The organism is Streptomyces sp. NPDC002884, from assembly GCF_040295245.1.
Taxonomy (GTDB): Bacteria; Actinomycetota; Actinomycetes; order Streptomycetales; family Streptomycetaceae; genus Streptomyces.
In genome coordinates, this window is the sequence record NZ_JBEOVB010000012.1 from 1 (window position 1) to 57,671 (window position 57,671).

Sequence of the window (57,671 nt, forward strand, 5' to 3'; positions counted from 1 at the left end):
GCCCGCACTGCCTCAACACCCTGGGCAACGAATACCCGCAGCTCGGCGGCGACTACGAGGTCATCCACCACACCCAGCTGCTCCAGCACCTCATCGACGCCGGCAAGCTGATCCCCGTCACCCCGGTCGAGGGCCTCATCACCTACCACGACCCCTGCTACCTGGGCCGCCACAACAAGATCTACACGCCCCCGCGCGAGATCATCGCAGGCGTCCCGGGCCTGCGGAACGAGGAGATGCACCGCCACAAGGAACGCGGCTTCTGCTGCGGCGCCGGCGGCGCCCGGATGTGGATGGAGGAACGGATCGGCAAACGCATCAACAACGAGCGCGTCGACGAGGCCCTCTCCCTCAACCCCGACATCATCTCCACCGCCTGCCCCTTCTGCCTCGTCATGCTCACCGACTCCGTCAACGGCAAGAAGAACGACGGCAAGGCCAAGGAATCCATCCAGGTCGTCGACGTCTCCCAACTCCTCCTGGAATCGGTCAAGACCCCGGCCGACGACGAACCCCCGACAGGCGGAACGCAGACCGAGAACGAACCGGAACCCCAACCCGCCGCATGACCGGCTCACCCGCCTCGCAGAATTGCGTGATCACGGTGGGTGGGCCAGTGCTAGCGTCGCCGCATGCCCGAACTGATCGCACCCGCAGGCCGACTTCAGTCTTCGTGGCTCGCCGCCTATGAGGAGTGGCCACCGGGTGCCCATCAGGACGGGACGGGCTTGCGTCTCGCTCCCGATGCCGAGCTGGGCAACCCCGCGGTCTTCTCCGCTTGGGTTGAGCGACTGCAACAACAGTCGGACAGGTCGGTCGCCGTGGGGGAAGGCCGCGTTCACGCGACCCACTGGTGGATCGTGGAGGGCGACAGCTATCTGGGAGCCATCGATCTGCGGCACTACCTGAACGCCGTTCTGCTCGATGTCGGCGGGCACATCGGCTACAGCATCCGGCCCTCCTCCCGCAGGCGCGGTGTGGCCACGTGGGCCCTCGGGGCGGTACTGCCCGAGGCCCGTGCGCTCGGCCTGGACCGGGTCCTCGTCACCTGCGACGACGACAACATCGGATCGGCACGCAGCATCGAGCGCAACGGTGGTGTCCTGGAGGACGTCCGCACCACCGGCGCCGGCATCAAGCGACGCTACTGGATCCATTTGTAGGACATCGGCGCGACCGTGCCGTCAGCAGCCATTGCCGTCCTCGCCCAAGGACAGGCACGGCCTCTCGGGCCGGACGGGCCCCGCGTTCCTACAGATCCCACCACCAGGTTTCCAGGTCGCCGCCATCGGCGAACTCCACGGGGACCGCGTAGGGCGATCGTCGGGCAACAGCCAGGGCGTCCGTGCGGCGGACGACGGCGCGGAGGTCTTGCACGGCAGGCATGTCGGCGAGTTCGGCGACGTCGAAGGGGCAGCCGGCGGGGCCGCCGAGGAGGGCGCCGCAGCCGAATCCGTACCACGTTCCGATGAGTTCGCGGTCCTGCGCCTGCTCGGCGGCGACGGCGACCTCACGCACGACTTCGATCAACCGGGCGGGGCGGGGCAGGACGGCGTCGGGGCCGTGGAGTCGTCCGGCGGCGACCAGGCGCCGCCAGAGTGCTGTCCCGGCGTCGCAGTAGAGGAACGGCGGCTCGACGTAGCCGTCTTCGAGCCAGGACGCGTAGCCGTCGAAGCCGGGGGCGTCCTCGTCGAAACCTCGAAGAGCGGTGAACTCCGTCAGCGCGTCGAGGTACGCGGCCCGCTCGGTGTAGTCGGGATGCCGGGAGACCGGCACGCGGTAGGTGTGCCCACGGCGCAGCAGGATGTCCATCACGCGGAAGTGCGTGAACGAGCAGTCGTACCCGTCCTGGAAGTCGTACAGCGCCGCGAACCAGTCCCGTACACGTGGGTCGCCCGCCTCGGCGTGCCCGTCCAGAACGCGAACCGAGTCCGCGACCAGATCCTCGATCAAATGCTCGGACATCGACTCTCCCTCCTGAGCCGACGACAACCTACCCCGCGCTCAAGCTGTCCCTGGTGCCACGTCCCGGCCGACAGCCCGGGACGCGACGGCGCAGTCGGGTGAGTGCCGGCGGCACCGCACGCTCGGGGTGCCGCCACATCGACGGATTCGTCCGCGTCCCAGTTGGGCAGTGGACTCTACGAATGTCATGAGCACGACTGCCCTTCCCCCACAAGGAGGTCGATCATGCACGTCCGTACACTGACCGGCGGCCTGGCCGCTGCCTGTCTGATGTCTCTGGCTCTGACAGGCGGTCAGGCCGCGGCCGCCCCCCAAGCACCGAACGCCCCGGCAGCCGCCCGTGTCCTGATCTATGACGCCGGCGGCTCCGCGGAGTTCCGCAGTGCCGTCGACCGGGGCGCGGCGATCTGGAACGAGAGCGTCGACGCCGTCGAGCTCCGACCCGCCACCGCCGGGCAACGGGCGAACATACGGGTCCTCGCGGACAACGGCTGGCCGCGCGCCCTGCCCACCACACTGGGCAGCGGCACCGTCTACATCGGGCGCCAGGCCGTCGACCAGGGCTATGACACGGTCCGTATCTCCGCCCACGAACTCGGGCACATCCTGGGTCTGCCGGATCGCAAGCCCGGTCCCTGCTCGAGTCTGATGTCCGGTTCCAGCGCGGGCACCGCGTGCACGAACCCGTACCCGAACTCCGCGGAGAAGGCGGAGGTCGAGGGGAACTTCGACGGAGCCCTCGTCGGCCGGACCCCGGCCCCGCGCGCCGAGGTGATCGTGGACTGACGCGTGCCGCGCCGCGGACGCCGGACGGCGGTTCGAGGCAGGACGTCCGCCACCGTCGGGGCGTCTGCGGCGCAGGCTCAAACCAATCTCCGGCCGCACAGCCCATCTGAGAGTGCACCACACGCTGGGCCCATGAAGCCCATGAAGCCCGCGACCCGTGCGGGAGGCCGCGGGTCGGCTCATCTTCGAGCGGTCGCAGAACAGGGGGCAGTGGCGCGGCGCGGCCCCGGGCTGCCGCCCGGGGCCGGTCGGTCCGTTCCATCGCCTTCGACCAGCTCGGCAGGCCCGGCCCGGGCACCGTGCCGCAGCCCCCGGACTGCGGCAACGGCTCGCCGGGGCGGCGTTTCGCCCGTCTTCGCTCCTGCCCGGGCTCTAGGCTCGGCCCGTGGGGCAACCTGAGCAGCGCGCCGAGGGCGCGGGACCGTTCACCACCCGGCTCACCTGGCATCTTCCCGACGGCGGCACCGCCGTGTGGGAGTCCCGGCTCGCGCGGCGGCGTGGAGTGCTGGCCGTTCGTCCTCGCAGTGCGGCGGCCACTCGTCACATCCGTGCGGACGCTGTGTCGATCACCCGGCTGCGTCGCCTCAACGCCATCGCCGCGATCGCCTTCGTCTTCGGCGGGGCCCTCTTCGCGGCCGGCGCGGCTGTCGCCCAGTTCGGCTCCGGCGACGCCACCGAGAGCGCCTCGATCTACTTCGCGGGCGGCCTGTTCTTCAGCACCGGCGGCTACGTCTCGCTCCTCCAGGTGGTCAACGCGCCCCGCCATGTCGTCGGCGGCGAAGGACGGTTGGTCACCCGCCACTGGCGATGGTGGAGCTATGAGCCGACGCGGGTGGACTGGCTGAGCACGTTCGTCCTCTTCGCCGGCACACTCGTCTTCGCCGTCGACCTGCTGGACTCGTTTCTTCAGGGCCTGTCCGTGCAGCAGGTCAACCGGCTGATCTGGGCGCCCGACGTCATCGGCTGCATCCTCTTCCTGCTCTCCGGCCACCTGGCCTTCGTCGAGATCTGTCACGGACGGCTCTGCGTCCGGCCGCACGACCTCGGCTGGTGGATCGTCGCCGTCAACCAGCTCGGGTCCGTCCTGTTCATGGTCTCGGCGCTCGCCGCCTACACCCGGCCCGCCACCGGCAGCCTGGTCAACGCCGACATCGCCAACTGGGGCACTCTCACCGGCGCCCTGTGCTTCTCCCTCGCGGGCGTCCTCCAACTCGGCGAACACTCGTAAGGCTCGTGGGCGAGGCGACGCCGAGCACTGCACCCGCCTCATCGGCACGGGCGCAGGGCGCTTCTCGAATCCGGCCGGCCGGCCGCCGCAGCTCCTCGCCGAGGTGCGGCAGCCGGTGAGCGACCCGGACCACTCGGCGACTGCGGGATCGCCCCGTGCGGAGACCATGCGGCCGCTGTCGGCCGCCCGCGACGAGAGTCAGCCGGTGGCATACCGGCTGCGGGCCTACGCCCTACCACTGATGGTCTGCACGGCAAGGCCGCGGATCGACTCCGTGCTCGCCGCCGGCGTCGGGGAAGTCGCCCCGCGCCGAGCAGGCGGGGACGTCGGAAACCTCACCCGGTGCGTCGCCTGCCGGCAGCACGGCCTCATCGGGCGAGCGCCTCTCAGCGGCCACCCGGGACCGACGCCAGCAAGTGGGCGGTGTACTCCTCCTTCGGATCGTCGAAGACGCCCGCCGTCGGTCCCGTTTCGACGACTCGGCCGGTCCGCATCACCGCCACCCGGTCCGCGATGTCCCGGACCACGGCCAGATCGTGTGAGATGAACAGGTAGCTCAGGCCCAGTTCCGTCTGGAGTTCGGCCAGCAGGTCCAGGACCTGGGCCTGGGTCGTGACGTCCAGGGCGGACACCGGTTCGTCGCAGACCACGAGGTCGGGTTCGAGTGCCAGGGCGCGAGCGATGGCGACGCGCTGGCGCTGTCCGCCGGACAGTTCCGCGGGACGGCGCGCGGCCAGCGAGCGAGCGAGGCCCACGCGTTCCAGCAGGGCGGGGATCCTGCCGGGGTCGCGGGGGACGCCGAAGGCGCGCAGGGGTTCGGCGACGATGCTTTCGACGCTCAGCCGCGGACTCAGGGAGTTGTACGGGTTCTGCTGGACGAGCTGGAAGCGCCTCCGCAACCGGCGCAGGTCCCGGGCGCGCACGGAGTGCAGCGGGACGCCGTCGAAGTCGACGGACCCGCTGGTGGGGCGCTCCAGCGCCATCACCGTGCGTGCGGTGGTCGACTTCCCCGAACCGGACTCGCCGACCAGGGCGAGGGTCTCGCCGCGCGCCACGGTGAAGCTCACGCCGTCCACCGCGCGGAAACGGAACGGGCTGCCGTCGGGGCGACGGGCGTCGAACTCCTTGACCAGGTTCGTCACCTGCACCAGCGGCGCGGGGCGCTGCCGCGTTGGTGCGGTGCCCTGGATTCCGGCATCGGGTCCGTCGTCGCGTCCGGCGTCGCGTCCGTCCTCGGCCCCGGGGCCGGGGTCGCTCCCCCTCCCCAGCCCCGGCCCTGGCCCGCGTCGCTCTGCGCGCCCGCGGCCGCGCCCGCGTCCGGGGATGCTGCGGACGAGCAGGCGGGTGTAGTCGTCGTCCGGATCGTGCAGCACCTTGTCCGGCGGCCCTTGCTCGACCACGCGGCCTCCGGAGAGGACGACGATGTGCTGGGCCCGGTCCGCTGCCACGGCCAGGTCGTGCGTCACCAGCAGCAGTGCGGTGCCCGACCTGGTGCGCAGCCGGTCCAGGTGGTCGAGGATCTGCCGCTGCACGGTGACGTCGAGCGCGCTGGTCGGTTCGTCGGCGATGATCAGCCGGGGCTCACAGGCCCAGGCGATACCGACGAGCACGCGCTGACGCATGCCTCCGGACAGTTCGTGGGGGTACTGGCGTGCGCGCCGGGCCGGGTCGTCGAGCCCGGCGAGCTCGAGGATCTCGACAGCCCGGCGGGCCGCCTGTGCCCGGTCGCAGCGCCCGTGCACCAGGAGCGTCTCGGCCACCTGGGGGCCGATCCGCTGCGTGGGGTCCAACGAGACACCAGGGTCCTGGGGGACGAACCCGATGTCCGCGCCGCGCAGGGACCGCAGGCGGGATGCGGGCAGGCCGAGCAGGTCACCGACATCGTCGAAGACGACCGTGCCCGCCACGACGTGCGCCGTCGGGGGCAGGAGCCCGAGTGCGGCCAGCGCGGTGGTGCTCTTGCCGGAACCCGACTCACCGACCAGGGCGACGACCTGACCGGCCGGCACGTCGAACGTCACGTCCTGGACGACCGGGGGCCGTCCCGCGTAGGCGACGGACAGACCGCGCACCGAGAGCGCGGTTCCTGTCGCGGCCGGAGCCGCGGGCGCCTCCGGCTCCGGCGCCGTCACGGACGGCGGGTCGGCGACGGGACGGTGTCGTGCTCCCGGTGCCGTCCGCGGTTCGAGGGGAGAGGTCATGCGGTTCTCCGGAAGTGGGAGATGCGGTTGACGGAAAGGACGATCGCCACGACGACGAGGCCCGGAACCGTGGTGAGCCACCACGCGTTCTGGAGGTAGTCACGGCCTCCGGAGATCAGCGATCCCCATTCGGGCTGGGGCGGCGGTTCGCCGTAGCCGAGGAAGCTCAGTCCGGCGATGGCGAGCAGGGAGGTGCCGAACTCCACGGTGGCCAGTACCAGCGCGGGCCGGTAGGAGTTGGGCACGACGTGCCGGGCCACCACCTTCCAGCGGTGCACGCCGGCGGCTCGCGCCGCCTCGACGTAACCGGACTCGCGCACCTTGAGCACTTCACTGCGCACGGTGCGGGCGAAACCGGCCACTCCGGCGACGCCGACGGCGACCGCCACCTTCACCGATCCATGGCCGAGCACCGTGATGATGGCCATCGACAGCAGCAGGCTCGGTATGGCGAGCAGGACGTCGCACACGCGCATCACGCACTCGTCGACCAGTCCGCCGAAGTAGCCGGCGAGGAGCCCCAGCAGCGACCCGACGACCACGGCCAGCGCGACCGCGAGGAACACGCCGCCCAGCGACAGCCACGCGCCGTGGACGACCCGCGCGTACAGGTCCCGGCCGAGCTGGTCCGTGCCGAAGGGGTGCTGCCAGGACGGGCCGAGCAGTTTCTCCGCAGGGTCTCCAAGCAGTGGGTCCTGCGAGGTGAACAGGCCGGGGAACAGCGCCCACAGCACGACGACGGCCAGGACGAGCCACGACAGGACCAGGCCGGGCCCCGGAAGCCGGCGGCGGGCGCTTCGCGCGGGCGCGGATCCGTCCGGCCCGGTGGTTCCGGCAGTCCCGGCGGATGCGCCCGCGGTCGGGGCCGTCGCGGCGGTGGGGGCGCTCACGCGGTCACCGCCGTCAGCCGGATCCGCGGGTCGATGATCCCGTACAGCAGGTCGACGCTCAGGCTGATCAGGACGAACACGGCCGCCGCGAAGAGCACCACGCCCTGGACGACCGGTACGTCCCGGGCGGAGACCGCGCTCTCGGCGGTCTGGCCCAGTCCGGGCCTGGAGAACACGGTCTCGGTGAGGACCGCGCCGCCCAACAGCTGCGCGGTCCATACGCCGACGGTGGTGAGGGTCGGCAGCGAGGCGTTGCGCAGCACGTGCCGGGTGAACAGCCGTGCGGTGCCGACGCCCTTGGCGCGCAGGACCTGCACGAAGGGCTCCGCCAGGGTGGTGGAGATGCCGTCGGAGAGAACCTTGGCGGTCACCGCGGCCAGCGGCAGTGCCAGGGTGACGGCCGGCAGGACGAGCGTGGGAACGCCCTGGTCGCCGAAGGCGGGGAACAGGCCCCAGCGGAACGAGAACAGCTGCAGCAGCATCAGGCCGACCCAGAAGGTGGGCATGGCGACTCCCACGGCGGGCAGGGCCCGCAGCAGGCCGCGCAGCCGGGTGCTGCGGGTGGTCTCGGTCCACACCGCGAGAGCGGCGCCCAGCAGCACCCCGAGGACCAGAGCGGTCGCCGCCAGCGTCAGGGTCGGTGGGAACGCCGCCGCCAGCAGGTCTCCGACGGGGGTCTTCTGCTGGAAGGACCGGCCGAGGTCGAGGCGGAGCAGGTGCCACAGCTGGTCGCCGTACTGCACGATCAGCGGGCGGTCGGTGCCGAATTCCGCGCGCAGGGCGCGGATCTGCTGCGGCGGGGTGCTCTGCAGGGCTTCCGGGCCGAGCATCATCTCGACCGGGTCGCCGGGCAGCAGGTACATGAGCAGGAAGGTGCCGGTGAACGCCGCCCACAGGACGAGCAGCGCGGTGGCGCCACGGCGTATCAGGTAGCGGGTCATCAGGAGGTCCGGCCCGCGTCGTAGAGGAGGATGCGGGACGCGGCGTCGTAGCGGATGCCGGTGATCTTGGAGGAGATGCCGACGACCTGGGTGAGCTGGCTGAAGGGGAAGGCGTAGCCCTCCTTGATCAGGATCTCCTGGGCCTGGGCGGCGAGCTTGTTGCGCTCGGCGGTGTCGGTGGTGGCGAGCTGGGCGGCGAGGAGCTTCTCCAGCTGGGCCTGCTGGGCCTCGGTGCCGGTGAACCAGTCCAGGTTTCCGGCCGACTTGGAGAACATGGCGCGCAGGATGTCGGGGTCGGGGCGGCTGACGGAGGTGGAGCGCAGGTCGTAGTCGCCCTTGGCGGAGGCGGCGGCGTACTCGGCGGCGGTGACCTGCTTCAGCTTCAGGTCGATGCCGACGGCGCGCAGTTGCTGCTGGACGGCCTCGATCACGTTGGGCTGGTAGAAGTACAGGAGGCTGATCGACAGCTTCTTGCCGTTCTTGGCGCGGATGCCGTCGGAGCCCTTCTTCCAGCCGTCGGCGTCGAGCAGTGCGGCGGCCTCGGCCGGATCGGCCTCGAGGTCGGCGGCCAGGTCGGTGAAGCCGGGAGTGGTGGAGCCGAGGATGCTCTTGGCGACGCCGTAGGACGGGGACAGGACGGTGTCGGTGATCTGCTGCCGGTCGATGGCGAGCTGGATCGCCTCGCGCACGTCGGCGTCCTGGAGGATCTTCGAGCTCTTGAGGTTGGGCGCGGCTCCGATGACGACGCCGGGGTTGACGCGGGCGAGGAGGGTGTAGCCGGCGCTCTTGAGGGTGCTCTCGTCGGTCGGGAGCAGGGTGGTGGCGACGTCGACCTGGCCCGACTTGAGGCTGCCGGAGCGGACGCTGGGCTCGCCGACCACGTTGTACGTCGCCTTGTCGAGGTAGGCGTCGCCGGTGTGCTTGTCGAGCGCGGAGGGCCACTTGTAGCCGGTGCGCTTGACGATGGTGGTGCTGGAGTTCCGTGTGTACGAAGAGAACGTGAAGGGGCCGGAGCCGATGAGGCCCTTGCCGGTGCAGCGGTCGGCGAGCGAGGTCTTGAGGCTGCCGGTGGACAGCAGGCCGAGGGTGGGGGTCGAGGCGGCCATCAGGAACTGGGCGTTGGGGCGGTCGAAGGTGACGGTGAGGTTCTGCGCGTCCTTGACCTGGGTGCCGGTATAGCCCAGCAGGTACTGGCTGCCGTAGGGCGACTTGGCGCCGGCGGCGACGATCGCGTCGAAGTTGGCCTTGACGGCTGCCGCGTCGACAGGGGTGCCGTCGGAGAAGGTGATGCCGGGGCGCAGGTGGAAGGTGAAGGACTTGGCGTCGGTGGACGCCTTCCAGGTGTCGGCGAGCCAGCTGACGAACTTGCCGGTGCCGGGGTCCTGCGCGATGAGGGAGTCGACGATCTGGCGGTTGATGACGGCGCTGGCGATCAGGGTCGACTGCTGCGGGTCCAGGCAGACCGGGTCGGAGTCGATGGCGATCTTCAGGCTGCCGCCGGCTTTCGGCGAGGCGGAGGCACCGGCGTTCGAGGTGCCGGTGCCGGTACCGCAGCCCGCGAGGACGGCGGCGAGCGAGAGCGCCAGAGCCGGTACGGCTGCGCTGCGCAGGGCGTGGGGCGGGAGTGTCCGCATGACAGGGCCTTTCGGAGGGTGTGTGCGGCGGGGGCGGGGCGTCGCCGGCTGTTCGGTGAGCCGGTCGCCGATGCGGGGCGGGGCATGGCGAGGTGTCGCCATCAGCGGCCCGGACACGGCGGTGGTCGGAACAGGGGCGGCTTCGTCCGGGGTGGGTGGGCCGGTTCGCCGATCGTGTGGCGAGGTGTCGCCGTCGGCGGTTCAGGTACGGCGCCGGCCGGAGCAGGATCCTGATCCGGCCGGTGCGGCTGAGCCGGTTCGCCGGTGCACGGCGTGGTGTCGCCGTCGGCGGTCCGGGGACGACCGGGCTGATACGGCCGGGGCCGGGCAGGCCTGGAGGCGCTTACGCGGTGGCGGCTTCCTTGCGGAGGTCGTCGAGGTTGGCGCGGGAGAAGGAGCGGGTGCCCGCCTCGATCTCGGCGAGCAGTCGGCCGAGCGCGCGGCCCACCGGGGTGGCGACACCGTGGCGTTCGGCGAGGGCCGGGTAGCCGTCGTCGCGGCTGGGGCGTTCGATGGGCCGGCGGCGCACCGCGATGTCACGGAAGACTCCGCTGCGGTCCTTGGGCTGGGTGGCCAGCCAGGCGACGAGCCGGTCGAGGGCGGCGGTGCGGGCCCGGTCGGAGGCGGCGGCCGAGAAGGCGTACGGCTCGTACGCGTCGAACGCCTCCAGGGTGACGCCCTCGGCGACGGCGACGGCGGTGCTCTCCGCGGCGGCGGCGGACGCCAGGTCGCGGTGGGCGTCGACGATCTCGGCGATCGGCGCGTCGACGAGGGTGGTGACGCCGAGGATCGCGCCGAAGCCTCGCTTGGCCCAGCGGAAGCCGGGGAGGTTGGCGGTGGCGGTGACCGGCCCGTAGGCGCGCAGGTCGGCGGCGAGGTCCAGGACCCGCCGGTCGGGAACGCCCCCGTCGGGCAGGCCGACGGCGAGGGCGCCCGGCCCGCCGTCGCGGATGACCCCGGGCTCCAGGTAGTCCGCGAAGATGTTGACGAAGATCCCGAGCGTGCGGTCGGCGCCGACGTGGTCGGCGATGACGGGTTCGTTGCGGCCGTTCTGGGCGGACACCACGTAGCCGTCGCCGGAGAGCCGGGCCGCGATCCACTGGGCGGCGTCGGCGGTGTGCTGCGACTTCACGGCCAGCAGCACGGGGCCGGACAGCGGTGGCAGGTCCGGGTCGTCGGTGGTGTGCGCGGCGGCGACCCGTACGGTGTCGTCGGTGCCGTCGGGGCGGCGGATGGCGAGCCCGTTCGCGCGGATCGCGGCGATGTGGTCGGCGTCGGTGTCGACGAGGGTGACGTGGTGCCCGTCGCGGGCGAGGGCGTGGCCGAGGGTCGCGCCGATCGCTCCGGCGCCGACGAGGGTGTAGGTGCTCATGCTGTGGCCTCCGTGCTGCCGAGCTGCCAGGGAGTGGGTTCGGGCCAGTGGTGGGGAAGGGCGGTGGTGCCGGCGGAACCGCCGCCGTCGACCGGCAGGTTGGCGCCGGTGATCCAGGCGGCCTCGGCGCCGAGGAGGAAGCGGACCGCGGGTGCGATGTGGGCGGCCTCGGCCCGGCCCGGCAGCAGGGAGCGGCCGACGGCGTCGGCGTAGCCGGGGGTGACGGGGTTGACGGGGCTGTCCACATCGACGAAGCCGGGCGAGACGGCGTTGACGCGGATGCCGTGGGGGCCGAGCTCCACGGCGGTCGCCTTCGTCGCCATGACGAGGGCGGCCTTGGAGGTGGCGTAGTGGGCGGCGCCCGGGCGGCCGCGCAGCGCGGCGCCCGAGGCGATGTTGACGACGGCCGGAGTGCGGCCGGCCGGGCGGGCGTGGTGGGCGAGGCGCTGTGCGGTGAGCACCGCCGCGCGGACGTTGACGTGCTGCACCCGGTCCCACAGGTGGGGGGTCAGCTCCTCGAAGGGGATCGCCGGGTAGATGCCGGCGGCGTTGACCAGTCCGTCGACCGGTGCCTCGGACCAGGCCTCGTCGACCAGCGCGGCGGCGAAGTCGGCGTCGGCCAGGTCTCCGGTGACGGCCCGGACGGGCACGGCGTGCCTGTCGTGGATCGCGTCGAGCGCGACGCGCAGGGCGTCGGCTCTGAGGTCGACGCCGGTGATGCGCCAGCCGTGGGCGGCGAGGTCGTCGGCGATGGCGGCGCCGATGCCGGACGCGGCGCCGGTGACGAGGGCGTGCGGGCTCATGCGAGGCCTCCTGCGGTGCGTACGTGGTGGGCGATCTGCTCGTGGGTGGCGAACCAGACCGGGCCCGAGGAGGTGATGTGGCGCAGGAGTTCGTCCAGCAGCCAGATCCGGGAGCGGTGTCCGGAGATGGAGGGGTGCAGGGTCAGCTGGAAGAGGCCGCCGTCGCGGCGGGCTCCGTCGAACTCGTCCCGCCACACCCGCAACACCTCGTGCGGCGGGGTGTAGGGGCGCAGGCCGGTGTAGCGGGCCATGCCGAAGTACGGGGCGTCGTCGCGGATCCACTCCACGGGGAGTTCGACCACGCCCGTGGGGCGGCCGTCCTCCAGCAGTTCGTAGGGGTCGTCGGCGGCCATCAGCGAGGAGTCGTAGAGGAAGCCCAGTTCGCGGATGATGCCGAGGGTGTCCGGGGAGAAGTCCCAGGACGGGGTGCGGATGCCCACCGGGCGGCTGCCGGAGAGCCTCTCCAGGACGTCCAGGCTGCGCAGGGTGAGGTCGCGCTCGGCGGCGCGGGTCAGGAGGGTGTTGCGCTCGTGGATCCAGCCATGGACGCCGACCTCGTGGCCGGCCGCGGCGTAGTCGGCGATCTCGCCGGGGTGCAGCAGCGCGGAGACGGCGGGCACGAAGAACGACGCGGGCACCCCGTGTCGCTCCAGGAGGGCCAGGATGCGAGGCACGGCGACGCGTGCCCCGTACTCGCCGGCGGCCAGCACACCGGGCGTGGTGTGGCCGTCGCGCAGGGCGGGTGTCTCGTGGTCGCTGTCGAAGGAGACGGCCACGGCTACGGCGGCGCCGCCCGGCCAGGAGGCGGGGGTGAGATCGCGGCCGGCGCGCACGTGCTCGACGAGGCCGCGCCAGACCGGTTCGGGCCACTGCCAGGGTTCTTGTCCGGTGGGCGGTTCCTGCTCGGTGCTCATCGTTCTTCTTCCAGGAAGGACTCGACGACGTCCTGCAACGCGTCGGTGGTCAGTCGGAGGCTTTCGACATCGACGTGTTCGTCGTCGCCGTGGAACAGGCGGCGGTAGCGGCCGACGTCCCAGTCGGAGCTGTAGAGGCCGAATCCGTAGGCCAGGCCGCCCCGTTCGCGCACGAAACGGGCGTCGGTGCCGCCGGCCGTCAGCAACGGCAGCGGTCCGCGGCCGGGGAACCGGCGGCTCACAGCGGCGCCGATCGTGTCGTACAGCCGGCCGGGCGGGGACTGCGAGGGCGTGCGGGAGCCGAGCGGTTCGACGGTGATGTGCTCGGTGAGATCGCCGAGCGCGGCGCGGAGTTCGGCGTCGGCCTCGTCCTCGCTCTGCCCCGGCAGGGCGCGGATGTCGATGTCCACCGCGGCGGTGCCGGGGATCACGTTGATCTTGCCGCCGGCCCGCACGATGGTCGGGGTGAGGGTGAGGTGGGTCAGGGCGTGGGCGAAGCGGGCCGTCTCCCCCAGACGGTGCAGATGGTCGTCGAGGGTGGCCGGGTCCAGCAGCGCGGACGTGACGGCGGGAGGCAGTTCCTGTGCGTGGACGAACGCCTCCCAGCGTTCGTCGGTGCGGGCCGCGGGACGGTGCCGGGCGATGCGGGCCACCGCCTCGGCGGCGATCACTGCCGCGTTCCGTGCCCCCCAGGGCATCGAGCCGTGTCCGGAGCGGCCCCGTACGAGGAGCCGGCGCGGGAAGGAGCCCTTCTCTCCGACGGTGACGCTCACCGCGCCCGAGCCGACGTGCGCCCCGGCGCTCTCGGTCAGGGCGTGGTCCCAGGCCAGCAGTTCGGGGCGGTGGCGGGCGATCCAGCCGGCGCCGAACCGGCTGCCGGACTCCTCGTCGGCCACGGCCGCGAAGACCAGGTCGCCGGCGAGCGGCCGTGGTCTGCGGGCCACCGCACGTGTCACCACCGCCATGGCGGCGGTGAGGTTGAGCATGTCGATGGCGCCGCGTCCCCAGACGATCCCGTCGCGCACCGCTCCGGAGAACGGGTCGTGCGTCCAGGTGCGGGGGTCGGCGGGGACGACGTCGGTGTGTCCGAGCAAGGTCAGCGCCGGAGCGTCACGGTGACGGCCCGGCACCCGGAAGACGGCACTGACGCGTCCGGGGTGCGGCTCGACCACCTCGACCTGCACGGAGGTGTCGGAGAGGTAGTCGAGGAGAACCCCGGCGTTGCGCGACTCCTGGCCGGAGTCCGGACTGCCGTCGTTCACACAGGCGTTGCGGATCATCGCCGACAGGAGGTCGACCGTGTCGTGGGCGGAACTCATGTCTTCAATGATTCGCAGCGAATCCAGGCGTATTCAAGTGGATACTGATGTCAACCATGTGAACTCGCTCGTTGGCCCACGTGCTTCAATGGGGCACCGACCGTCGAGGACGACCAATAAGGATGGACGCCCCCGTGAGCCCTGCCCCGAAACACCCCGCCGAGAAGTCGGCTCCCGAAGCGGCGCGTGAGCGCGAGGTTCCCGCGGACTCCGGCTTGGGCATGTACCGGCAGGTGCGCCAGGACCTCATCGACGGCACCATCGACCCCGGATCACTCCTGCTGGAGACCGCCCTGGGCAGCAGGTACGGCGTCTCCCGCACCCCCGTGCGCGAGGCACTGAACCGCCTCGAACAGGACGGCCTGCTCGAACGCGTCCCCCGTGGCTACCGCGTCCCGGCCATCACCGCCGAGGACATCCTGGAGTTGTACGAGGCCCGGATCGCCCTGGAGTCGGCGGCGGCAGCCGCTGCCGCACTGCGCCGCACCGACCTCGATCTCGCCCGTATCACCCATCACCACGACAGCCTGTCGGCGGCGTCCGAGACAGAGGAGGCGGCCGACGCCAACGCCGGTTTCCACCAGGCGCTGTGGCTCGCCGGGCACAACTCCATCGTGTCCGGACTGCTCGACCGGCTGATCATCCAGATGCGGCTGTTCGACCGCGCCCCGACAGTCGCCCCCGCCAACCGCGACCTCACCCACGAGGAACACGCCCGGATCATCGCCGCGATCCGCGAACACGACGCCGACAGGGCGCGTGCCGAGGTGGTCGCCCACCTCGGCCGCAACCGGGACGTACGCCTGGCCGCCCTCGCCCGCACCCGACCCTGACCCTCGGTCCGACCACCTGGTCAAGATCGCGAGGGAAACCGCGGCCGAAGCCGGCGATCGCAGGGAAACGACCGAGCACGACTGGATGCGGTTGGATACCGCTGGATACGCACGAGAGCGCGACGTGCCCCAGCGGCATTCCGTTCCGACGCCGGGCGCCGCCCCGTCCTCGCCCTCCGTGCACTCGCCCTCCGTGCACTCGCCCTCCGTGCACTCGCCCACGAGAAGAAAGGCTCCCCCATGCTCGACATCGCGCACGACCCCGACGGAGGCCGACTCCTGGTAGGTGTACGCCACTTCGACACGCCGTTCCTCCTGATCGCCGCCCTCGGCACGGGGGTCGGCACCAGCCGTCTGCTGCCCGATCGCGCCCGGCCCGGCAAGGTACGTGTCGCGTCCTTCCGGCGTGTCGGCTCCCGGGTCCTGCTTGTCCAGCACAACAAGCACCACCTCGCCCACGGTGACACGGCGGCCCGCCGGGCGGGCGAGGAGTCCTTCGCGGTGTCCGTGCTGTGGAGTGCGCCGGTGCTGCGCGAGGAGGACGGCGTCGTCGTCGTGGACGCCGGCACGCTGGCCGTCGCGGACCACCAGGACCTCGTCACCCACCTGACGCAGAGTGAGCAGGGCGGGCACACACTCGAACCCGACCGCAGCCTGCCGCTCCCCGGCCAGAGCTTCTCCCGCGACGGACGCGCCCGGTTGTCCGCCCTGCTCACCCTGCGCGGTCCCGGTACCGGAGCGGCACTGCGCGAGGTGGTGCCCGACCCGCGCTACGTCAGCCTCGTGCAGCATCTGCTCTTCCTGCCGCTGCCCGACCCCGCCCTGCCCGCGCGCCGCTACCACCCGGGCTCCGGCGCCTACGCCATCGGCCACGCCGACCACGCCCGCCTCACCGGCGGCGACTCCCCCACCGTCCGCCTCCAGCCCCGGTTCCGTCTGGAACCGCTCGACCCCTCGGCGGCCGTCACCGGCGTGCGCCGCCCCATCGTCTTCCTGGTGGACCCCGCCATACCCGAACCCCTGCGCTCTGCCGTCGTCGAGGGCGGCAACTGGTGGCGGGCGGCCTTCGAGGGCGCGGGATTCACCGACGCCTTCCGCGTGGAGGTCGCCGACGACACCACCGACCTCCACGACCCGTCCGTCAACGCCGTGTGGTGGGTGCACCGCGCCGGACGCGGCTGGTCCATGGGCGCGGGCCTGACCGATCCGCGCACCGGCGAGATCGTCCTCGGCCGGGTCCGGCTCGGCTCGCAGCGCGTGGAGCAGGTACGCGCGCTCGGCGAGGCCCTGCTGACCCCGTACGGCCGTCCCGACGAAGGCGAACGCCTGGCAGCCGTGGAGGAGTTGATCCTCGCGCGCCTTCGCCAGCTGGCCGCACACGAAATCGGCCACGCCCTGGGGTTCATGCACAACTACGCCAGCACCCACCACGCCAAGCCGTCCGTGATGGACTATCCGCACGCCCGGATCGTGGTCGGCGAGGACGGCCGTATCGACGCGTCCGGCGCCTACGCGGACGGGCTCGGCCCCTGGGACCACTTCCTCGTCGCCCACGCCTACGGCCGCTTCCCGGGCCGCGACGAGGAGACCGCTCTCGCCGAACTCCGGCGCACCGCGGCCGAGTCGGGCCTGGTGTACCTGACCGACGAGGACGGGCACGGTCCACACGCGGCGCACGCGGACGCCGTCCCGTGGGTGACCGGTGGCGACGCGTTGGAGGCGCTCGACAGCATCCTGGAGGTGCGGCGGACCGCCCTGGCCGCGTTCGGCGCCGGCGCGGTGCCCCCGAACCGCCAGAGCGGCGAGCTCGAGGAACGGGCGGCGATCCTGCACCTGCTGCACCGGCACGAGATCCAGGCCGTGGCACGGCTGTTGGGCGGAGTCCGCTACGGCTACGCCTGGGCCGGCGACCCCGATGTGGGCACCCGGCCCGTGGCGGCCGACCTCCAGCACGAGGCCCTCGCCCGCCTCGCATCCCTCCTGCGCGCCGAGGAACTGGCACTGCCCCCGGCCGTGCTGAACGTCCTCACCCCGCCCGCGATCCGCCACGACCGGACCGACCAGTACCTCGCCACCCGGGCCGGCCGGGTCTTCGACCCGCTCACCGCGGCCGCGGCGGCGGTGACCGCCGTGGCCGAACCACTCGTCGAACCCACCAGGCTGAACCGGCTGGCCTGGCAGCACGCGGCCGATCCGGCGGTACCCGGTGTCGCCGACGTCCTGGACGCCGTGTTCGCGGCCACCTGGCTTCGGAAGGACCCCGTGGAGGCCACGGTCACCGGAGCGGACGCCGTGACCCACACCGCAGGGTGGACAGTCCTTCACCACCTGTTCGCCGTCCTCGCGGGAGGCATCGCGCACTCCACGGTCGACGCGACCGTCCGCGACGCGCTGCGCTCCCTCGCGGCGCTCCTGCGCACGGGGGACGCCCAGCAGCGGGAGGCGGCACACGCCATCACCTCCCGACTCGCCGAGCCGCTCCCGGCCGGGACGACATCACCGACTCCCCTCCCGCCCGGCGCCCCCAACTGACGGAAAGCCGGCAGGTCTACACGATCAACCCACTCGCCGCCTCTCGCTACCGGGCCCGGGCCCGGCACGGCGTCTCCCGCAAGGAGTCCGACCCCGGCGTGCCTCATGAGCGATTCGTTGATCACACGAACGCTTCGTCACCTTGCCGACGAGGACGGGTCGAGTCACGGATGGTGCCGCCACCGTCCTTCCGAGATGACATCCACCTTGCCGTCCCTGACGCGGACGGCCGTCTCGTCGTCGATGAAGTAGATCGGGAAGTCCGCCCGCGCAGCGATGCGATCGGCCCAGGCGTCGTCCCGCTCGGGGAAGTCCGGCGAGTACAGGTGGGGCTTGAGATACCAGTCGAAGAGGCCGAACGGCGGCTCCACCCTCGTCGCGCCGAGCACGTGAAGGTCCGCGGTGTCCCCGATGACGTCGGCGGAGTGTGCGGTGAGATGACGGCTGAAGATCATCGATCCGGCGCTGACCCCCACGTAGACCCGGCTCTCCAGCGCCTCCAGGAAGCCGTCGGCCAGGCCGTTGCCGGTGATGCTGCGCGCGAGGTGGTAGTGGCTGCCGCCCTCGACGTAGACGACGTCGGCGTGCAGCAGCCGGTCGAGCACCATCTGCCGGGGCAGGCCGTTCAGCTCCAGGACGTCGAACTCCCGCCAGCCGAGGCCGTGCAGTCGGTTCATGTCCTCGACGACCCACCCGTGGTCCCCGGGCTCGGCGACGGACGCCGTGGGAACGAACACGACGTTCGCCGATCCGAACGGCTTTCCCAGCATCTCCCGCAGCGCATCCCGCAGCGTCTCGTTACGCAGGCCACTCGCCGTCAACAAAAAGTTCATCGCACGAGCCAAGCACGGCCGACGGACGCACGCAACGAACCCGGGACCCACCAAGACCGTCGCGGCACGGCCGCATCAGGAACAGGCGCCGACAGATCAACTGACAGCTCAGGGACACCACAGCACCTGGAGCAGATCGTTCTTCCCAGGCGTTCGCAGCAGGGGTATGTCAAGCGCGTACAACTGGGCCACGGGCAGCGGGGGGACTGCCTTGATCAGCGCGCCCACTCTGCGAGTCGGCCCACCAGCAGCTCCACCCTTCGCTCAGTGTCCCCGGGCGGCAGCCGTCGCGCCCGGGTCAGGGTCGCCAGTCCGTGCAGGGCCGCCCAGAACACCTCGGTGAACAGCGCCGGGTGGACGCCGTCCCCGGCGACCTCGCCGAGGCTCTCCAGCAGGGCGTCGAAGGCGTCCTTCAACGGCTCCGGGGTGTCCTCCTTCGCGAACGCCAGGCCGCCGTCGAGCTGGAACACGGCGTCGTAGACCGCCGGGTTGCGCTCGGCGAAGTCGAGGTAGGCGCGGGCAAGGGCGGTGACGCGGGCGCGCGGGCCGTCCGCCGCGCTTGCCGCGGCTCGCAACGCCGCGGCCATCTCGGCAGCACCCTCGAGGGCGACGGCGCCGATGATCTCGCGCTTGCCGCGGAAATGGCTGTAGAGGACGGGCTGGCTGTACTCGATGCGCTCGGCGAGCCGACGGGTGGTGACCGCGTCCCAGCCCTGCTGCTCGGCGAGTTCGCGGGCCGTCGCCACGATGAGGCGCTCGCGGACCGCCCGTTCGCGCTCCTTGCGTTCCTGTACCGACATGACTCGATCCTAGCACCGCTAGACAATCGAGCGGCAGCAGTACTAGCGTTGCCTCATCATCTAGCAACGCTAGATCTCAGGAGGGGTCGTCATGCTCAATGCACTCGAGGTCTTCACCACCGTGGTCGTCGGCGTGATGGTGGGGGTGGAGTTCTCCGTCGCCTTCTTCGTCAACCCGATCCTCAACGGCCTCCCCGGCGACAACGGCCTGCGCGGCCGCGTCCACGGGGCCCGGCTGCTCGGCGCCGTGATGCCGTTCTGGTACATCAGCTCGCTCGTCCTCGGCGCGGTCTGGGCCATCGCCGGATGGCACCATCGCGGCGCCGGCCTCGTCGTCACCGCCTCCACGCTGCTGATCCTCAGCGTGGTCATGTCGATCCTGCTGCTCGTCCCGATCAACAACCGGGTCAAGACGTGGACCGCCGACGGCCTGCCCGCCGACTGGAAGCAGCAGATGAACCGCTGGGACCGCTTCCACTACGTCCGCGTCGCCGTCATCGTCGCCGCCTTCGCCCTGCTGGTCGCCGCCCTCGCCTGAGCCCGCGGGCAGAGACCGCGCAGGCGGCGCCCACTCCCCTGCTACGCGGACGCCAGCAAGCAAGCAAGCAAGCAAGCAACCGAAATCCCACTCCCGCCGCGGGACACGCCCAGCAGGCCTTCGACCTGCCGAGCACCCCCCACGCCTCGTGTGGCTTCACCGGTGTCCTGACCTGGAGCCTGTGGTCTGTCTCAGTCGTGGGCCGGACCGATTCCGGCTCGTGGTCTCGACCCTTGGGCCGAGAAGCGGCCGTCATCCGTTCCGCCGTGGCGCCCCCCGCGCGCCACGGTGGCGATCGTCCGACATCAGCCATGCCTCCGCGTCCTGCCGGATCCGCGCCGCGTCGAAGCTCTCGTACTCCCGGATCACCGACCGGGTCGTGCCTCGCTCGCGGTACCTGTCCATGATCTCGACATGCTCCGGCAGGCGTACGAAATCGGCCAGAGCTCGCCGACCGCTCCATACCGAGACCGATCCGCAGCGCCGGGCCAAGGGCGCGACCCACAACCACATGCCGACCGCTCCGTCGAGATGCGGCCAGCGGCGCCGCAGCACGAAGCCGCGACGCGCGATTCCGGGCAGGTCTCGGTATGCGTCGCTGGTGAAGTCGGTGGCGCTGACGATCACCGGACCGCTCTGACAACCACGCACGCCATTGCCGTTGCCATTGCCGTTGCCGTTGCCGTTGCCGTTGCCGTTGCCATTCGGCGCGGCGCCGTCGCCGGCGCCGTCGCCGTCTCCGAGGGAGTCCCCGGCCGGGCCCTGGTACCAGCGGCTCCTCAGCACGGCCCCGGCCTCCAGGACGGGTCGCGGCCGAGCAGGGCGAGCAACCGGTCGCCCGGCGGGGCGTTGTCAGGGACTGCGATCCGCCGGCGGAACGCGGCACCGGCCCCGCGGCCCTCGTCCGGGACCAGAGCGGCGATGCTCAGCGCGGCGGTGGTGAGTTCGGCGGCGGGCTCCCATGGGGCGCCGATCGTCACCGCCACGTCCCAGGCGTGCGCCACGTAGTCGAGCAGGTGGAATCCGATCGCTGTCCGTCCGGGGACGGCGAAGCCCTCCCCCACCTCCGGCAGCGCGAACCGACGCTCCAGCACCCCGTCTTCCGCGAAGGCCGCGGTGACCTCGGCCGCCGACGCCTCGTACGCTGCGGCCGGGTCATCGTCGAGATCGCCGGCGTGCCATACGGCCCACGGCTCACCCGCGCCGCGAGCGGAGGCGGCGAACCCCTCGTTCTGGCTGACCAGATGGCGAAGCAGGCCGTACAGGCTCCAGTCCGCGCACGGCGTCGCCCACCTCAAGTGGTCGGGCTTCACCCCCGAGATCACCTCCCCGGTCAGCAACAGCGCCTGGCGGTCGAGTCGTCGTATGTCCATGGCCGGAGCCTAAAATCACCCAGCGGTCCAGCTCCAGAGCCAATAAGCTCCCGAATGGTTGAGCCAATTGCCGGACTCGGAGCCGACAACTGCCGGGCCGGAAACGGAAGGCCGAGATGGACGTGCACGTCAGGCTCGACGGGCAGCGCGACCTGTCCGGCCAGATCTACCGTCAGCTGCGCACCGCGATCCACGAGGGGCTGCTGCGGCCCGGCGATCCGTTGCCCCCGACTCGGGAGTTGAGTCGCCGCCTCGCGGTGGCCCGCAACACCGTCGGCGTGGCCTACGAACGGCTCGTCGCCGAGGGCTACGCGGACGGCAGAGTCGGTTCCGGGACCTATGTGCGCACGACGGGCCTGCCCACGCACGAGGCCGCGACCGCCGCCGACACCACCGGCTCCGGACTGCGCCCGCGCGCCTTGTGGGAGGGCTTGTCCCCGTGGGCGGCACCGGAGACCAGGGGACCGACCACGGCGGCCCACGACTTCCGCGTCGGCCTGCCGGACGCCCGGCTCTTCCCCTACCACGCCTGGCGTCCCCTGATCGCCCGGGAACTGCGCCTCTCGGCGGCCGGGTCGGCCGGATACGGCGACCCGGCCGGCCACACCGGGCTGCGGACCGCACTCGCCCGGCACATCGGACTCTCCCGCGGCGTGCGGACCGGCCCGGACGACATACTGGTCACCACCTCCACGCAGCAGGCCCTGGACCTCATCGGGCGGGTGCTGCTCGAACCGGGCGACCGGGTGGCCGTCGAAGAACCCGGATACCCGCCGGCCCGGCTGGCGTTCCTGGCGCAGGGCGCCGAGGTCACAGGCATCCCGGTGGACGCCGAGGGCCTGCTGGTGGACGCCCTCCCGCCGGACACCCGTGCCGTCTACGTCACCCCCGCCCACCAGTTCCCGCTCGGCATGCCGATGTCCCTGCGGCGCAGAACGGCGCTGCTGCGGTGGGCACGGCGGCACGGCGCGGCGGTGATCGAGGACGACTACGACAGCGAATTCCGCTTCGGCGGGCGGCCGGTCGAGACGCTGCGGAGTCTGGACCGGGACGGACACGTCATCTACGTGGGGTCGTTCTCCAAGGTGATGCTGCCCTCCCTGCGCGTCGGCTTCCTCGTGGCGCCCGCCCCGCTGCGCACGGCCCTGCGCACCGCCAAGTACACCGCCGACTGGCACACGGCGGTCCCCACGCAGGCGGCGCTCGCCCACTTCGTCGACGACGGGCTGCTCGCCCGGCACATCCGCCGGATGCAGCACACGTACGCGATCCGGCACCGAGCCGTCACCCGCGTGCTCACCGACCGCTTCGCGGGCCTCGCCGAGCTGGTGCCGTCCGCCGCGGGCCTGCACGTGACCACGTTCACCCGCGGCCGTCTCGCCGACCCCGAAGCCCTCGCGTACCGGGCCGGCCGGGCCCGGGCAGCCGGCGTGGCCGTGCACACCCTGTCGGAGGTCGCCGCCGACCGCTCCGCGCGCCCGGGCTTCGTCTTCGGCTACGGCTCGATCAGCGCCCCGGACATCGAGCAGGGCCTGCACCGCGCACTCGGCCGGCCGCAGGACTGAAACGCGGAAGGAAGCGCAGACGAAACGCGCACCCGCTCCACCTCGGCGCCGACCGTGCCGCGGCGGCCTCAGGGCCGTCGCCGCGCGGTGGTCCGGGAGATCACCGTGCGACGCCGTCTTCACTGCTGACGCTGATGCGCCTGACGGAACGTACCGGGGGTGACACCGGTGTGGCGGGTGAAGAACTTGCCGAAGTTGGTGGGTTCGGGGAAGCCGAGGCGGCGGGCGATGGTCGCCACCGGTTCGTCGGTGTGGGCGAGCAGACGCCGGGCCTCCAGGGCGACGCGGCCGTCGATGACGTGCTTGACGGGCTGTCCGGTGGCGGCGGTGCAGGCGCGGGTGAGGGTCTTGACGGTGTATCCGAGGCGGTGTGCGTAGTCGGCGGCGCGGCGGGTGGTGGCGTAGTGGCGTTCCAGCTCGGCGCGGAAGCGGGCGTAGACCTCGCCGCCCGGGTGCGGGTCGGCGCCGCTGTCGGGATGCGGCAGCCGGTCGATCTGCAACAGCGCGGTGGCCAGCAGGAGTTGCAGGATCTCCGCCGACACGGCCTGCTCCGGCCGGTCGTACTCGGCGCGCAACTGGCCCAGCAGGGTGGACAGCACCGCGTACGTGGGGCTCGCGCCACGGCGTCATCTACCGCGTCCCCGCGTGCGGCGGCAAGGCCGTCGTGTGGGCCGAGGGCGAGACGCTCCAGCCCAGCACGTTCGCCGGGGCCAACGGTCTGAAGCTGCACAACGGCGCCGTCTGGGCCACCAACCTCGACAAGGGCACCGTCCGGCGCATTCCGGTGACCGCACGCGGCACTGCGGGAAAGGTCGAGGTCCGCGCCACCGGCATGCCCTCCATCGACGACTTCGCCTTCACCGGCCGCGGCGACACCCTCCTTGCCGCCCGTGACGACGACGAGGTCGACCTCGTCCGCCCGGACGGCACCCACATCACCGTGCTCACCGCACAGGACGGGCTGCAGACCGCGACCTCCATCGCGGTCCACGACGGCACGGTGTACGTGCCCAGCGCCGCCTACCTCACGGACAAGGACCCCAACCTGCTCATCGCCCGCCTCGACCGCTGACCGGGGAGCCCCTTGGAATCGACCATCTAGGCTGGCGCGGTGACTGGTGAGCAGCAGCGGGTGCAGCCGTCGGGAGTGTGGGCCACGGCGGTGGGGGTGGCCAGGGTGCGGGCCCTGGAGACCGAGCGGGAGAACGCGCTGTTCCGCGACCCACTGGCACAGGCCTTCGCCGGCGCCGGCGGCCTGTGGCCCTCCTCGCCGCCGCCCGACGACGAGGCCGCGCGACGCCGTCGACTGGCCGTGTCGTTCTCCATCGTCATCAGGACGAAGTTCCTCGACGACCTGTTGCAGCAGGCCTGCGCGTCCGGGGTCCGGCAGGTCGTGCTGCTCGGCGCCGGCATGGACAGCCGGGCCTTCCGGATGGACTGGCCCGAGGGCACCCGGCTGTTCGAGGTCGACACCGCCGCGCCACTGGACTTCAAGGCTTCGGTACTGCGCCAGGAGCGGGCCGTCGCGCGCTGCGAGCGGATCACCGTCGCGGTGGATCTGCGTGAGGACTGGCCGGGCGCGCTGGCCGCCGCAGGGCACGACCCGGCCGTGCCGACCGCGTGGATCGCCGAAGGGCTACTGATCTATCTGCCCGTGGACGCGGTGGAGCTACTGCTGGCCCGGATCAGCACGCGGTCGGCGGCAGGCAGCCGGATGGGGCTCACCTTGGGCTCGCGCGGCGTGATCGAGCGCTTCGGCGCGGAGGCCTCGCCGGGATCGGCGGCGTCCATGTGGGTCTCGGAGATGCCCGACGACCCGGTGGGCTGGCTGGCCGGGCACGGCTGGGAAGGCGACAGCCACACCCTGCGCGAGCGCGCTGCCGCGTACGGCCGGCCGATCAGCACCCCGCCGCGGCGCGAGGAGCGGCCCGGCGGGCTGCTCTCGGCGGTCCGCCGATAGGCCGGACCCCGCCACCGCGGTACCCCGCGAGGTCGGCGAGGTCGGCGAGGTCGGCGAGGACGGCGAGGACGACTACGCCCGGTGCATGGCCTGTGTCCCACTCCCTTGAACGCCGTTGAACACCGTTCCCCGTAACAGCCCGGTCTGCCACCGTGCGCGGAGTGGGCATGTGATGGACGCTGAACTCAGCTGTGCATACGAGAGGGCAAGATCTCGCCGCGAACAGCGTTCAGGCCCGGGAGAGGGGCGGGGAGCCTTGCCCATCGGATGCCGCTCTGGAACGTACGCCAGGGAGCCCTCGAGGAGCTCGCCGAGGCCCGTGAGGGCGGCGTAGGCGCGATCTGCGCACCGTAGCCACGAGGTGGTGACCACGAATGCCCCGGAGGCAGCAGTGACAGTGAACCGGCTGGGTCTCGTCGTGCACGGTGGGCGCGCGGAGGCCTTGGAAGCGGCGGACGTGGTCCGTGCGTGGTGCGGCAAGCACGCCGTGCGGTGCACGGACATCGACGTGTGGCACGACGGAGGGCGCCGCACCGCCCGCGAGGAGGTGGATGCCGCGGGCGATCCGGACCTCATCGTGACACTGGGCGGCGACGGCACCTTCCTGCGCGGTGCGCGGCTGGCCGCCGAGAACGACGCCCTGGTGCTGGGTGTCGACCTGGGACGGGTCGGTTTCCTCACCGAGACGTCGGTGTCCGCGGTGCATACGGCGCTGGACGCGGTGCGTGAGGACCGCGTCAGAATCGACAGCCGCATGCTGCTCACTCTTCGGGCCTCCCGCCGCCTGGAAGTGCCGGCCGGGATGGAGGCTCTGATGGAGTACGGCCGCGGACCGCTCCTGCCACCTCCTCAGGTCCGGTCCGACTGCGAGGTCGACGACGAGTGGGGCATCGCGCTGAGCGTCACCGCGCTCAACGACATCGTGGTGGAGAAACTCTCCAGGGACCGCCAGGTGTCGGTCGGGGTCTACGTCTCCGGCCGGCTCCTGGCGTCCTACTCAGCCGACGCGCTGCTGGTGGCCACACCGACCGGCTCGACGGCCTACAGCTTCGCCGCCGGCGGACCCGTCGTCTCACCGCGAGCCGACGTCCTCGTCTTCACCCCGGTCGCCCCGCACATGGCATTCGACCGGTCGGTCGTCACAGCCCCCGACGAGCCCATCGGGCTGCGCCTGCTGGAGCGGTCGGGCCAGGCAGCGGTGAGCATCGACGGCCAGCTGCGGGGCGTGCTCGATCCGGGAGACTGGATCGGCGTGTACGCCGCTCCGCGCCGCCTGCGAGCGGTCCGGCTGGGACCGATGGACTTCTACGGCCGGTTGCGCGAGCGGATGAACCTCACCGATGCCCCGGCCGCGGTCGCCGACGGAACTCCCGCGCCGCTGTGGTCGGTGACCACACCTCCGCCCGGAGACCTCGCCCATCTGGCGTTGCTGACGGCCCCGGACGGACCCTCCCCGGTTCTGTGACCGGGATGTCACGGTCGCCGAGGACTCTCTCGCAGAGGGCCGGGGACGCCGTCGGGTGAATCGCCGAGTCGCAGCGGCGGGACATCCTGGCGCTGCTGCGGGCGGGTGAGCGGCCGGTGACCGAGCCGACCCAGGAACCGGGGACCAAGGAACGGAGAACCTGAACCTGGGCGAGGGCGGCGAGGAAGGCCACGACAACGACGTAGCGCGGGAGGCGTTCGAGCGCACCGGCGCGCGCGTCATGGGCAAGCGCATGTTCGACCTCGGCGAGCAGTCCTGGCCGGAGGCGGCGCCCTTCCACACCCCGGTCTTCGTCGTGACGCACACCGAGCGTGCCTAGTGGGAGCGGCCCGGCGGCACCGTTCCACTTCGTCAACGACGGCATCGAGCACGCCGTCGACCAGGCCCGAGCCGCGGCCGGCGACCTCGACGTCCGTATCGCCGGCGGCGGCGCGACGATCCTGGAACACTTGAACGCTGGCGTGGTCTGGTCGACGAGTTCTCGATCGCGCTGTCACCGGTACTTTTCGGCGCCGGCACCCGCCTGTTCGACGGGGTGGACGCGTCCAGGGTCGCGCTGGAGCCGGTCCGCTCGGAGCCGTCGTCGCGAGCGACGCACCTGACCTCCACGGTGCACCCGCGGTAGCCGCGCCTCACCCCCACTCCGACCTGTCGGCCAGGCGGCGGTACCACCAGAACTGCGTGCGCCACTCACGCCGGTGCGCGAACGGGTCCGGCAGGGTGCGGCGCAAGAACACCGCGTCAAGAAGCTTCACCCGCCGGACGAGCTCGGCGCGGGCCCGTTCCGGCAGTCGCTCCATGACCTCCTCCAGCACGTCGCGTGCGTGTCTGACGTCGTCGAAGGAGCACCCGGGGCACGAGCAGAACGACTCCCGCGGGTACAGCGGACGTCTTCCCGGCGGGTGCAGGAACTCGCGGTAGCGCCGCAATGCCCGGTCGGTGGCTCCTGGGTAGACGGAGAAGCTGTCGCTCAGGCACTCGACCCGGTGCACAGCCAGGCTCGCCCTGGTGGAGAGTCCGTGGATCCGCAACGGCGGGGCCGGCCCCCAGATACGGGAGAGCGGCCGCTCACCGCGCAGCGCGCGTGGCCGTCTACGCGGCATCGGCCTTTCGACACATGATCATGTGAGCCATGATGCCGGCAACGGCTCCCCTGCCGCACCAGGTTTTCGACCTCTGCAACGGGTCTCCAGGACGCCGGCAAGAAGAGTTCGGGGGCACCTCGGGTGTCGTGGCGGCGCGAGCGGGAAGTGCGCGTGACCATTTCGGGGCTCATCGAGGCCCACTTGCGCGACGGGTCGCACGCATCGCGGCAGGGCCTTGGCCTCGACTTCACCGGCGCCGTCCTTGATGAGGCCGACTTCCGTCGCGCCCGCTTCAGGTTCCGTCCGAGGGACGGTGGACGGTGCGTATCCAAGTGGCAAGCCCTGCGTCAGGCGCCTGCCGGGCTGGCCGCAGCGACGCCGTCCGGCGCCAGTAGCAGAAGGTCGACCGGGCGAGGCTGGGGTGAGGACTCAAGGGCTGACGGGTCAGGGCGCTCCCGCTGTACCTTGGTGACCGGCAGCACACGCATGGTGACCGGGAAGCCTGAGCCGAGCTTCGCACTTCGCGGGCCCGACCGGGCAACGTTCATGAGGAGGACGCCTGATGATGCTGTTCCGAGCTTCTTGCCGGTGGGTGATCTGATGCCTCAACCGAGCGGAGCGAGTCCCGAGACCGAAAAGGCTGTGGAGACCGCATGGCGGATCCACGGAGCGATCGGCGAGTGGACTGCCCGGGTCGACGCCAAGGCCTCGTTTGCTCTGGCTTTCGAATCTGCTGCTGTAGGCGCGATCATCGCGCTGTCGGGCAAGAACTACGTCTTCGACAATGTTCACGCGCGGGAGTCGCTTTACCTGCTGTGGGTCGGCAGTGGTCTCATCGTCGTAAGCGCCATCTTCGCGGCAGTGGTCGTGGTGCCCCGCCTTCGTGGCCCCGCACTCCAAGCCGAAGCCTCCGCCAACTTCATCTACTTCGGTCATCTCATGCACCGTGAGGCGAACGAACTCGCCGAGTCTCTGAGGAACACCGATCTGCTTCCCGTGCTGAGCCGTCAGCTCATCGTCATGAGCGGGATAGCCTGGACCAAGCATCGGAATATCCAGATATCATTCATCCTCTTCGCATTCGGCGCGGTCCTCGTGGTCATCGCGGGAATACTCGCCTGACAGCATCCGCGGTCGCGTCGCTGAGCACGGCCGCCTCAGGCACCGGTGTGGAGGTGGGCCGCCCAGAAGGACGGGGCCCACGGACGCTTGGCCCGCGCCCGGTGCAAGGAGAGGTGCAGAGCGTAGGCCGAATCCTTCGTCGGCAGCCTCTTGCTGTCCCTTTCTTTCAGGTGAGTGTAGAAGTCAATGGCAATCTCTCCGGCTGTTGCGTCGTCGACGGGCCAGAGCGTGCCGATCACATGGCGGTAACCGCAGAGCATGAATGCAGCTGTGATGTGGACGGACTCATCCGCCAACCGTTGATTCGTGAGCGTGGTGCTGCACGCAGAGAGATAGGCGAGTTCGGCATCCGCGATGTTCCGCGAGGAGATCGCGTCGACTGTGAGGCGTGCCGTCCCGTCATCGTTGCTCAGCAGCAGGCCGCTGCGTCCTGGCGCACCCCATTCGCTGACGGCGTGGCAGGCGAAGTGCACCGTCGGATGGGCGGGCAGTGCGCCGAGTACGGCCTCTGGTGTGTTGTGAGGAGGTTCGAGCCGGGTGGTGTCGGGCAGCAGGCCGGCGATGTGTGCGGTCTCGGTCCTCACGTGTCGCAGAGGGCGCGTCGTTCCCGTGGGATACGGCATCTCAACTATCAGAATTCCCTTTCCACTTCCTCTCCCGGGGGCGACAGTGCCGGGGGAGGAAGTGGAAACCGGTCCGGTCGTCCGTAGGAGGCGCCTCGCGTGGGCCAGAGCCCGGATGGTCGGCGTCCAGGAGGACACAGCGCGGTCCATGACCGTGTTCGGAGCGCTCGCGCGCTCCATGACGCCGTGGTGGTGGCCCGAAGCGTGCCAGGGCAGAAAGGCCGTGGCACCGGTCGGGCACCACCAGATCCTCGGCCATTCACCGGGTTCGTCCGGTCGACGGGATCGGGTGACTCCGATGCGCTCCAGGACGGGCTCCGCGACGTGGTCCCACTGCCACGCCAGCAACGCGCTGAGATCTTCCATGCGTCGCTTCGCCTGCGCGTAGGCGGTCAAAGGCTGCGAGCCGGGGACACGTCCCGTCAGGAGCCGATCCGCCCAATCGATCACAGAACGCTCGGTCACCTCCGGAAGAGCGACGACGATGACCGGGGAGTGCGGATCCGCGGTGAGGACCAGCGCGTCGCTGCGGTGCCTGCTCACCGCCAGAATGATCACGAAGCCGTGCTCGGCCTGCCGCCGGAGACTTTTCAGGTCTGGGGTGTCGAGAAAGTCGGACAGGCCTGGAACAGCTCGGATCCGGGTGAGGAGGGCGTGCCATTCCGCGTCCATGGCGGTTCGCTCGGCGGCGATACGTTGCACGGGTCGGCTGGGTTCGCTGTCGTGCGTCCCGGACACTTCGTCGAACTGCTCGCCAAGCCTGATGTGGTCGGCAGCGTCCCGGCGCGCCCGCAGGGCTTCGAACTCGTCGGCCAGGTCGGGGCAGGCGGCCCGCAGTTCGTCGGCATCGCCGCGCATGTCGAGGGTTTGGTTGAGCATCACTCCGCGCGCTTGTTCCAGCAGTTCGACGTCTCGTCCGGGATCGCCGCAGGTCAGCGCCGCCCCTGCAGCCTCACTGCCCAGCCCCTCCATCTCCCCCAGGCCGAACTCCTTGTCCCCGCGTGCCAGCCTCCAGGGGGCGAGCTGGCCGAGCAGGTCGACCGCCGTCTCGTAGGCGGCCAGGGCCCGGTCCGCCTCTCCGGCATCCAGGGCAGCCCTGCCGAGGGCGCGAGCCGCGCTGATCCGGTCCCCGATGGGGCTGCCCGTGGAGTTCGTCGCCCGGTCGAGCATGCGAAGGACTTCCTCGCCGTCCAGGTTCCCCGCTCCAGCCCGGGATGCGGTCCGCAGTGCGGCCGCGCAGCCGGTCAGGACGGATGCCTCGTCGGGGTGGTCGAGGGCGAGGGAGGCGACAGCGCGGCGGGCGGCTGCCACCGCCTGGTGCAGCGCCTTGGGTGAGGCGTCGTGGCGGTACCGCAGTCGCCATGCGGCCGCGAGATTGGCGAGCTGGCGTGTCTGGTTGGGGTGGCCGGGCGGTGTGAGAGCGACGGCACGGCGGCCCGCGGTGACTGCGCCCGCCAGCTCCCGCCTTCCTCCGGTCACTCCGTGCTGGAACATCAACGCCCCGCAAAGATGGGAAAGGAGGAAGGGGAGGTCGGGGTGGCCACGTTCGGTGGCGGTGACAGCCGTGCGGGCTGCGGCTACAGCTTCCTCGAGCGTGCGCTCCGCGGCCGAGGGGTCCTGCCGCTGGTGCAGCATCTGCAGGACTCCGGAGAGGTTCGACTGGTACATGGCGTGGTCCGGATGGTCGGGCGGGCATCCGGACACGGCTTCACGTGCCGCCGTGACCGACTCGGTCAGATGCCGAAGCTCACCGCTGCGGCTGTAGCGGGCCTGCGATCCCAGGCTGATCTGGTTGAACAGCTGCGCCTTGATCGGGTTTCCGGCCAAGGTCAGGAGCAGCCCCTCTTCGGCCGCCCGCATGCCTTCGCGCAACACAGACAGATCGCCTGTGCGCTCGTGCTGCGACCGACGAGCCATCGCGAGGTTCAGCAAATAGAGAGGGCGGTCCGGATCCTCGGGATGCGCGATGCGAACAGCCGCGTCGGCCGCGCTCTCGGCGTCGACGAGTCGAGCGAGATCTCCGGTCCGCCGATAGCGGGCGAGGAGAATCCCGCAAAGGTTGCTCAGCAGCGCCGGCCGTGCCCTGTGGGTCTCCGGCACCGCGTTCACGGCCAGGCGGGCGGCGTCCTCGGCTTCCCCTCCGGCAGCGTCGTCGCGGGCAAGTTCACTCCACTGATAGAGCGTGGTGGCCACGTTCGCCATACGCAGCGGGTACTCCGGCTGTCCTGGCACGATGATGGACATGAGCCGACGCGCGCAGCCTGCGGCCTCCTCGATCGCGGCACGGTCTCCCGTATGGTCGTAGCGGCTCCTGAGCGCCCCGGCGAGGTTTGAGAGCCGCCCTGCGAGCTCTGGTGAGTCGGCGGGTGTTGCACGAACTGTCTGGCGCCTGAGCGACACGGCTTCGTCGAGTGCCTCCGTCGATCCGCTCCGTTCGAACCGGATCAGCAGCGCGACGGAAAGGTTGGACAGCACGGCGAGAGCGACGGCACTGCCCTCGTCGCTCCTGCCCATGGCCCGCCGCGAGGTGTCGATGCTTTCTTCCAGAAACTCCGAGTCTCCCGTGGTCTGGTACTGGACGAGCAACTGGTGGGCCAGTGACGTGAGATGGGCGGCCTCGTCGGCGTGGCCCGCAGGAGTCACGGCCACCGCGTGGCGGCCGATCTCGACCGCCTCGTCAAGGTCTGTCCGGATACCGGCCCGTAGGTATCTGTCGAGCAAGGAATTGGCAAGGTTGCCCAGGAGCTTGAGCAGTACGGGGTCGTCTTCGCGAGCAGCCTCCGCAGCGAGCCGTCCAGTGGTGATCGCCTCGTCCAGAGCTTCCGGATCGCCGACGCTGTCGTAGATGTCCTGTACGGCGAGCATGAGGTGGCCGAGAGTGTCCGCTCGGCCTCCATGACCGGGCGGTGTGGCCGCGGCCGCTTCCTTCAGGACACTGACGGCTTCGGCCAGCGCCGCGGGTCGGTCCGTCCCGGACCGTGCTCGCGCGCGCAGGGCCCGCCCGAGCGTCAACAGGAATTGACGGTGTGCGGTGTGGCACTCAGGTAGCCGAGCCAGGACCCCGCGGCACACCTCGGCGCACTCGTCGAGGGCGGTCGTGTCGTCGGTCGTCTGATACAGGTCGAAGAGCGATTGGGCGAGCGAGAGCGAAAAGTCCTCGGGACCTCCGAGGGCGTCGCCGCCGTGGGAGACGGCCCTTCTGGCTGCGTCCACGGATTCCCGTACGACATCGGCGTCACGGGTCTGGACTCCCAACGATCCCAGAACGGCCGAAAGGTTGGAGAGGGGCAGGGCGGCCCCAGGGCCGCGGGGCACGAGGGCCACGGCTTCTCTGGCGTAGGCGGCCGCCTCGACGAGCGTCTCTTCGTCCTCGGTCTGTTCGAAGTGGGACAGCAGAACCAGGGCGAGATTGCTGAGATTGCGTGCCCGGTCCTGGACGGGGGCGGAGGTCAGGGAGGCGGCCTTGCGGCCGGCTTGCAGGGCCTCCCGAAGGTCCTCCGGGGAGCCGACAAGGCGGTAGCGCGCGCGTAGCGTGCCGACGAGGTTCATCAGGCGAGCTGCCAGGTCGTGGTCCGAGGGGCCACTGGGCAACTCGTCCCGGGCCATGGGGACGGTGCTGTTGCTTTCGCCGGCGTCGCCGTTCCCTGTCTTGATCTCGGTCGTACGGACGGCTTGCCGCGCCGCTGCCACGGCGTCGTCCAACAGTCCCGCTCCACCGTCCTGGTGGTAGAGCGTGAGCAAAGCGCCAGAGAGGTTGGACAGGTACGCTGCACGGCGGTCGCTGTCGCCCGTGGAGGCGGCTGCGACATGCCGAAGGACGAACAGGGCGGGCCGCAGGGCCACGCCGCCCCGGGAGCCCGGACCGTCCGTGGCGATCGCCGTCACCATGCGGTCGTGGCACCTGCGAAGGGAAAGTCCGGGAACGTCGGGGGGACCCGCGCCGGGCTCGTACGTGGCGGCGGCCCTTACGTAGAAGTCGGCGACGGCCTGGGGCAGCTGGGCCTCTCCCTTCGCGACCAGAGGAAGGAAGTACCAGGCGGCTGCCCGTAGATCCGCCTCGGCGCCTGTCTCGTCGCCCCTCCGAATCGCGCGGCGCAGGTGCAGCTGCCCTGCGGCGACGGCCACTTCCACGTCGTCGAAGAGGTCGCCGACGGAGGCCAGCAGACGACCGACGGCCGCGAGTGCGTCACGTTCGGCGGACTCGCTCGCGCCGCCCCCGCAGGGGCCCTCGACACAGGCGCGGACGGCCCTCAGCAGGTCGGCGCGTTCAGTGGGCGGACGGGTCATACCGTCCTCGCCGCGCTTGGCGATGTGTAGAGCCATGCGTCCGCCTGGTAGTGCTTCACCTGAGCGGTCACCCTGGTGAATCCTTCCTTGTTCAGCCCTGGGTAGCCCGGCGTGATGACCTGCCCGTAGAGAAACTGGCTGATCAGCACGCCCAGTTCGGCGCCCTTGTGAACGGTGAGCGCGTTGCGCAACGGGAAGCTGTCCAGAAGGCGGCAGAAGCTGAGCACCGCCTCGCCCTCGTAGCCGTTGGCGCCCACCTTGAAGGTGCCGACGTCGCAGGCCATCCGTATCCGCATCTGGTCGTCGTGGCGCTCATTGTCCTGTCGGAGCCGGGAACCCATGGTGTTGATCAGTCCTGGAAGCGCCTGGGTGATGTCGGTGTGCAGTGGCAGGACGATGTTCAGGCCGTCCCCGTTGCGTTGGTGCTCCAGATGCGCCAGGTCGAAGCCGATGCCGTCGAGGACGTCGCGGACGAGCCGGTCCAGACGCTTCTGCAGCGCTGCCCTGCCCAGGGCGTGGCGTTCGGAGTACCCCACCACATCGACACCGAAGCCCATGCGCGTCTCGGTGGAGTTCCGGTGGCCTTCATCGCCGCGGCCAGGTGTCCTTGCCGCAGCCCGTGATGTCGGTGGCGGCGGTTGAGGCGACTCCCGCACCGGAAGCCGTACGGTGAACCGGTCCGTGCCGGCGTAGGGGTGCATGCCCATCGCTGCCTCTTCGGTGAGCATGTAGCCCGCCTTGGCCATGACGTGCACTTCGTCGAAGCCCGTCGGCACCAGAAGGACGAACCAGCTGACGTGCGAGCCCAGTCGCACCTCGCCGCCGTTCACTGCGCGATGACGCCAGCGGCAGGTCTGTCCCCCGACTCCGAAGACGGTGATGTCCGGCATGAGGGCAGGAAGCGCGACTCGCGCGAGGGTCACGGCTGTGTCGTTGTTTCCGTCCATGCCTGTGCCACCGATGCTGCCGGCGTCCGGCAGGGCGAAATCCAGGTCGCGTGTCAGTACGTATGTTCGCGCCGACTCGGGTCCGCTCACACTCACGGGCAGCGCGGCGGTGACGGTCAGGTCTTCGACATCGAACGAGAAGCCCGCCTCGGCCCATTGAGGCCCTGGCACCTCGGGGTCAAAGTCCACGTCGTAGCGGGCTTTGACCAAGTACACATTGTGGCCGGGATATTCGGGCGGTGCGGTCAGCAGTGACCGCACCTGCCAGCCATGGAAGATGATCTTGCCGACTGGGACACCCGCCGACTGCGGCTCCCCGGAGCGCACGTCGTCTCTCAGGAACAGCCCGACCTCCGCCAGCGGCTGGGCTTCTTCAGGCGGGAAATCCATAGAAACGGCTCGCTTCCGTTCGCGCGTGGGACCCTCGGGCCCGTGAGCCAACACCGTCCGCGTCCGGGCCATTTCGCTACACGGATCGCTCTGTGCAGTGTAAGCAATACGAAGGGTTGCCATCCCGAAAGGCGAGAAATGCGACAGGACGGCAGGATGCGCACATGACGGGGCTCGAGTCCGATGGCGTCGACGGACAGAACCGGCATTCCCTGGCGGAACTGCTGGACGCGTACCAGCGCACGGAGGACCTCGACATCCTCCGGGAGATCGTCCGCGTACTGAGGAGAGCCGTTGCAGACCCCGATGCACGTGAGGGCGTCCAAGTCCGCCTGGTCGGCACCCTGCAGGAGCTGTTCATGCACACCGGAGAGATCGACCTGCTGACGGAGGCGGTAGAGACCGGCAGAGCGGCGAGGATCCGCAACACGGCGGCCGGCCGGCCCTCCGGCATCGCCCTGCTGTCGAATCTCGGATCGGCCCTGGAGGAACTCCACCAGCATCAGAGCGGCGCAGGGCTGCTGGCCGAGGCCGTTGCCGTGAACCGTGAGGCCGTAGAGCGCTCCGACCCGAGTGACAGCAACCGGCCGGGCCGCATGGCCAACCTGTGCAACTCCCTGCATTCGTTGTACCGCGCGAACACCCATGAACGCGCCGCACTGGACGAGGCGGTTGCGGTCGGCAGGCAGGCGGAGGCACTGACGCGAGGCCGGAAGGACCCGCTGCGCGCCATCGTGACCGGAAATCTACAAAATGCGCTGGTATCGCTGTTCGAGAGAACCGATGACGATGGCCTGACGGACGAGGCAACCGTCCTGGGGGAAGCGACTGTCGCGGCCTTCCCCGCCGAAGACCCGCGCAGAGCAGTCGCCCTGTCCAACCACGCCGGCGCCCTGCGGACGCTCGCCGCCCGCTCCGGCGACCGCGCAATGATGAACAACGCGCTCAAGACAGCGCGGGAGGCGGTGAAAGCCGCCGGTGCCGGCCGCCTGAACCGCGTCCTGTGCTTGTCCGGACTCGCCGCCTCCCTGCGTCTGCTGTACAGCGACACCGGCGAGGACGGCTACCTCGAGGAGTATGTCCGGCACACTGTCACCGTCGTACGCGAGGCGACGGGCGGGCCCGAGGCCGCCACTGCGCTCGCGGATCTGTGTCTCGCCCTGCGGCTGCGCCATGCCCGGGACGGTGACCTGCAGTCTCTGCTGTGGGCGGTGGAGGCAGGCCGCAACGCCGTGGCGGCCACCACGGAAGGGCAGGCACATCGCGTGGTGGTCATCAACCGACTGGTCAATGCCCTCCACCTGCTCTCCGCCCACGAACAGGACCCGCAGCCGTTGGCGGAGGCCGTCACTCTGGCACGGCTCGCCGTCACCTGCTGCCCGCCCGACCACCCCCAGCGCGCCGGGAACCTGTACGACCTCGCACGACTACTGCTGGAAACGGCTCGGACGCAGCAGGATCCCGCCCCGGCGCGGGAGGCAGTCGACATCTGTCGCTCGGCCGTGGCCTTGCTCGACGTCAACAACCCGGCCAGGGCTGGAGCGCTGCTGACCTTGTCCCAATCGCTGTGCGCTGTATGGGCGGATGGGAACACCACGCAGCTGGGCGGCGTGACGCATCTGGAGGAGGCGGTGAGTCGGGCGCGCGACGCGGTGACGATGCTGCCGGCAGATTCCACCCTGATGCCCGCCGCGGTCCGCACCCTTGGACAGGCGCTGCTCGCCCTCGGCAGTGCCCATCCCGTCCGGGCTCTCGGGCACGCGGCCCTCGAAGACGCACACAAGGAGCTGACGGAACGTGTCGCCGCACGCCATGAGGTCCTGGCAAAGGACCGTGTCGCGGCCGCGCGACTGGCCGGACGGGCGGCCCAGTTGGCTGGGAACCACGCCGAGGCGCTCGCCGCCTTCGAACTGGCCGTCGATCTGTTGCCCCGGATCGCGCCGCGTGAACTGCCGCGCGAGGACAGGGAATCCGGCCTCGGCGCGGTAGCCGGCCTTGCAGCCGAGGCGGCGGGCGCAGCCACCGCCGCAGGGCAGCCCGGACGCGCCCTGGAGCTGCTCGAGCAGTCACGCGCGCTGCTCCAATCGGAACTGGTGGGCACCAGGACCGACCTGGACACGCTGGCAGACCATGAACCGGGCCTCGCCGAGGAGTTCCGTCGTCTCCGTTCCCGTACCGAGGCGATGGAGAGCATCCTGCCCTCAACCACAGGTCCCGGCCTCGCCCCGGCCCTCGCCGACCGGGCCGCGGCCCGCCGCCGCAAGGAACTCGCGGACGGCTGGACGGACCTGCTGGCCCGCATCAGGCGCTCCCGCGATGACCTCGCGCGCTTCCTTCTGCCGCCCGCGCTCGGCGAGCTGCGTGCGCAAGCCGCCGAGGGCCCCGTCGTCACCGTCTACGCAGGCCCTTTACGCAGCGACGCGCTCGTCCTTCATCCCGACGATGGACGACCGGTCGAGGTCGTGGAACTGACCGACCTCTCGGACAAGTTCGCGGTGGACCTGGTGGTGCGTCTTCGATCGGCCTGTACACGGATCTACAGCGAACCCAGCTACGGCGGCCGGAAGACGGCCCAACGCGATCTGCGGAAGGTGCTCGGCGACGTGTGGGACACGGTCACATCCCCCGTGCTGAACGCCTGTGGCATGAGTGCGCCCCCGGACGAGGCAGCAGCCTTGCCCAGGTGGTGGTGGTGCCCAGTGGGCATCATGGCGTTCCTCCCTCTGCACGCTGCCGAGCAGTACGAAGACGGCGGGAGCGGGCCGTCGGTCCTCGACCGCGTGATCACCTCGTACACCCCCACCATCGGTGCACTGGCCTACGCCCGCCGGGTGACAGGCCATGACGGGCGGCCAGGAGGCGGCACGCTGATCGTCGGGCTGCCGGACACGCCGGACGCGCCCGCCCTGCGCTCGGCCGAGGAGGAATGTGCCGCCCTGGAGCGCCTCCTCCCTGACTCGACTCCCCTGTACGGCCCGGATGCCACCCATGAGGCGGTCACGGCCGCCCTGCACCACACGTCCACCGCTCACTTCGTCTGCCATGGAGTCAGCGACCTGCGCGGCAGGGGCTACAGCCGACTCCTGCTCCACGACCATCAAGCGCGTGCCTTCACCGTGGCCGATGTCTCCCGGCTCGACATCCCCCGAGCAGACCTCGCCTATCTCTCGGCCTGTGAAACCACTGACACCGCGCCACGGTTCGTCGACGAGTCACTGCATATCACGGCGGCTTTTCAGACAGCCGGATTCCGCAGCGTCATCGGAAGTCTGTGGAAGATTCAGGGAACCTCCGGCACGCGTGTCGCCACGACCGTCTACACGCATCTGACCGCGGACGGCACCCGGCCGCCGGACACTGGCACCTCGGCCCGGGCACTGCACGCAGCAGTCGTCGCGGAGCGTGCCCAGAATCCGCAGACCCCCGGCCTCTGGGCGGCCCATGTGCACTTCGGTCGCTGATCGACTTCGTCGATCGCTGAAACTGAACGGACAAGTCCGTAGGCCGTGCGGGAACGTGCGAGGGACAGCTCGACGGGCTGCCCCTCACTCGTGCCTACACGGCTACCAGGGCACTTCCCCGTTCTCGTCCTGGAAGGTTCCTGTCGGGCCGTCCGCTTCGAGCGTTGCCAGACGTACGACGACCCTGGCACTCGCTTCCGGCGCCCTTCCGATGCCGAACGCAGCGGTCAGGTCCGTGGCGGTGGTTCCGGGCTCGACCGCGTTGAACTTGATGCCCGGCTGGGACTTGGCGTACTGGACCGTGAGCATGGTGGCTGCGGACTTCGAGGCGGAGTAGAGAGCCAACGGCAAGCCGAATTCCGGCCGGTCCGGATTGGTCACCGCCCAGAACGATCCGGCACTGCTCGAAACGGTGACCACGGTGGGGTTCGAGGACTTGCGCAGGAGGGGAAGCGCAGCCTCCGTGACGCGCACGATCCCCACCGCATTGGTGTCGAAGGCCTGGAGAGCCGTGGGGCCGTCGGTGATTCCGGCCGCCAATATGCCCGCGTTGTTCACAAGGACGTCGAGTCGGCCCTCGGCCGAATCGATCGCCGCCAACGCGTTGCTCACCGATGCGTCGTCGGTCACGTCGAGCTGCACGAACCGTGCGCCGAGCGTTGCCGCCGCCTTCTCGCCTCGCTCGACATCGCGCGCGCCGATGTAGACGACGTGGCCCAGCGCCAGAAGCTGTTTGGCCGTCTCGAAACCGATTCCCTTGTTGGCCCCGGTGATCAATGTGATCGTCATTGCGTTTCCTCGCGAATCATGAGGCCCGGGTGGGCCGTCGGCGGTGTCCGGAGTGTTCTTGGACTTGCCGGATCGAGGCCGCGTACAGGCCCCGACCGGTGATGACGCTCCCTGCTCGGAGCGCGCAAGGTCACGGTGGTGGCGATCTCTGCCGGGCGCCCGAGCCGGCCAGGCGGATTCCGGTACCGCCCCCGGTGACGAGAGCGCGGTCTCCCTGTCGAGCAGTCCACGTGAGTAACCCTTCGACTTCCGCAACGATCGCTGCAGAAGTCGAACGCTAGCACTTCTGCAGCGATCGTTGCGGAAGGAGTAGGCTGTGGGCGTGGAGAGGAAACAGAGCGGCCCCATCGGCCGGCCGCGGGGATTCGACGCCGACGAAGCCCTCGAGCGCGCCATGCTGGTCTTCTGGAAACATGGCTACGAGGGGGCCAGCACCGCCAACCTGACGAGCGCGATGGGCATCTCCACCACCAGCATGTACGCAGCTTTCGGCAACAAGGAGAAGCTGTTCCGCAAGGCCCTGGAGCGGTACGCCGAAGGCCCGAGCGCATACCTGGCCCAAGCCATGGAGGAGCCGACCGCCCTGGGGGTCGCCACCGCGATCCTGGCCGGCACCGTGCGAACCACCACCCGCCCTGCAAATCCCCACGGGTGCCTGGGCGTCCATGGCGCCCTGACCGTCAGCGACTCCGGGCAGGAGATCCGCGACCTGCTCGTAGCCTGGCGCGACAACGGCTACTCCCGCGTCAGAGAACGCTTTCAGCGAGCCGTCGACGACGGCGACCTGCCCGCGGACACCGATCCCGGGCTACTGGCCCGCTATGTCACCACCTTCGCCTACGGCATCGCCGTACAAGCCGCGAGCGGTGTCGGCCGTGACGAACTGCAGGAGATGGCCGACGCCGCCCTGCGCAACTGGCCCCTCTCCTGAGACCCGTCCGGCGCTCCCCCGTACGCCCCCTCAAGGGCGACCGCCCCGCACAACAGCGAAACCGCTCCCGGAGGCCCGGAACACAGCCCGGACGGATGAGAGGGAGAGCGCGAAGCAGGGCCGGTCAGCCGAGTACGTCGCGCAGCAGCCGCGCGTTCTTCACCACCTGACTCGTTCCGCTGCGCCCCGCCGCTGTCGTGACCTCGGGTATCTCGCCCTTCGCCGCGCAGCGCGAGGCGCAGTCGACGCCGAGGGCGAGGAGCGCTCCGGTTCCTCGGACCACGGGGTCGCGCAGCAGGTCGGGCAGCGTGGTTTCGAGCACGGACCAGATGGTGGCGTACGCGCCCGTCTCGGCCGCCGTCCGCAGGGAGGCGGTCACCCGGTTCGCCTCGATCCACTTGCCGCGCAGCATCTCGGCCAGCTGCTGTCCGAGCAGGCCGGTGTCCAGCTGCCCCCGCCCTGCGAGCACGAGGAGCGTGTCCACCGCCGCGTCGCGTTCGCCCTGCCGGTCGTAGGTAAGGGTGTACGCCAGTGCCAGGTGCAGCGCGAATCCCGCCGGGCCGCCGGACTCCGCCGCGAACGGCAGGGCGCGGGCCCAGCCCCGCATCGACACGCGGTACCTGAAGTAGTCCCGTGCCAGCACGAGTTCGCGGTGGTGGGGCAGCTGGGCGAGCCAGAAGGGGACCATCGGGTCGTAGAGACCGCTGTTCCGGTACGGCCCGATCAGGTTCTCTGCGGCCGGGAGCAGCAGGGGCCCGGGAGCCGTCTCGGGACGTATGTGGGTCATCCCGATCTCCGGGTGCACGCCCGGCTTGGCGTCGGGCCAGCCCTCCGGCCTGGAATCCCAGTGCGGCAGACCACCCTCACGCAGCCACCGCGCCAGCCGCTGCCCCGCGTCCGACCCCAACTCCCCCGCGGCGCCCAGCACCTTCGCATCGACGGTCGGGGTGACGCGCAGCAGCGCCTGGGCCAGGTCGACCGGCGCGGGCGTGCTGCCGAGCCCGTCGAACACCGAGAGCCGCTCCACGAGCACGGCGGCGTCCAGCGCACCGGTGGCATCGGTCGGAACGGCCAGCAGGAACGGCTGCGCGTCGGCCTTGATGATGTCGATCGCCTCGTACAGGCGCGCCCTCAGCAGTTCCCCTGCCGGGGAGAAGACGTTGCGCCCGAGGCGGGCGGTGAAGTCGCGCCCCCTCGGCTCGTCGCCTCGCAGCGCCCTGGCCACGTCGTACACGTCGGCATGGGTGAAGTCGACCGCGTCACGGGGTTCTTTGCGCATCACCGGCTTCAACGCCCGGGCCAGCGCGACCCGGTCGAGGTGGGCGTGCCGGACGAGGCCGTCCAGGACGCGTTCGAACGTCACCACGTCCTTGTCGTTCGCGACGATCGCAGCGAGTTCCTCGGCGACCTCGACGGCCGTCTCGATGGGCCCCGGCACCGGGCGAGGTCCGGGCACGGTGGGCAGGAAGTCGACGTACTGGTCCGTGAGTTGCTCGGTGACCCCGCCGGTGGTTCGGTCCGGTGTGGTGCCGAACAGATCTGCCGCCCGGGCCGCGAGACCGGGGTTGATCCGTGCGGCGGCCGTGCGCAGCCCGGGCAGTACGGAGTCGCCCGCGGCCTTGAGGTGCCGGGCGATCACATCGAGGGCGCGCTCCTGCATGTCGACGTCCCGGTGGTCGAGGGCCGTCGCCACGTCGAGCACGGCCCGGGCGGCGCGCGTGGGGTCCTTCCGCGCCGCCCGGTCGAGCCGGGTGAGCTGGGCGCGCACCAGCTTCTTCTCCGGTCGGAGCAGAATCCGTTCGCACGCCTCGGTCAGCACGTCGGGTTCCAGCAGCCCTGCCTCGTCCAGGCCGATCAGGACCTGCTGGGCGTAGGCAGCCACGGGCGACGACAGGTCGAGCAGCGCCATATGGTCCCGGAGGGCGGGCGCGTTCTCGGCCGGGGTGAGGGCGAGAGCACGCAGGTACGCGAGCGGCGGCGCGGTCTCCGTGCGCGTGCCGTCCTGGAGCAGCCTGGCGAGCAACGGCTCGGCGAGTACGACGCGTTCGCGGGCCACCATGGCGTGTTCCGCCGGGGTGAGGGCGAGTTCCGTCAACGCTGTCGCGGCGTCCCATCCCCACCCCCCGTCGGCGGCCAGGTCGGCGAAGACGCGCCGGATCAGCGCGGCACGGTCCACCAGGCCCTCCTCGGAGAGGCTGATGAACACGCCCAGCCTGGTGTCCTCCCTGATGAACGACAGGCCTCTGGTGTTGAGCATGTGGTGGAACGAGCCCGCCCCGAGGTACACGCCCGGTCGACGCAGCACCAGCGGGAGGAGCGTCGGCGACAGGTCGTCCGCGCGCAGCCGCTTCAGGAAGCTGGCGCCGGGCCGGGCTCCACCGCGCAGATGTGCGGGATGCTCCCAGGTGCTGTCCCGCCAGCGAAGCCAGCTGTCGATGAACCCGTCGGAGGTCGGGACGGGGCAGCCCGTGTCATGGACGAGGTGTTCGACGAGGTCGGACCTGATGGACTTCCCGGGCGTCGACCGGTCGGCGAGCTGCATGGCCAATTCGGCACGCCAGGCGACGGGTTGGAGGTTCACGACGTCGAGCATCCAGGCACCGCCGAGGGGCAGGCGGATCGCGTTGCCGTGGTTCTCGGGCCGCAGGATCCAGTCGGCCGCGGCCACGGGGTCGGTCCGGCAGCCGAGTTCGGCGGCGAGCTGGGCTGCCTTCTCCTCCTCGGGGCGGTGGTACCAGTCGGATCGCAGCGTCGCGCGCCGGGCCTCCAGGGCCTCGGCCTGTGCCGCGCGCTCGTCCGGCGTCAGGGTGCCGAGTTCGCGGAGCACACCCTCGACGTCGAAGGCTTCCGCGAGGGGGACCAGGGTCATCGTGCCGTCTCCGATCGTGCTGTGCTCTCAGCAACAGCAAGAGCAGCTGCCCCGTCCGCGTCCGCCGCTGTGCCGCGCACCATGCCCACCGCGAGCACGTGCTTGCAGGGGCCGCGTCCGCCCCGGTACTTCGCCCACCAGAAACAGGTGCAGCTCAGCCGGCCCGACGTGTCGTCGGCGCGGACCACATGGGCGTCATCGCCCTTCCCGACCCGGGCCAGCGGTCCTTCGAGCCGCACCGCCCCGTCCGCGACGAGCGCCCGCGCCCCGCGCAGCCGGGGGTTGCGCGTCTCGGCGGCGCCCGCGCGGTAGGGCAGGTGGCGGTGGAAGTACGCCTCCTCGTTGAGGTCGTAGCCGATCTGGCCCGACGTTCCCAGCATGGTCAGCGCGGCACGCACCCGGCCGGTCGGCAGCCCGGCATGCGCCGACAGCTCGGCGACATCAATCCTCGGCTCCCAGGCCAGCAGTTCGGCGACCCGTTCCGCGTCCACGGCCGCGGGCCCGGTGGCGAGGTCGTGGAGCACTCCTCCCTCGCCGGAGAAGCCGCGCGAGGCACTCTGGGAGAGCATCAACGTCAGTCGCATGCCCGGCAGTTCGACCTCCCAGGCGACGGCGGCGGCCCCGTCCGTGGCGGCCTGGGCGGCCGGCGCGTACACCCGTACGGTCGTCGCGTACCGCAGGGCCGTCTGAAGGGTCAGCAGTCGTTCGGGCCCGGGCAGACACACGGCACCCGGCGCCGGCCTGGTCGTGGGACGCAGGGTGCGGCCCGCGGGTACCACCCAGCGGCTCGTACGGGTGTCGGCCCGCTGGGTGGGCCGGGGCAGCGCCCGCAGCAGGGACGCCGCCTCGACGGCGGGCACCTCGGCCCGAAGGACGAAGCCGGCCGCGAGCACCTGGGCCTCGGCGAAGCCGCGAAGCCAGCGCTCCGGCAGCGGGACCTTCTTCTCCACGAACTCACCGTCGAAGGTCCTGACCGTCAACTCCTCGGGCCCGACAGCCAGATGGAGGGGGTCGAGCCCGCCCAGCCCGGCCAGTGCCCGCCGCAGCGGAAGGTTGACGTCCACGTTCGTGGTGCCGTGCCCGACGTCGTCACCGTCGAGGCCGGGCGCGAGGACGTCGAGCCGGGCGTAGACACCGCAGCAGCCGGAGAAGGACTCAAGCCGCAGCCGGTCGCCGTCGGCCGTCACCACCGGGTCGAGCGAGGCATTCGCGCTCGGCCGGTAGTAGCGGGCGGCGGCCACGTCGGCGACCGCGAGCAGCGCTGTCGCCGCGGCGGCCGGCGCGGTCAGGAACCCGCTGAAGAACCGGGGATTGGCCGCCTCTCCGGCCGGGGTGGCACCACCGGAGGTCTCCAGCGCGAGGGTGCGTCCGGCTCCGGTTCCGTGCACGGCCGAGGGCCGTAAGTAGGAGTAGCTGTGCATGAGTTGAGTCACGCGCACACGCTACGGCCGAGCACTGACATCGGCCGCGCGGGCGCCCTCACACCGCCGGAACCCCCGCCGGAACCCCCGCCGGGCCAAGGGACCACGCACACGCGACCGCCCTGTTCCGGGAGCTGCCCGGAAGGTACTCACCACAGGGTCCTGTTGACCCACAGGGACGGCCGACTGCGCGACTCCCCCGGGCTCCTGCGGGCCCGGGTCCGCCGCATCGTCCTGCGCGCCGACGCCCTGCGCCCCGTCATGTCTGCTCCGCGTTCGCGGCTGCCGTACGGTCTCCGGGCTGCGGCCTCGTCTGAGTGGGGAGGGGAATGCGCCGCGCCGGTGAGTCGGAGGTGTAGGCGTCGGCGTCGAATTGGCTCAGGTGGCGCACGAGTCGTCCGGTGGACCACGGCCAGGCGAAGGCGTTGTGCCCGGTGGAGGTGAAGTAGTAGCTGGTGCAGCCGCCCGTGTTGTAGACCGTGCTCGCGAGCGCCTCCTGCAAGGCGCTGTTGTGCGCGGCCTGTGCGGCCGGCTTGACGTTCAAGACGCGTCGGCCGCCTTGGTCGAGGTGGGCCAGGGCAGCGATGAGGTACGTCAGTTGCGCTTCCAGGACCGTGATCGCGGAGGTGGAGCCGCCGAGCAGGTTGGGTCCCAGAAGCAGGAAGAGGTTGGGGAAACCGCTGACGGTGGTCCCCAGGTACGCCTGCGGTTCACCGCCCCAGGCGTCGTCGAGTGTCCGGCCGTTCGTGCCGTACAGGGTCGTGGCCAGCGGCAGCTCGCCGACACGGAAGCCCGTGGCCTCGATGAGCACGTCGGTGTGGACGGTGGTGCCGTCGGCGCCGACGACCTCGTTGCCGCGTACGGCGCTCACGGCGGTCGGATGCACGTGCACGTGCGGTTGGGACAGGGCCCGGTAGAAGGTGCTCGACGTCAGGAGGCGCTTGCAGCCCAGCCGGTAGTCCGGTGTCAGGTGCCGGCGCAGCTGCCCGTCGCGGACGGCGAGGCACAGGTGGGCGCGGGCGCCCGCCTCGAGGAGGCGGGCGGCCTGCGGGTGCCGGAACGCGTAGCCGAAGCCTTCCTGGAGGGCGTACTGGCCGGCGCGCATGGCGTCGCGCGCGCCGGGGATGCGGTCCACAAGCCGGTTGAGCGCTGCGGGTACCGGCAGATCGGGCTTGGGCAGGACCCATTGGGGTGTGCGCTGGATGAGGTTGACGGTCGCGGCCTGGGCTTCGATGGCCGGGACGATCTGGACGGCGGAGGCGCCGCCGCCCACGACGGTCACCCGTCGCCCGGCCAGGTCGACGCTGTGATCCCACCGGGCGCTGTGGAACACGGGACCGTCGAAGTCCTCGATGCCGGGCACCTCCAGGCGGCGCGGGACATGCCACGGGCCGGTGGCCAGGACGAGTACCGCAGCACTGTAGGGACCGTCGCTGGTTTCCAGCAGCCAGCGGCCGGCCGGCCCGTCCCACCGTGCCCCGAGCACCTCGACGCCACAGCGCAGCACGTCACTGAGCCGGTAGCGCTCGGCCGTCGCCCGCAGATAGGCCAGGATCTCCTGTTGCCCGGCGAAGACCCTGCTCCAGGCGGCATCCGGTGTGAAGGAGTAGCTGTAGAGCGTCGAGGGCACATCACAGGCACAGCCCGGGTAGGTGTTCTCCCTCCAGGTGCCGCCGAGGTGCGTTCCCTTCTCCAGAACGAGGACGTCGTCATACCCTGCCTCGCGCAGTCGGACGGCGGCCCCGATCCCGGAGAACCCCGCTCCGACGACCACGGCCCGTACGTCCCTGACCGTCCGCTCGCTCTGTGCCGGGATCACAACGACGCTCCAGCCGCGTGACCGGCGCACAGCCCAAGGCCCGCACGCAGCTCTCGCCGAGCCGTTGGGGGGACGGACTTCAGCGGCCAGGGCCGTGGCGCAGCGGGCTGAGCGGCAGTATGGGCCAGTCGGGCGAACGGGGCCAGGCTCCGCTTGAGTGGAGTGATCACGCACCGCCAACGACCAGGAGCCCGCGGCGTCACCCCTAGCGCTGCGAGCGGCCCCGCCGACCCCACCAGCCACGCCTGACGCGCCTCAGGGAGATCCCGCTTCTCTCCGGGGGCGCCGAAAGCCGTGTGCCCCCACCGACGCGCGGACTGCTTGTTGCTCGGGTGGCCGCGGTCGACTCGGGGAAGTTCGACTGCGGCCACCCGGACGCCTGAGTGCGGGGAGCACTCCACACCTGCGGCGCAGCATCCGACTTCCCCGCCGTACCGACTACATCCTGCTCCGTACGGGTGGTGATCGCGGTCGCGAGGACCGTCCTCCGTCCATACCGCTGTCGGCACCGACTTCCTCGGCGCCGGTGGATCGGGGTGGCCGCGTTCGCGCTGGAGTCGATGCCGGAGGACGCGGCCGAAGAGGGCGGAGCACTACGGCCGTCCTGCAACTGGAATGCACCTCGACACGGAACCCCTGGCACAGAACCCCTCACACAGAACCCAGGCGGTACCGGCCATCTTGCGGCCCTCTCCGCGACCGGATCATCAGACCCTCGACAAATAGTCTGCGCGTAGATAATCTGTAGGCACATCATCCGGCCGAGGAGGCTACCCGCATGTGGGCGTACGAGCACAGCATCGAGACCAGCGCCACCCCCGAAGCGATCTGGGGGCTCTGGGCCGACGTGGAGAACTGGGGCACCTGGAACGCCGAAATCGAGAAGATCGAGATCAGTGGCCCGTTCGCGCCGGACACCCAGATCACGATGACGCCGCCCGGTGACGACCCGATACAGCTGCGCATCGCCGAGGCCGTCGAGAACGAACTGTTCATCGACGAGGCGCGCTTCGGCGACCTGCTCCTGCGGACGGTCCATCGGATCGACCGGATCGACCACGGCCGGATCCGAGTGGTGTACCGGATGGAGATCACCGGCCCCGGCGCCGACGAGGTCGGCCCCGACATCGGCCCGGGCATCACCGCCGACTGGCCCGACACCATGGACTCACTGATCAAGCTGGCTCTGCGCTGATGCCTCTCAGCCCCGGCGACAGCCCCGGATTGCTGCTGTGGCATGCCACGCTGCGCTGGCAGCGCGACATCGCCGCGGCCCTGGCGCCCCTCGATCTCACCCACGTTCAGTTCGTACTGCTCGCCTGTACCTGGTGGCTCAACTCCCAGGGCGAGCGTCCCAACCAGTTGGCTCTCGCCCGCCAAGCAGGCACCGATGTCAAGATGACCTCCCAGGTGCTGCGCGCTCTGGAGCACAAGGGACTCATCGAGCGCGAAGTCGACCCGGCCGACACCCGCGCCAAACGACTGCGCGTCACCGACACCGGCGCCGACCTGGCCCCACGCGCGATTGCCGCCGTCGAGCTCGCCGACGCACGGTTCTTCGAACCGGTGCCCGTCGACGACGCGGTGGCCCTGCTCCGCCGCCTGGCGCATCCCCAGCCCTGACACGCCTTCACCGATGCAGCAACCGTCCGCCCTCGTCGTCATCAACCTCCCGGACCCGCACCCGCTCAGCCACTCAGCCACTTGATCATTCCGACCGCCCACTGCCATCCCGCACAGCAAGACGGCAAACGTCGCGGGGCGAAGGTCGCTTGATGCGGCACTGGCTCAAGAGCCCGAAACGCATGGGCAGTTGAGGGAAGAGTGAGAGGTGAGGCGAGCTGCCGTGTCCGGGTCGGCCGCCGCTCACCTTGCGGTCGTTCGAAGTTCGTCTTTCGCCCTGATTCTCTTCACGCGGCGCGTACGCGCCGCGAGGGGCAGCCGCAGAAGGCAGCGGCAACCGGGAGGGCATCATGGGACACGGGCACGGACACGCGCACGGCCATCACCATCACGGTCACCACCACGACCACGAGGCGGCCCCCGCGCTGCCCGCCGCCTTCGACGCCTCCGTGCCCGACGAGGACCTCGACTCCGCGCAGCGGTCCCGCCGGTCGATGCTGCGCCGCGCCGGCCTGCTCGGGGCCGGCCTGGCCGCGGGAAGCGTGCTCGGCCAGACGGCCGGCGCGACTCCGGCAGCCGCCTCTCCGGCAGCCGCCCCCAGCGGAGGCCGCCGCTCCACGGGCTTCCTCTGGCTGGCCGGCGACCACCACATCCACACGCAGTACAGCAGCGACGGCAAGTACCGCGTCGTCGACCAGGTCCGGCAGGGCGCCAGGCACGGCATGGACTGGCTGGTCATCACCGATCACGGCAGCACCACGCACGCCAAGATCGGCGTCGAGAAGGTCAACCCGGACATCAAGGAGGCCCGGACCGCGCACGAGGACACGCTCGTCTTCCAGGGCCTGGAATGGAACATCCCGGGCGCCGAACACGGCACCGTCTTCGTCCACCCGGGCCGACACGAGGTCTCGGTCCTGAAGCAGTTCGAAACCGACTACGACGGCAGTGTCAGGGGCACCTCGGACTCGACGCCCGCCAACGAGGCCCTCGCCGTCGCGGGTCTGGCCTTCCTCGGCGAGCAGGTCCGCCGCCGCAAGGTCAAGGACGCGCTGATGCTCGCCAACCACCCGGCGCGGCGCGGCGTCGACTCCCCGCACGAGATCCGCGCCTGGCGCGACGCGACGCCCGCGAGCCACCAGATCGCCGTCGGCTTCGAGGGCGCCCCCGGCCACCAGGCGGCCGGCCTGCCCGCCCCGCTCGGCCCGGCCCGCGCTCGCGGCATCTACGACAACAACCCCAGCGCCAACTCCTTCGCCGGCTACCCACTGGAGAGCTACCGGACCTGGGGCGGCTTCGACTGGATGACGGCCACCGTCGGCGGCTTGTGGGACAGCCTCATCGCCGAGGGCAAGCCTTGGTGGATCACGGCCAACTCCGACTCCCACCAGGTCTACGCCGACACCGCCGTGCGCGGACCCGGCGGCGACTTCAACACCGACGGCCGCTACCAGGACCCGGTCTACGGCGGCAACATCGACATCACCCAGGGCGACTACTGGCCCGGCCAGTACAGCCGTACCCACGTCGGTTCCGACGGCTTCTCGTACGCCGCCGTCATGGCCGGCATCCGCGCCGGGCGTATCTGGGTCGACCACGGCCAACTCCTCAGTGGGCTCGACGTGCGGGTCTCCGGCGGCACCCGCTGGGCCACCCTCGGCGGCGCCCTCCACGTGAAAAAGGGCACGGCCGTGACGCTGACGGTCGACGTGGCGCTGGCCGGCGGCGCCAACTGGGCTGGTTTCGTTCCGAAGTTGGCGCGCGTGGACGTCATCCAGGGCGATGCCACGGGAGCGGTTTCCGACAAGGACACCTTCACCGCGCCGACCGCGAAGGTCGCCCGCACCTACGAGGTGAACAAGTCGAGCGGGACGGTGAAGCTCACCTACGAACTCGGACGCGTGGACCGTCCGGTGTACGTCCGGCTACGCGGTTCGGACGGCAACCGCAGCGCCGTCGGCGCGATGGGCGCGGCCGTGGATCCGGCGGGCCCGGCGATCGACGTCGTCGGCGACGCCGACCCGTGGGCCGACCTGTGGTTCTACACCAACCCGGTGTGGATCCTGCCGTCGTGACACCGTACGACCGCACGCCGTACGTCCTCACGGTCGACGCCGGTCTGCGCGATCTGCGCGCCGCCGATCACCTGCTGCATTCGTTCGCGGCCGAACTCCCCCTCACCGAGGAGGGGTTCGGCTGTACCCACCTCGTGCGGGGCGAACGGCCGCGCGTCGTCGTCTCCCTCGCATCGGAGTCGGAGGAGGCGCGGGACGCCGTACGCGCGTGGCTGGTGGCCATGGCGTACGAGGTGACCGACGGCGCTCCGGACGCGGTGGGCCGCGCGGTGCTGTACCGCGGGGCCGGCCTGCTGCGCGGCACGATGACAGCCGGGGAGGTGCTGTCCGTCTCCGCGATCGACCGCGTCACCGTGCTGGGGTCGGCCGGCCGGCCTGACCCGGCCGCAAGGATGGTGACGCGCGATCATGTGCGCCCGTCGTGGCAGAACGGTGAGCTGGTGCTCACCGCGATGCCCGCCGCGGGTGGCACTCTGGTCCCGTTCGAGGTGCCTGAACCGACACCCTGCTGCGCGGATCACTGAGGCTTCGGCGCCGCTTGCGGCGCGCCCGGGACTTCATCGCCGGCACCCGCCTGACCGGCCACATCACCGCCACCGCCACCGCCACGCACTCCACGAGCTGCAAGGTGTGAGGCGCACTCTCAGCCCGCGTGGACGCCGCCTTCGGCGCGGGAGGCGCCCTCGGTCGCCACTCGCGCGGGTCGGCCGCCACCGCCACAGTCTGTTCAGCGAGGACGGCCGCCGGCGCCTTCTGTGGTTCAACTTCAAGGTCCCCGTCCGCGCCCTCACGGCAGAGCAGAAGGGGCGGATCATCACGCGCACCACCGACCTGTACGCCACGGTGACCGGCTACGTCGCCATGAAGACGCTCTCCCCCGGCACCGCAGGCCCCGGTGATGCGGCTCTTTGACGGCCGCGTAGCTGTACACGTTCCGGCAACTGCCGTCGTGGGCGCGGGCGGTGGGGCGGGTCAGAGAGTGATGGTGCCACGGATGCAGACGGTGGCGGCACCGCTGACCCAGACCGTGCCGTCCGTATCGGCGGTGATCTCGATGCTCGCGGCCCGTCCCAGTCGCGCGCCCTGGGAGACCCGGTAGGAGGGGGGCGCGGCGCCGGTGGAGGTGAGCCACTGGCCGACGGCGGCGTTCATGCTGCCGCACGCGGGGTCCTCGGGCACGCCGACGCCGGGCGCGAAGGTGCGCATCTCGAAGTGGTGCGGGGACCCCTGGGGGTAGGCCCCGATCGCGCCGACCATCGCGTCCGGGATGAGGGAGAGGTCGGGTTCGAGGGCGAGGACCTCCTCGGCCGTGGGCAGTTGGACCACGGCCCAGCCGGGACCGTTGTCGACCCACTGGTGGGCGAGGACGCGGTCGCACGCAACGCCGAACGCGGCCGCGATCTGGTGCAGATACGCGTCGTCGAGCGCGCCCTCACGCACCCGAGGCGGGGCGGCGAACGACAGGGTGTCCTCGCCACGGCGCACGGTGACCAGGCCGACGGCACACTCCTGCACGATGCGGTCGGCGTGCTGCGGCATGCCGCCGCCGTCCAGCCAGGCGCGCGCGGAGCCGAGGGTGGGGTGCCCGGCGAACGGCAGCTCACCCCGGGGGGTGAAGATCCGCAGCCGGTAGTCCGCCTCCGGGACGGAAGGGGGCAGCACGAACGTGGCCTCGGACAGGTTCGTCCAACACGCCAGGCGCTGCATCTCCTCATCGGTCAGGTCCGTCCCGTCCAGGACGACCGCGACCGGGTTGCCGGAATAAGGGCTCGTGGAAAACACGTCGACCTGCACGAACGAGCGGGTGCGCGGCATGGTCATCAAGGGCCTCTCAAGCGGCTGCGGCGGATTCTGCGCCTCCCACCCGTCGGCGGAGGCAGGTCCCATCCCAACGGACGCCCGTCGGGATGGACAGGGCCGGTGACAACAAAGTGGATCGATCGGCCGGGACCTGGGGAGGAGCCGCTTCCCTCGGCGCGCGACGAGTTCGGCTACGCGCCCCGGGGCGGCACTCCCCCGGTATCGCCGCTCGCCGCATCCGTCAGGATCGCGCTCGAGACGACATCGAAGAGATGACCGGCGCGTGGGGCGAGCGAGGGCTGATCGCTGAGCCACGCGAGCGCCGCTACCAGCGCGAACAGATCGGTGCCGTCGATATCGCTCCGCGCTGCGCCCGTGGCCTGGGCACGGGTGAGGAGCCGCGCACCGGCCGCGCGCAGGGTGACGCACGAGGCGTGGAGTGCGGACCCGGTGTCCTCGATGGCGGCTGCCATCAGCACTGTCACCCCCCGGTACTCGGTTGTCCACGCGACGCAGTCGCGCAGCCAGGAAACGAGAGCGTCTTCGGGCGAGCTCGATGTTTCGAGGGCGTCCGCCGTCGCCGTCAGTTCGTCGAAGCTCGTGTGGAGCAGGGCCTCGAGCAGCGCCTCGCGCGTCGGGTAGTGACGCAGCAGCGTCGCGAGTCCGACGTCTGCCCTGCGCGCGATGTCGCGCATCGACACGTCGACGCCCTGCTCGGTGACGGCGGTGCCCGCGACTGCGAGCAGGTGGTCGCGGTTCTTCCTGGCGTCGGCCCGCATCTGCCCCTCTTGACTATCCGGATCAGTGGTCCATATATTCGGATCAGTGGTCCACTTATGTGGAGCGCTGATCCGAATAAGCCTATCCCGCAGCGCGGGCAGGAGAAGACGATGCCGACACACACGATGAGGGCGGTCCGGCTCCATGAGCACGGCGGCCCTGCGGTTCTGCGCTACGACGAAGTGCCGATTCCCGACCCGGGGCCGGGCGAGGTGCTCGTTCGCGTGCACGCGGTCGGCGTCAACCCTCCTGACCGGTACCTGCGCGACGGGCTGACCAGGATGCCCGGGGAGACGGAATCCACGGTCAGCCTGCCGGTGATTCCGGGGACGGACGTGTCGGGCGTCGTCGAGGCCGTCGCCGCGGACGTGGACGGCCTCGCCGTAGGTGACGAAGTCTTCGGTCTTCTGCGGTTTCCGGGCTTCGCCGGCAGCGCGTACGCCGAGTACGTGGCCGCGCCCGCCTCGGACCTCGCACGCAAGCCGGCCGGCATCGACCACGCGCACGCCGCCGGGGCGCCCATGGCCGGGCTGACGGCGTGGCAGTTCCTGGTAGAGGTCGGACACGATCGCCCTTCCCCCTTCCAGGAGGCACCGCATCGCCCGACGGCACTCGACGCCGACACGACGGTGCTCGTCAACGGCGCCGCGGGCGGCGTGGGGCACTTCGCGCTCCAGCTGGCGAAGTGGAAGGGCGCACGCGTCATCGCGGTGGCGTCGGGCGCGCATGAATCGTTCCTGAGCAAGCTGGGCGCCGATCGGTTCATCGACTACACCAAGAGCCGGCCCGAGGAACTCGTGCACGACGTCGACCTCGTTCTCGACACCGTCGGCGGCCCCGACAGCAGCCGCTTCCTGCGCACACTCAAGCGCGGCGGCGCCCAGTTCCCCGTACTTCCGGGGGACTTCGACGAAGAGGAGACCGCGAAGCTGGGCGTCACGGTCTCGAGCGCCCAGGTCCGTTCGAACGGCGCGCAGCTCGCGGAACTGGGGCGCCTGCTCCACGCGGGCACGGTCCGCGTCGCGATCGACAGCACGTTCCCGCTCGCGGACGCCCGGGCAGCGCACGAACGCGCCGCCCGAGGGCACATCCAGGGCAAGATCGTACTAACGGTCACTTAAGTCGCCCAGGTCGCTGGGCAACGAGCCGTCTCACTTCCTGACCCTCCTCGGAACATCGTTGCGTTCCGAGTAGACCAGTCGTATAGTCCTGGGTGTCGGAGCGCGACACACACTGTGGAGGCTGAGCATCATGGGACGCATCAAGGTCGGCACCGAGAACAGCACGGACATCGAGGTGCACTACGAGGACAAGGGATCGGGCCGACCCGTGGTGCTGATCCACGGATACCCGCTGGACGGGAACTCCTGGGAGGGGCAGACGTCGGCGCTGCTCGATGCCGGCTACCGGGTCGTCACCTACGACCGACGGGGATTCGGCAAGTCCAGCCAGCCCTCGACCGGTTACGACTACGACACCTTCGCCGCGGACCTGAACACCGTGCTGGAGACGCTGGACCTGCGCGAAGCGGTCCTGGTCGGTTTCTCGATGGGGACCGGAGAGGTGGCCCGCTACCTTGCCACCTACGGCTCCGCACGGATTTCCAAGGCCGTGTTCCTGGCGTCGCTGGAGCCGTTCCTGGAGATCACCGACGACAACCCCGACGGTGCGGCGCCGCTCTCCTTCTTCCAGGGCGTCTCCGACGCGGTCAAGAAGGACCGGTACGCCTTCTTCACCGGCTTCTACAACGACTTCTTCAACCTCGACGAGAACCTGGGCACCCGTATCAGCGAAGAGACCGTCCGCAACGCGTGGAACGTCGCGGCGGGCTCGGGAGCCATCGCCTCGGCCGCCGCTCCCCTCACCTGGCCCACCGACTTCCGTGCCGACATCCCCAAGATCGATGTTCCGGCCCTGATCGTCCACGGCACCGCCGACCGCACGCTGCCCATCGACGCCACCGGACGGCGCTTCGCCAAGGCGCTGCCCGCCGCCCAGTACACCGAGATCGAGGGCGCGCCCCACGGACTGCTGACCACCCACACCGCCGAAGTCAACGAGGTCCTGCTGGACTTCCTCGCCCGGTGAGCCCCACGGTCCACAATCCACAGGCCATCCCAGGCGGACGTCACCGCCGACCGTGATCCCCGGCCAGCCTGAACGCGGCCGCGACACCACGGTGGCGCCCGGGACCGGCCCGTGGAGCGACCGCTCCGGACAGCCGGGGCCGCCTCGCTCGTCGCGCCTCGCTCGTCATACCTCGCTCGCCACGGCCCGCGCCGACCGGCGCAGGCCGTGCCGTTCCCACTCAGCCCGACGCAACCGGTCCATTTTTTTCACTCGTAAGAGACGACCGGTCTACTGATCCCAAGGAGTAGTGACCATGAAGGTCCTCATCGTTCTCACCTCGCACGACAAGCTCGGCGACACCGGCCGCACGACGGGATTCTGGCTGGAGGAACTCGCCGCCCCCTACTACCGGTTCAAGGAGGCCGGCTGGGACATCACCCTCGCCTCGCCCAAGGGCGGCCGCCCGCCGCTGGACCCCAAGAGCAACGAGCCCGCCAGCCAGACCGACGAGACCCGCCGCTTCGAAGCCGACCCCGAAGCCATGGCCGCGCTGGCGAACACCGCGCGGCTGGACTCCGTCGCCGCCGACGACTTCGACACCGTCTTCTACCCCGGTGGCCACGGCCCGCTGTGGGACCTGGCCGAAGACACCGTCTCCGTCCGCCTCATCGAAACCACCCTGCGCTCCGGCAAGCCGCTCGCCCTGGTCTGCCACGCCCCCGGCGTCCTGCGCCACACCACCAACGAAGACGGCACCCCGCTGGTCCGCGGCAAGCGGGTCACCGGATTCACCAACACCGAAGAGGACGCGGTCGCACTCACCGATATCGTCCCCTTCCTCGTCGAGGACGAACTGACGAAGCTCGGGGGCCTCTACTCCAAGATCGGGGACTGGGAACCGTACGTCGTCCAGGACGGCCTGCTCATCACCGGCCAGAACCCCGCCTCCTCCGGCCCGGCGGCCGACGCCCTCATCAAGCTGCTCCCCGAGGTCCTCAAGACGAACGTGTGAGCGCGTGAGCTCAGGTGTCGTGATGCTGCGAGCGGCTCACCGACACCGCCGGGCCGGATGCCTGCACGGCACCGGCCCGGCGGCCTGCCTGCGGGCGGGACGGACAAGGTCACAAGAGCTCCGTCAGGAAGCTCGCGATCCGCTCCCCGACGACCGCCGTGGGATGCGCGGGGGTTCCGCGGGGGATGTCGGGAAAGACGGACGCGTCGGCGATGTGCAGGCCCTCGAGGCCGTGGACCTTGCCGGTGTGGTCCACGACGGCGTCCGGGTCGTCGGCCGGGCCCATCCGGCAGCTTCCGGCCGGGTGCCAGTAATGCTGATGGGTGGCCCGGATCCAGGCGGGCAGCCCGTCGGTGGGCGGCGTGGGAAGCGCCGCGCCCAGACAGTGCGCCAGATCCAGCTCCTGGACCCTGGAGACACCGTGCACGAGGGCCGCGAGGTCGTCCGGGTGGGTCAGGTAGCCGTGGTCGACCGCGGCACGCACCGCCGGATCGGCTGACCGCAGCCGCACCGTGCCCCGCGACTTCGGCCGCAGCAGGCCCACGGGTACGACGACGCGCCAGCCGTGCTCGAGCGTGGCGTCGCGCTCGGTCCACGGGTAGACGTGCAGGTCGTAAGGGGCGTTCTCGGCATACGGGGAGCGCAGCTTGGCGAGTGCCTGTTCGTCGGGGAGCATGCGGGTCTCGGCAAAGGCGTCCAGATCGGCAGCGAGTCCGGCGGTGGCGGCGTACTGCAGGTTCACCGCCGGCTGATCGTGCAGGTTGGCCCCCACACCGGGCAGTTGGTGCAGTACCGGCACACCGGCCTCACCGAGATGGTCCGCGGGGCCTATGCCGGAGCGCAGCAGTATCTCCGGTGTGCCGTACGCGCCGGCGGCCACGACGATCAGATCGGCGCCGATCCGCCGCGCCCCGTCGTCCGTACGGACGTCCACGGCCACCGCGCGACCGCCCTCCAGGACCACCCGGTCGACGGTGACGCCGCCGGCGACGGTCAGATTTCCTGAGCCGCGCATCGGGTCGAGGTATCCGAAGGCCGTGTTGACGCGGACACCGCCGGGCGTGATGTTGACCGGCGCGCAGCCGACACCGGCCCCCGCCCGCAGGTCGTCGAGATCGTCCCGGGCCGGAATGCCCAGTTTCTCGGCAGCGCCTATGAAGGCTCGCTGGAACGGCTGGATCTCGTCCTCGCCGAACCGGCGGAACTGCAGCGTCCGCTCGACCTCCCGGAAGTGCGGGGCCAGCGACGCGGCGTCCCAGCCGGGCGAGCCGGACGCCGCCCAGGCGTCGTAGTCGCCGGCCCAACCGACCGACTGGGTACAGCCGTTGTGGGTCGAGCATCCGCCGATCACCCGGCAGCGGTCGAACGTGAACCGGCCCTCCTGGTAGCCCCAGTCGTGGGTCGTGGGCAGAGTGGTGGCGTCCAGCAGCTCGGCCGGCCAGGAGGCGCGCTCGGGCCCGTAGTCGGGACCGGCTTCCAGTACGAGCACCTCGTGGTGCCGGGCCAGGCGTCCGGCGACGACGCAGCCGGCGGTGCCGCCGCCCAGGACGACGATCGTGGCGTGGTCGGGGAGCGTCAACGATGACTCCTCAGTCGGTTACGGGTTCGGGAACCCCGGTGCGCCGTCCCACGAGGCCGAAGAGCACGCCGAGGACGAGGATCAGGGTGATGGGGACGAGCTGGAAGGCGGTGTACGCGGCACGCTGCCCCTGGAAGCCGTCGGGCAGGTACTCCGCCGGATCGCCGGACGTGCCGAACCAGCCCACTCCCAGGCCGGGCCAGATCAGCGCCACGACCGTGAAGACCATCGTGCCGACCGTCAGCACGGTGACCGCCCGGGCGCCCGCCCGGCCTCCCGGGACGCGGTAGGGGCGGGGCGTGTCCGCGTACTTGCGACGCAGCACCAGGAAGGAGGAGAAGGTGAGCAGGTACGAGATGGCCGTTGCCGAGATCGCGAGCGAAATACCGGCGGTGAAGTACTTCTGCACGTTGCCGTCGGTCAGGGCGAGGGAGGCGACCATCACGATCATGGAGACCGCGGTGCCGGCGGCGTTGACCCGGGCAGGGGTTCCGTTCTTCGCGGAGAGCACGCCGAGCCAGCGGGGCCCGGCACCGTCCGCGCAGGCCGCCGCCTGGGACCGCGACAGGCCCATCGACCACGCGGTACCGCTGGTGAACAGGCCGATGATGAGGCCGACGGCCGCGATTTTCGCGAGTACGTCACCGGCACCGGTCAGCACCACGCTGCCGTCCGCCCCCAAGTGACCGCCGTACACGGTGAAGACCGCGCGGCAGGCGTCTATGAAACCGGTGAGCGAGCTCAGACTCGTGGCGGGCAGGACCAGCAGCGTGCCCAGGATGGGCAGCCCGTACAGCAGCACGGTCGCGAGACCGCCGCGCAGGATCGCCGCAGGCACGTCGCGGCGGGGATTCTCCATCCCGCCGCCGGCCCCGCTGGGCACCTCGAAGCCCATGAAGTTGAAGACGATGACGGGCGCTAGCGCGACCAGCCCGAGGTAGGTGGGGGTGTAGTCGCCGAGGTGCTGGGACTGTACGCCGTGGCGCGCGGCGTACAGGACGAGGGAGAACACGAA

At 70.9% G+C, this 57,671-nt stretch carries 46 protein-coding genes and 1 pseudogene (1 of these 47 running past the window's edge); 22 read left to right on the forward strand and 25 right to left on the reverse strand.

From position 1 onward, the window contains the following. A partial coding sequence (locus tag ABT070_RS23650; protein ID WP_351763786.1) for a (Fe-S)-binding protein occupies positions 1-569 on the forward strand: 569 nt, incomplete at its 5' end. A 63-nt stretch (positions 570-632) separates the two neighbouring features. Then, the gene (locus ABT070_RS23655) at positions 633-1,163 is read left to right on the forward strand and encodes a GNAT family N-acetyltransferase (protein WP_351763788.1); all 531 of its coding nucleotides are present in this window, start codon (positions 633-635) and stop codon (positions 1,161-1,163) included. Positions 1,164-1,251: 88 nt separating this feature from the next. Here ABT070_RS23655 and ABT070_RS23660 read toward each other — a convergent pair whose 3' ends face one another. Continuing rightward, positions 1,252-1,965 (reverse strand): hypothetical protein, encoded by a 714-nt coding sequence (locus ABT070_RS23660; protein ID WP_351763790.1) that lies wholly within the window; start codon positions 1,963-1,965, stop codon positions 1,252-1,254. A 225-nt stretch (positions 1,966-2,190) separates the two neighbouring features. Here ABT070_RS23660 and ABT070_RS23665 point away from each other — a divergent pair, with 225 nt between their 5' ends. Next, positions 2,191-2,751, forward strand: a complete 561-nt coding sequence (locus ABT070_RS23665; RefSeq protein WP_351763792.1) for a snapalysin family zinc-dependent metalloprotease — start codon at positions 2,191-2,193, stop codon at positions 2,749-2,751. Positions 2,752-3,136: 385 nt separating this feature from the next. Then, on the forward strand, positions 3,137-3,979 hold the full coding sequence (locus ABT070_RS23670; RefSeq protein WP_351763794.1) for a hypothetical protein: 843 nt from the start codon (positions 3,137-3,139) through the stop codon (positions 3,977-3,979). A 386-nt stretch (positions 3,980-4,365) separates the two neighbouring features. Here the strand turns inward: ABT070_RS23670 and ABT070_RS23675 are convergent, their stop codons facing one another. The 8 genes from ABT070_RS23675 to ABT070_RS23710 form a co-directional block, all read right to left on the reverse strand. Next, a complete protein-coding gene (locus tag ABT070_RS23675; protein WP_351763796.1) occupies positions 4,366-6,180 on the reverse strand; it encodes a dipeptide ABC transporter ATP-binding protein in 1,815 nt (604 codons plus the stop codon). After that, complete coding sequence (locus ABT070_RS23680) at positions 6,177-7,070, reverse strand: ABC transporter permease (RefSeq protein ID WP_351763798.1); 894 nt, start codon at positions 7,068-7,070, stop codon at positions 6,177-6,179. Before ABT070_RS23680 ends, ABT070_RS23675 begins: the two co-directional genes overlap by 4 nt. Further along, positions 7,067-8,011: an ABC transporter permease gene (locus tag ABT070_RS23685; RefSeq protein WP_351763800.1), complete on the reverse strand. Its 945-nt coding sequence runs from the start codon at positions 8,009-8,011 to the stop codon at positions 7,067-7,069. The genes ABT070_RS23680 and ABT070_RS23685 overlap by 4 nt, the downstream gene beginning before the upstream one ends. Beyond that, positions 8,011-9,645: an ABC transporter substrate-binding protein gene (locus ABT070_RS23690; protein WP_351763801.1), complete on the reverse strand. Its 1,635-nt coding sequence runs from the start codon at positions 9,643-9,645 to the stop codon at positions 8,011-8,013. The genes ABT070_RS23685 and ABT070_RS23690 overlap by 1 nt, the downstream gene beginning before the upstream one ends. Before the next feature lie 343 nt (positions 9,646-9,988). Continuing rightward, on the reverse strand, positions 9,989-11,017 hold the full coding sequence (locus ABT070_RS23695; RefSeq protein WP_351763803.1) for a ketopantoate reductase family protein: 1,029 nt from the start codon (positions 11,015-11,017) through the stop codon (positions 9,989-9,991). Further along, complete coding sequence (locus ABT070_RS23700; RefSeq protein WP_351763805.1) at positions 11,014-11,820, reverse strand: SDR family NAD(P)-dependent oxidoreductase; 807 nt, start codon at positions 11,818-11,820, stop codon at positions 11,014-11,016. Before ABT070_RS23700 ends, ABT070_RS23695 begins: the two co-directional genes overlap by 4 nt. Continuing rightward, the gene (locus tag ABT070_RS23705; protein ID WP_351763807.1) at positions 11,817-12,734 is read right to left on the reverse strand and encodes a polysaccharide deacetylase family protein; all 918 of its coding nucleotides are present in this window, start codon (positions 12,732-12,734) and stop codon (positions 11,817-11,819) included. The genes ABT070_RS23700 and ABT070_RS23705 overlap by 4 nt, the downstream gene beginning before the upstream one ends. Continuing rightward, entirely contained in the window at positions 12,731-14,053 is a 1,323-nt protein-coding gene (locus ABT070_RS23710) for a M20/M25/M40 family metallo-hydrolase (protein ID WP_351763809.1), read from the reverse strand. Before ABT070_RS23710 ends, ABT070_RS23705 begins: the two co-directional genes overlap by 4 nt. Positions 14,054-14,187: 134 nt before the next feature. Between ABT070_RS23710 and ABT070_RS23715 the strand changes: the two genes are divergently transcribed. Then, positions 14,188-14,886 carry a GntR family transcriptional regulator gene (locus ABT070_RS23715; RefSeq protein ID WP_351763811.1) on the forward strand — a complete coding sequence of 233 codons (699 nt, stop codon included), beginning with the start codon at positions 14,188-14,190 and terminating at the stop codon, positions 14,884-14,886. 240 nt (positions 14,887-15,126) lie between these two features. Then, positions 15,127-17,418: a zinc-dependent metalloprotease gene (locus tag ABT070_RS23720; protein WP_351763813.1), complete on the forward strand. Its 2,292-nt coding sequence runs from the start codon at positions 15,127-15,129 to the stop codon at positions 17,416-17,418. A gap of 164 nt (positions 17,419-17,582) precedes the next feature. Here ABT070_RS23720 and ABT070_RS23725 read toward each other — a convergent pair whose 3' ends face one another. Together ABT070_RS23725 and ABT070_RS23730 are read right to left on the reverse strand one after the other, a co-directional pair. After that, a complete protein-coding gene (locus ABT070_RS23725) occupies positions 17,583-18,251 on the reverse strand; it encodes a Type 1 glutamine amidotransferase-like domain-containing protein (protein WP_351763815.1) in 669 nt (222 codons plus the stop codon). Between the two features lie 215 nt (positions 18,252-18,466). Beyond that, the gene (locus tag ABT070_RS23730; protein ID WP_351763817.1) at positions 18,467-19,051 is read right to left on the reverse strand and encodes a TetR/AcrR family transcriptional regulator; all 585 of its coding nucleotides are present in this window, start codon (positions 19,049-19,051) and stop codon (positions 18,467-18,469) included. A 91-nt stretch (positions 19,052-19,142) separates the two neighbouring features. Between ABT070_RS23730 and ABT070_RS23735 the strand changes: the two genes are divergently transcribed. After that, the gene (locus ABT070_RS23735) at positions 19,143-19,589 is read left to right on the forward strand and encodes an anthrone oxygenase family protein (RefSeq protein ID WP_351763819.1); all 447 of its coding nucleotides are present in this window, start codon (positions 19,143-19,145) and stop codon (positions 19,587-19,589) included. 252 nt (positions 19,590-19,841) lie between these two features. Here ABT070_RS23735 and ABT070_RS23740 read toward each other — a convergent pair whose 3' ends face one another. Further along, positions 19,842-20,375 carry a hypothetical protein gene (locus ABT070_RS23740; protein ID WP_351763821.1) on the reverse strand — a complete coding sequence of 178 codons (534 nt, stop codon included), beginning with the start codon at positions 20,373-20,375 and terminating at the stop codon, positions 19,842-19,844. Next, positions 20,369-20,962, reverse strand: coding sequence for a TIGR03086 family metal-binding protein (locus ABT070_RS23745; RefSeq protein ID WP_351763823.1), 594 nt, complete (start codon positions 20,960-20,962; stop codon positions 20,369-20,371). The genes ABT070_RS23740 and ABT070_RS23745 overlap by 7 nt, the downstream gene beginning before the upstream one ends. 116 nt (positions 20,963-21,078) lie before the next feature. Between ABT070_RS23745 and pdxR the strand changes: the two genes are divergently transcribed. Beyond that, positions 21,079-22,527 carry a MocR-like pyridoxine biosynthesis transcription factor PdxR gene (pdxR, locus tag ABT070_RS23750; protein ID WP_351763825.1) on the forward strand — a complete coding sequence of 483 codons (1,449 nt, stop codon included), beginning with the start codon at positions 21,079-21,081 and terminating at the stop codon, positions 22,525-22,527. 119 nt (positions 22,528-22,646) lie between these two features. Here pdxR and ABT070_RS23755 read toward each other — a convergent pair. After that, positions 22,647-23,147: pseudogene (locus ABT070_RS23755) on the reverse strand (helix-turn-helix domain-containing protein); the annotation flags it as partial. A 44-nt stretch (positions 23,148-23,191) separates the two neighbouring features. Here ABT070_RS23755 and ABT070_RS23760 point away from each other — a divergent pair. The 3 genes from ABT070_RS23760 (at position 23,192) to ABT070_RS23770 (ending at position 25,952) form a co-directional block, all read left to right on the forward strand. Then, positions 23,192-23,599 carry a hypothetical protein gene (locus tag ABT070_RS23760; RefSeq protein ID WP_351763826.1) on the forward strand — a complete coding sequence of 136 codons (408 nt, stop codon included), beginning with the start codon at positions 23,192-23,194 and terminating at the stop codon, positions 23,597-23,599. A gap of 75 nt (positions 23,600-23,674) precedes the next feature. Then, positions 23,675-24,487, forward strand: coding sequence for a class I SAM-dependent methyltransferase (locus tag ABT070_RS23765; RefSeq protein ID WP_351764045.1), 813 nt, complete (start codon positions 23,675-23,677; stop codon positions 24,485-24,487). A gap of 391 nt (positions 24,488-24,878) precedes the next feature. After that, a complete protein-coding gene (locus ABT070_RS23770; protein ID WP_351763827.1) occupies positions 24,879-25,952 on the forward strand; it encodes an NAD(+)/NADH kinase in 1,074 nt (357 codons plus the stop codon). A 653-nt stretch (positions 25,953-26,605) separates the two neighbouring features. On the opposite strand, the gene ABT070_RS23775 is transcribed toward ABT070_RS23770, so the two are convergent. Beyond that, the gene (locus ABT070_RS23775) at positions 26,606-27,076 is read right to left on the reverse strand and encodes a hypothetical protein (protein WP_351763829.1); all 471 of its coding nucleotides are present in this window, start codon (positions 27,074-27,076) and stop codon (positions 26,606-26,608) included. A 468-nt stretch (positions 27,077-27,544) separates the two neighbouring features. Here ABT070_RS23775 and ABT070_RS23780 point away from each other — a divergent pair, with 468 nt between their 5' ends. Next, the gene (locus ABT070_RS23780; RefSeq protein ID WP_351763831.1) at positions 27,545-28,180 is read left to right on the forward strand and encodes a Pycsar system effector family protein; all 636 of its coding nucleotides are present in this window, start codon (positions 27,545-27,547) and stop codon (positions 28,178-28,180) included. A gap of 35 nt (positions 28,181-28,215) precedes the next feature. Here the strand turns inward: ABT070_RS23780 and ABT070_RS23785 are convergent, their stop codons facing one another. Continuing rightward, the gene (locus tag ABT070_RS23785; RefSeq protein WP_351763833.1) at positions 28,216-33,126 is read right to left on the reverse strand and encodes a CHAT domain-containing protein; all 4,911 of its coding nucleotides are present in this window, start codon (positions 33,124-33,126) and stop codon (positions 28,216-28,218) included. Then, positions 33,087-34,427 (reverse strand): hypothetical protein, encoded by a 1,341-nt coding sequence (locus tag ABT070_RS23790; RefSeq protein ID WP_351763835.1) that lies wholly within the window; start codon positions 34,425-34,427, stop codon positions 33,087-33,089. The genes ABT070_RS23785 and ABT070_RS23790 overlap by 40 nt, the downstream gene beginning before the upstream one ends. A 164-nt stretch (positions 34,428-34,591) precedes the next feature. Here ABT070_RS23790 and ABT070_RS23795 point away from each other — a divergent pair, with 164 nt between their 5' ends. Continuing rightward, positions 34,592-37,888 carry a CHAT domain-containing protein gene (locus tag ABT070_RS23795; RefSeq protein WP_351763837.1) on the forward strand — a complete coding sequence of 1,099 codons (3,297 nt, stop codon included), beginning with the start codon at positions 34,592-34,594 and terminating at the stop codon, positions 37,886-37,888. 102 nt (positions 37,889-37,990) lie between these two features. Here the strand turns inward: ABT070_RS23795 and ABT070_RS23800 are convergent, their stop codons facing one another. Beyond that, positions 37,991-38,677 (reverse strand): SDR family NAD(P)-dependent oxidoreductase, encoded by a 687-nt coding sequence (locus tag ABT070_RS23800; RefSeq protein ID WP_351763839.1) that lies wholly within the window; start codon positions 38,675-38,677, stop codon positions 37,991-37,993. Positions 38,678-38,999: 322 nt separating this feature from the next. On the opposite strand from ABT070_RS23800, the gene ABT070_RS23805 reads away from it, so the two are divergent. Beyond that, complete coding sequence (locus ABT070_RS23805) at positions 39,000-39,608, forward strand: TetR/AcrR family transcriptional regulator (protein ID WP_351763841.1); 609 nt, start codon at positions 39,000-39,002, stop codon at positions 39,606-39,608. Between the two features lie 124 nt (positions 39,609-39,732). On the opposite strand, the gene ABT070_RS23810 is transcribed toward ABT070_RS23805, so the two are convergent. The 3 genes from ABT070_RS23810 to ABT070_RS23820 form a co-directional block, all read right to left on the reverse strand. After that, positions 39,733-42,477 (reverse strand): DUF6493 family protein, encoded by a 2,745-nt coding sequence (locus tag ABT070_RS23810; RefSeq protein ID WP_351763843.1) that lies wholly within the window; start codon positions 42,475-42,477, stop codon positions 39,733-39,735. Beyond that, positions 42,474-43,898, reverse strand: coding sequence for an SWIM zinc finger family protein (locus ABT070_RS23815; protein ID WP_351764046.1), 1,425 nt, complete (start codon positions 43,896-43,898; stop codon positions 42,474-42,476). Before ABT070_RS23815 ends, ABT070_RS23810 begins: the two co-directional genes overlap by 4 nt. A gap of 259 nt (positions 43,899-44,157) precedes the next feature. Then, the gene (locus tag ABT070_RS23820) at positions 44,158-45,717 is read right to left on the reverse strand and encodes a flavin-containing monooxygenase (RefSeq protein ID WP_351763845.1); all 1,560 of its coding nucleotides are present in this window, start codon (positions 45,715-45,717) and stop codon (positions 44,158-44,160) included. A 778-nt stretch (positions 45,718-46,495) separates the two neighbouring features. Here ABT070_RS23820 and ABT070_RS23825 point away from each other — a divergent pair. The 5 genes from ABT070_RS23825 to ABT070_RS23845 all read left to right on the forward strand — a co-directional run bounded on the left by ABT070_RS23825 (position 46,496) and on the right by ABT070_RS23845 (position 50,327). Beyond that, positions 46,496-46,912, forward strand: a complete 417-nt coding sequence (locus ABT070_RS23825) for an SRPBCC family protein (protein ID WP_351763846.1) — start codon at positions 46,496-46,498, stop codon at positions 46,910-46,912. Further along, a complete protein-coding gene (locus ABT070_RS23830) occupies positions 46,912-47,340 on the forward strand; it encodes a MarR family winged helix-turn-helix transcriptional regulator (RefSeq protein ID WP_351763847.1) in 429 nt (142 codons plus the stop codon). The genes ABT070_RS23825 and ABT070_RS23830 overlap by 1 nt, the downstream gene beginning before the upstream one ends. A 350-nt stretch (positions 47,341-47,690) precedes the next feature. Then, positions 47,691-49,415, forward strand: a complete 1,725-nt coding sequence (locus ABT070_RS23835; RefSeq protein WP_351763849.1) for a PHP domain-containing protein — start codon at positions 47,691-47,693, stop codon at positions 49,413-49,415. Next, positions 49,412-49,939, forward strand: coding sequence for a hypothetical protein (locus tag ABT070_RS23840; protein WP_351763851.1), 528 nt, complete (start codon positions 49,412-49,414; stop codon positions 49,937-49,939). The genes ABT070_RS23835 and ABT070_RS23840 overlap by 4 nt, the downstream gene beginning before the upstream one ends. A 106-nt stretch (positions 49,940-50,045) precedes the next feature. Next, complete coding sequence (locus ABT070_RS23845; protein WP_351763853.1) at positions 50,046-50,327, forward strand: hypothetical protein; 282 nt, start codon at positions 50,046-50,048, stop codon at positions 50,325-50,327. Positions 50,328-50,387: 60 nt separating this feature from the next. Here the strand turns inward: ABT070_RS23845 and ABT070_RS23850 are convergent, their stop codons facing one another. Both ABT070_RS23850 and ABT070_RS23855 read right to left on the reverse strand, forming a co-directional pair. Further along, positions 50,388-51,236, reverse strand: a complete 849-nt coding sequence (locus ABT070_RS23850) for a PhzF family phenazine biosynthesis protein (protein WP_351763855.1) — start codon at positions 51,234-51,236, stop codon at positions 50,388-50,390. A gap of 170 nt (positions 51,237-51,406) precedes the next feature. Then, the gene (locus tag ABT070_RS23855; RefSeq protein ID WP_351763857.1) at positions 51,407-51,994 is read right to left on the reverse strand and encodes a TetR/AcrR family transcriptional regulator; all 588 of its coding nucleotides are present in this window, start codon (positions 51,992-51,994) and stop codon (positions 51,407-51,409) included. 111 nt (positions 51,995-52,105) lie between these two features. Between ABT070_RS23855 and ABT070_RS23860 the strand changes: the two genes are divergently transcribed. The 3 genes from ABT070_RS23860 (at position 52,106) to ABT070_RS23870 (ending at position 55,077) form a co-directional block, all read left to right on the forward strand. After that, entirely contained in the window at positions 52,106-53,116 is a 1,011-nt protein-coding gene (locus ABT070_RS23860; protein ID WP_351763859.1) for an NADP-dependent oxidoreductase, read from the forward strand. 130 nt (positions 53,117-53,246) lie between these two features. Continuing rightward, positions 53,247-54,083, forward strand: coding sequence for an alpha/beta fold hydrolase (locus tag ABT070_RS23865; RefSeq protein WP_351763861.1), 837 nt, complete (start codon positions 53,247-53,249; stop codon positions 54,081-54,083). Between the two features lie 295 nt (positions 54,084-54,378). Next, positions 54,379-55,077 (forward strand): type 1 glutamine amidotransferase domain-containing protein, encoded by a 699-nt coding sequence (locus ABT070_RS23870; protein WP_351763862.1) that lies wholly within the window; start codon positions 54,379-54,381, stop codon positions 55,075-55,077. Between the two features lie 109 nt (positions 55,078-55,186). Here the strand turns inward: ABT070_RS23870 and ABT070_RS23875 are convergent, their stop codons facing one another. Beyond that, a complete protein-coding gene (locus ABT070_RS23875) occupies positions 55,187-56,656 on the reverse strand; it encodes a GMC family oxidoreductase (RefSeq protein WP_351763863.1) in 1,470 nt (489 codons plus the stop codon). A gap of 10 nt (positions 56,657-56,666) precedes the next feature. Further along, positions 56,667-57,671: the 3' portion of an APC family permease gene (locus tag ABT070_RS23880; protein ID WP_351763864.1), read on the reverse strand. The gene runs 495 nt beyond the window's last position; only the last 1,005 of its 1,500 coding nucleotides appear in the window; its start codon lies off the right edge, out of view; its stop codon occupies positions 56,667-56,669.

What these genes read in the sequence shown, in the direction of transcription:
- ABT070_RS23655 (WP_351763788.1), top strand. Translation starts at nt 633, where the DNA reads ATGCCCGAACTGATCGCACCCGCAGGCCGACTTCAGTCTTCGTGGCTC.
- ABT070_RS23780 (WP_351763831.1), top strand. Translation starts at nt 27,545, where the DNA reads ATGGTGACCGGGAAGCCTGAGCCGAGCTTCGCACTTCGCGGGCCCGAC.
- ABT070_RS23735 (WP_351763819.1), top strand. Translation starts at nt 19,143, where the DNA reads ATGCTCAATGCACTCGAGGTCTTCACCACCGTGGTCGTCGGCGTGATG.
- ABT070_RS23835 (WP_351763849.1), top strand. Translation starts at nt 47,691, where the DNA reads ATGGGACACGGGCACGGACACGCGCACGGCCATCACCATCACGGTCAC.
- ABT070_RS23705 (WP_351763807.1), bottom strand. Translation starts at nt 12,734, where the DNA reads ATGAGCACCGAGCAGGAACCGCCCACCGGACAAGAACCCTGGCAGTGG.
- ABT070_RS23720 (WP_351763813.1), top strand. Translation starts at nt 15,127, where the DNA reads ATGCTCGACATCGCGCACGACCCCGACGGAGGCCGACTCCTGGTAGGT.
- ABT070_RS23855 (WP_351763857.1), bottom strand. Translation starts at nt 51,994, where the DNA reads ATGCGGGCCGACGCCAGGAAGAACCGCGACCACCTGCTCGCAGTCGCG.
- ABT070_RS23830 (WP_351763847.1), top strand. Translation starts at nt 46,912, where the DNA reads ATGCCTCTCAGCCCCGGCGACAGCCCCGGATTGCTGCTGTGGCATGCC.
- ABT070_RS23825 (WP_351763846.1), top strand. Translation starts at nt 46,496, where the DNA reads ATGTGGGCGTACGAGCACAGCATCGAGACCAGCGCCACCCCCGAAGCG.
- ABT070_RS23660 (WP_351763790.1), bottom strand. Translation starts at nt 1,965, where the DNA reads ATGTCCGAGCATTTGATCGAGGATCTGGTCGCGGACTCGGTTCGCGTT.
- ABT070_RS23690 (WP_351763801.1), bottom strand. Translation starts at nt 9,645, where the DNA reads ATGCGGACACTCCCGCCCCACGCCCTGCGCAGCGCAGCCGTACCGGCT.
- ABT070_RS23815 (WP_351764046.1), bottom strand. Translation starts at nt 43,898, where the DNA reads ATGCACAGCTACTCCTACTTACGGCCCTCGGCCGTGCACGGAACCGGA.
- ABT070_RS23710 (WP_351763809.1), bottom strand. Translation starts at nt 14,053, where the DNA reads ATGAGTTCCGCCCACGACACGGTCGACCTCCTGTCGGCGATGATCCGC.
- ABT070_RS23695 (WP_351763803.1), bottom strand. Translation starts at nt 11,017, where the DNA reads ATGAGCACCTACACCCTCGTCGGCGCCGGAGCGATCGGCGCGACCCTC.
- ABT070_RS23665 (WP_351763792.1), top strand. Translation starts at nt 2,191, where the DNA reads ATGCACGTCCGTACACTGACCGGCGGCCTGGCCGCTGCCTGTCTGATG.
- ABT070_RS23795 (WP_351763837.1), top strand. Translation starts at nt 34,592, where the DNA reads ATGACGGGGCTCGAGTCCGATGGCGTCGACGGACAGAACCGGCATTCC.
- ABT070_RS23865 (WP_351763861.1), top strand. Translation starts at nt 53,247, where the DNA reads ATGGGACGCATCAAGGTCGGCACCGAGAACAGCACGGACATCGAGGTG.
- ABT070_RS23725 (WP_351763815.1), bottom strand. Translation starts at nt 18,251, where the DNA reads ATGAACTTTTTGTTGACGGCGAGTGGCCTGCGTAACGAGACGCTGCGG.
- ABT070_RS23700 (WP_351763805.1), bottom strand. Translation starts at nt 11,820, where the DNA reads ATGAGCCCGCACGCCCTCGTCACCGGCGCCGCGTCCGGCATCGGCGCC.
- ABT070_RS23870 (WP_351763862.1), top strand. Translation starts at nt 54,379, where the DNA reads ATGAAGGTCCTCATCGTTCTCACCTCGCACGACAAGCTCGGCGACACC.
- ABT070_RS23810 (WP_351763843.1), bottom strand. Translation starts at nt 42,477, where the DNA reads ATGACCCTGGTCCCCCTCGCGGAAGCCTTCGACGTCGAGGGTGTGCTC.
- ABT070_RS23745 (WP_351763823.1), bottom strand. Translation starts at nt 20,962, where the DNA reads ATGGACATACGACGACTCGACCGCCAGGCGCTGTTGCTGACCGGGGAG.
- ABT070_RS23675 (WP_351763796.1), bottom strand. Translation starts at nt 6,180, where the DNA reads ATGACCTCTCCCCTCGAACCGCGGACGGCACCGGGAGCACGACACCGT.
- pdxR (WP_351763825.1), top strand. Translation starts at nt 21,079, where the DNA reads ATGGACGTGCACGTCAGGCTCGACGGGCAGCGCGACCTGTCCGGCCAG.
- ABT070_RS23860 (WP_351763859.1), top strand. Translation starts at nt 52,106, where the DNA reads ATGCCGACACACACGATGAGGGCGGTCCGGCTCCATGAGCACGGCGGC.
- ABT070_RS23790 (WP_351763835.1), bottom strand. Translation starts at nt 34,427, where the DNA reads ATGGATTTCCCGCCTGAAGAAGCCCAGCCGCTGGCGGAGGTCGGGCTG.
- ABT070_RS23785 (WP_351763833.1), bottom strand. Translation starts at nt 33,126, where the DNA reads ATGGCTCTACACATCGCCAAGCGCGGCGAGGACGGTATGACCCGTCCG.
- ABT070_RS23685 (WP_351763800.1), bottom strand. Translation starts at nt 8,011, where the DNA reads ATGACCCGCTACCTGATACGCCGTGGCGCCACCGCGCTGCTCGTCCTG.
- ABT070_RS23730 (WP_351763817.1), bottom strand. Translation starts at nt 19,051, where the DNA reads ATGTCGGTACAGGAACGCAAGGAGCGCGAACGGGCGGTCCGCGAGCGC.
- ABT070_RS23775 (WP_351763829.1), bottom strand. Translation starts at nt 27,076, where the DNA reads ATGCCGCGTAGACGGCCACGCGCGCTGCGCGGTGAGCGGCCGCTCTCC.
- ABT070_RS23800 (WP_351763839.1), bottom strand. Translation starts at nt 38,677, where the DNA reads ATGACGATCACATTGATCACCGGGGCCAACAAGGGAATCGGTTTCGAG.
- ABT070_RS23850 (WP_351763855.1), bottom strand. Translation starts at nt 51,236, where the DNA reads ATGACCATGCCGCGCACCCGCTCGTTCGTGCAGGTCGACGTGTTTTCC.